The following is a 57,671-nucleotide window of genomic DNA, read 5'->3' as shown; positions in this document are numbered from 1 at the left end:
TCATCACACCGCTGACCTTCCTCGGCGGCGCGTTCTATTCCGTCGACATGCTGCCGACGGCATGGAAGGTGATCACGCTTTTCAACCCGATCGTGTATCTCATCAGCGGCTTTCGCTGGAGCTTCTACGGGCTCGCGGACGTTCATGTCGGCGTGAGTCTCGCCATGACTGCGGCCTTTCTCGCGATATTCCTCGCAATCACCGCGTGGATCTTCAAGACGGGGTATCGGCTGAAAACCTGAGGCCGGCGAATCGGCTGGTTGTTCGGCCAGATTCGCGCGACGCCTCACGTCGCACCGCTGGCGGCGCCGCTCGCTTGCCCGCGCTCCGTCAAAGACGACAGCAGCGTGAGCAAGCCCTCCACATTGACGGGCTTGACGAAGTGGTAGTCGAAGCCGGCCGACTGCGCCCTCAGGCGGTCGTCGGCCTGTCCGTAGCCCGTGATCGCAATCAGGACGGGAGTCGTCGCGTCCTTCGGGCGAAGCCGCCGCGCCAGTTCGTAGCCGTCCACGTCGGGCAAGCCGATGTCGAGCAGCGCGACGTCGGGCCGCAACTGCGCGGCGGCTTCGATGGCCTCGGCGGACGAATACGCCGTGCGCGTGAAATGGCCCTCCGATTCGCACAACATCGCAAGGGAATCGGCTGCATCGCGATTGTCGTCGACGATCAAAAGCTGCAGCGCGGCCGACTTCGCGCTTGTTCCAGGGCCGGACAGCACCTGTGCCGAATGCCGTTCGTGATGATGCAGCCGGGGCAGGCGTACCGTCACCGTCGTGCCGCGACCTTCGCCCTCGCTTTGTACCGTGATCGTGCCGTCGTGCAGTTCGACCAGCTTCCTCACCAGCGAAAGGCCGATGCCGAGACCGCCGCTCGAACGGTCGAGCGGGCGATCGCCCTGCGAAAACAGTTCGAATACCTTGGGTAACAGTTCCGCGGAGATACCCGTGCCCGTGTCCGTCGTCACGATTTCGACCCACGTTTCATCGGCTCGCGCGCTGATCGAAATGTTCCCTTGCTCAGGGGTGTATTTGCTGGCGTTGTTGAGGATGTTCACGAGGATTTGCGAAATTCGCGTGGCGTCGCCCAGCACCCATGCGGTCGCGTCGGAGACATCGACGTTCATGTGCTGTCCGCGCGCCTCGACGGATGCCGCCATCGCTTCGACCGCGTGATACACGGCCGTGCCGACGAGAATGGGCTCGAGCTGAAGCGCGATCCGGCCTTGCGTGATGCGCGACACTTCGAGCAGATCGTCGACGATGCGCGTCATGTGCTCGGTCTGTCGGCGCATCAATCTGATGAGGTCGGCAGAACGCCCGTCGATGCCATCCTGCTTTTCGAACAGTGCGATGGCTGTGCGGATCGGTGCCAGCGGATTGCGCAGTTCATGCGCGAGCATGGCGAGAAACTCGTCCTTGCGGCGATCCGCTTCGCGCAGCATCAACTCCATGCGTTTGCGCTCGGTGATGTCGACGACGCTCGCGATCAGGCGCAAGGGCTTGCCGTCGGGCGCGCGCTGGAGCAGCGCGCTGCCTTCCATCCACTGTTCACCGCGCTGTCCCTGCACGCGAAACTCGAAATGTGCGCCGGGATCGCCCCCTGCCGCCAGCTCGCGCACATATCGGTCGAGCACGGGTCGATCGTCGGGATTGACGCGCGAGAGCGCGGCCTCGTAAGTCAGCGTTTCACCTTCGAGTGTTTCGCTGCCGACTTCGAACGATAGCGTCCATGAGTCGAGATCGAGCGCCACGATATGGATTTCAGCCGCCTGCATGGCGACGTTCAGGCGCAGACTGCGTGCTTCGATTGCGGCTTGCGCTTCGTGCTGCGCGGTAACGTCTGTAGTCGTGCCGAACCACTCCTGCAGCGTGCCGTGTTCGTCATGGAGCGGCGCGGCATGCGCCTGGACCATTCGGTAGCGGCCGTCGTAGCGACGCATGCGAAACGCGATCCAGCTGGCGGTTCCCCTCTTCAGAATGTCCAGCCATGCCTGACGTGTGAACTCGCGATCGTCGGGATGCACGAAGTCGAGCCATCCCCAGTTCTCGAGTTGCACGGGGTCCGCGCCCGTAAACTTTCCCCATGGCTCATCGGCCGGGCGGATATTGCCGTCGGGCCCTGCTGACCAGACGAGCGCACCCGTCGATTCGACGAGGGCACGATAGCGCCGTTCGCTGAGGACGAGGCGTTCCTCGGCGGCGCGCTGCTTCGATATGTCGAAAGTGACGCCGTGCACGCTGGCAAGCTCGCCGTGTCCGTCGAACTCGGCATGGCCGCGCATGCGCAGCCAGCGTGGCGGCATAACGCCGTCGTCGAGCAGGTAATCGAATTCGAAAGGGCCGCCGCAGCGGAGCGCCTGTTCGACCTTCTGCTGAAACGGCTCGCGATGCTCGGGCGCAATCCGGTTCCAGAGATCCGACAGCGCGACGGCCTCCGTGCCCGGCGGGAAGGAATAGAGTTCTGCGAGTTGCTCGGTCATGCGCACTCGCTGGTTTTTCATGTCCCATTCCCATGCGCCCATCCGCGCGCCCTGAAACGCGGCTTTGAGCCGGCGCTCGCTGGCCTCGTACATGGCCCACGCGTGCCGGCAGTGGTGAATGTCCGTCGCCACGCCGACGGTGTCGCCGATGCGGCCACTCTCGTCGCGCTGAGCTTGCAGATGCAGCGTGTGCCACCGGAACGCGCCATCGACGCGCAGAAGGCGCACTTCGGCGTTGCGTAAGAGGTTGCCGTCGCGCATCTGGCGAACGGCGTCGAGCACGGTATCGATATCGTCGGGATGAACGAATTCCCGCCACGTTCGCCCGATTATCTGCTCGGCGGGAATACCAAGGTAGCGTGAAGCCCATGGGTTCACGTAGCGTATGACGCCGTCGCGATCGGCGCGCCAGACGAACGACGGCAGAAACTGAGCAGGATCGTACACATGCGCTCCTTTTCGGACGGCGAAGCTCGCCGCCTTGCTCTTCTCAGCGATGCACGGAGCTTGGCGCCCAGGTACCCGCTCGTTCGGGTGCGCGATGGCGGGATGCCGGGAAAACGGCCGCGGGCTGCGCGCAACGTCCGATTTTCATCGACATGCGATCAGCATATACCGGTCCCACGCCATTGAAGGGCTGTGGATCTTCCCTCGCTGCGCCGCCTTGCTGTGTCTATGTCTGTGTCTGTGTCTGTGTCTGTTGCGCAAGCCGTACAGCCTTGGGGCCGGATCCTGCCTGGTGGCGAATGCTGGTCCCTCCTCTGCCGTCTGGTTGGCGAATGCGCCAAGGCGACCCCTTGCTGCCAGCCTGACAAGTGGCTGCTCCATCGCATTCACCTGAGTCGACGCGTCCGGTGGGACAAGCGTGGGTACGTGCAGGCACTCATTGTCAACCAGCCCTCGTCGTCAGGCAGGGATCGGCCGAGCGCATCCGCGTTTATGCTCCGAAGTAGTCGAGTTCGGGCGTCTCGCGCAGAAGATCTGCAATCGAGAGCGTTATGCGCTCGCCAGTTGCAGAAGCTGCTCGAACTCGGGAATCAGTTCCGACTCGGTCGAGATGCGCGGACACTATTTACGACGCTGACAGGTCTTGCCTGTCGGAGCTCGTTCTAAGGGTAATCGATTGTTGGGCACCCAACCCCCGCATCGCGGCGGACGTCGTCCCATTTTCGTCAGGAGGGCTTCGATGAAGAAGATCGCGCCGGCCCACGCGTGCTGTCGGAGATATAGAGAATGACTTCGTGGAACTGGTGTCCTCCGGGCTACCGTTCGCAATGGCAAGCGAAAAGTTCGAGCGTCTCTGGGACGAGGTCAACTTGGCCGCAGCGAGCGTAATTTCGTCCCCGGAAGTCAACGGATATATCGCGCTACTGATACGCATGCAGGGCGTGTACGAATCGCAGTACAGCCGAAGCACACGTATGGAGCCTGCATCTCACCGTTGTCCGAATACGGCGTAACGTCGTCGGCCAGTGCTATCTGGATCGCAGCCAGCACCTGTGGCGACTGCGCCCTCGGGATCGCTGTGACACGCACGCCGCCGCGCATCAAGACGCGTCGAAAGGTGTTTCGGGTGCGCGAAGGCGCAACGTCTGACTGACTTCCCCAGCGCTGAACAGATGGAAAACGCGGCGCGCTCGCCTATCATTGATTGCATTGCTCGTATCGGCAATTGGTGCGGCTTTCGGCATCGCGCTGGAGTTGGGAGCGTGGACGTGTACCACGGCGACGGACGAAATCGGAGGGTCCTATGGATTTAATCATCGATGTCGCGGGTGTGGACCAGGCTGAGGTGGTCCGGGAATTCGGGGACATTCCCAGCGAAGATCTGGATGTGATCAAATCGACAGCACTATTAGGTGATCCGGTCGTAACAGCCGTCGTACACGACGTGTTTCATAACTTGCCTGCAATCATCAGCTCATTGGCTGCAGTATTGGTGGCCTGGGGAAAGAAAGACGCCCTTCGCCGGGTCGTCCTCAAGAAAGGTGCAAGGTCGGTCAAACTCGAAATTCGCGGCATGTCGGGTGAGGATCTGCATAAGGTACTGGAAAGCCGGATAACGGAATTCCACAATGAAAAACCGGATTGAGGTTCAGCACGACGAAAACTACGCGGACCTGCTAGACATCAAACGCGATCTTTATACAGTCGGTGGGTCCGTAGCGTTTGATCAGGATGTATTGAGGGACGGGTACGAGGTCTTACGTAGCGGCGGCGCCGGTTTCTTGTCGATCTCTTCGCCGGCGGCCCGGATGGAGATTTGCGAATGGCGTGGCCGCCATGCGATCGTCTGGGACGCGCACTGGCTGGAATTTGTCACCGCGTTCTGCAGGTTGAACCTACCGCGTTTCCTGCTTGACGAGACTAAACATCGCCCGTTTCACTGGAACGGGTTCGTTGATCTTCAAAACCTCGTGGCCTTGTTCCTGATGGAACAGTTGTGCCTTCTGGGTGAGAGCGAGGTGGGCCTGGCGCTTTCGCTCAAGAAAATGTTCGTTTCAAAAGGCCTTACGGCGACGGCGGTTCTGACGACGCCACCGCCATTCCCGGATGCCCAGTTGCGTAGGCTTTATAAGGATTGCATACGTTTCTCCGAAGACAGTATGCGGCATCTGACGCTTTCGCACGAATTCACGCATCTCGCTTTCCATCTCGGCGTGCTTCAACATGACATGGCGGCCGAGCAGCTGAAGCCGCTGGTTGGTGACCTCGTCGAACTCGCGAAGCGCTGCGGCCCGGCTGCTCTCGCTCGAATTCCCGAAGATGAGCGCCGTTTTGAGGGCGCGGAAATGATCGAGGAGATTTGTCGGAGGCTCCGCGGGGATGGCACATCGGATGAGTCGATCGAGGAGAGCTATTGCGACGTAACTGCCTCCTCGGCCTATGCTCGTAGATACGTCTCGCCGCGTGTTGCGCGGAACAACGATATCGCGCTCTTCCGGCGCGGTTACTGGGTCATCGTGAACTACCACACGGCTCTTTTTCTGTTCCACAAGATAGCCTTCACCGCGGCTACCATAGTCTCCCGAAGAGGCTGGTACGGCGTAGGTTTTTCCGGGGCGGCGGCCGCGCGTGACGGGATATCGAGGAGCGGCTACCGTAACGCAGTAAAGAACGTCGGGGGGCGGTGCACCTTTTCAAACCGGTCGGATGAACTGCAGAAGGATTTTGACCGCCTGGATTCCAACGCCGCGACGTTGCTCTACGAGACCTTCAGGTGCCTGTCCGATTTTGCGTTTGACCAACGCTGGGCCGACTGGACAGCACGCGCTTCAGACGAGGTGGCGGCCGCCGGCGGCATTGAGGCTGCGCGTGGCGACGTGTTGCAATTCCTTGGGTGGCCGCGGCATTGAACGAAAATGCCCGCGGGTCGACGTAACGCGTCGCGACCAATGCCCCGCTCGTGCGGAGCCCGCCTGTATGAGTCCACGTCTTCTAGCCACGCACAAGAGACCAGGAATCGTCCACTGTTCACCCATTGAGCGACCTGGCCACTGCCTGGATCATTGCTCGGGAATCCATCTTGCGGCGCCCGGTGCCAAAGCGTGGACACTGCAGGGCGAAAATCGGAGACAGCTTGAGCGCGTAAGTCGAACCCGACCGTTGGGCGATCCATTCGAAGACATCAACGCAGATGAACCGGCGGTACCGGCGACAGCGAGTGGCGAGCTGCGAAAAGTCCACGTCAACCGTTTCCTTGATGGAGTCAAAGATGAAAAACCCGTGGACCAAAAAAAACCCGTTCCTCAGTATGTGGTTGAGCGGCGCAAACAGGGTGGCAGGCTCAGCAAGAGGTCATGCATTGGCAGCGGCAAAACGAGGAACCAACGCTTTTCTGACCGCGGCGCTGACGCCCCCGAAGGCGAAAAAGAGGCGATCGCGACGCTGATGCCGGGTTCATGTGCTGACGTATGCGCACGACACCTGCGCCCTGCCTCCGTTAAACGAATCGGTTCCTGCGTACCTTCTCGATTTTTTGGGGCACCCGCCGGGGCCTGTATGAAGCGATTCGTCAAAGCCGATGTCGCATGAAAGTCGGCGACTACCGTCGGAGCAACGCGCGATGGTTCGTCTTCCGGTCGACGGGCTCGCCAGCGATCAATTGAACTCCATGCTGATAAGGCTGAAGGCTTAGCTTTACAGGAGCGGTTTTTGCTGCGGATCGTGCGTCGCACGCGCCAGTGATCTGGTCGCTTTTATCGATGACTTCTGTTGGCGAGTCTTGAGGCCTGGAAATTGAAACGGTCGACGGGCAAAACGACATTATCAATTTTATTTTGCTCAGCCGAGGAGACGGCAATGAGGACGATGGCGTCAGGCCTACGGTTAGCGTCCGCAGCTGTGTTGGTGATCGGCCTTGCCGGGTGCGGGGGTGGTGGCGATTCGGCCAGTACGGATGCCGCTGCAACGGCAAAGGCGTTGGCCGCCACCGGGAGCCCACCCGCGGACAGTGCGTCGGTCGCGTCCGGGATCGTAAAACTTCAGCGCTATCAGATCGACCCGACGAAGGTCTTCGTCGCCGGTATTTCGTCGGGCGGTTTCTCGGCGGTGCAGATGCATGTAGCCCACTCTTCGACCTTCAAAGGCGCCGCTGTCTACGCTGGCGGGGTGTACTGGTGTGCCGGCGCAGGAGGAGCCGCGACAGCTTTGGCAAACTGTGGCGGCTTGACGCTTCCGTCGAATCAGGCGTCGTACAACAGCACGCTTACGGCATCCGAGGCGTATCTGGACGCGCAATCGTCTCTCGGCACAATCGATCCGGCGACGAATCTGCGTGGTCAGCCCGTCTACCTCTGGTCCGGCACGCAAGACGAAGTCGTCAATCCGCTAGAGATGGCCGACCTCAACTCGGAATACCAGCGTTATGGAGCCAACGTTCACTTCGACAATACGTTTCCCGCCGAGCACGGCTGGGAATCGCCTGACGGCGAACTTGCATGCGGCACGCTCGGGAGCCCCTACATGGTGCGCTGCTCGGCAAATGGCGCGGTCTACGATTCCGTAAAAACGTGGCTGACGATGTTTCTCGGCCCATTGGAGCCGCGCAACGACGGAAAGCTGTCGGGTACGCTCTCTGCGTTCGATCAAACGGAGTTCGGGGCGTCGCCAAACATTTCGATGAGTTCAACCGGAAGCGTTTTTGTTCCCAAGGCCTGTGCGCACGGGGACACGTGCGGATTCGTGCTCGCACTTCACGGTTGTCTGCAGGAGGCGTCACTCATCGGAAACCGCTGGGTCACCGAGGCTGGGATCAATGAATGGGCCGACACGAACAAACTCGTGGTCGTGTATCCCGATACGATCGCTTCGTCGGCGCCAGGGCCGACGAATCCGAATGCATGCTTCGACTGGTGGGGCTACTCCAATCAATACGACCCGAACTACGCACTCAAGAGCGGCTTGCAGATGTCGGTGCTCTACGCGATGGTGCAGCGCGTGACTGGGCGACCGTAGGACGCGCGGGGCGCGGATCGAACTGGGCGTTCAAACGTCGGGGCTGCGCTGACCGGCTCTCGTCGACCCTGAACTGCCCTTCGACCCGCCGTCTCGGCCGGGTCCGCTCGCCAAATGATAGCCGTCATTGCCCCGGTGAACTGCCGCAGCGGCTTGCTTCCGGGCAATATTTCGAATATATTGGAAATATGGAAGATAAAGACGTTATACGCGCCCTTGCGGCGCTCGCCCACGAACTGCGCCTGCGTGTGTTCCGCATGCTGGTCGTCGCTGGTCCGACTGGCTTGACGCCAGGCGCCATGGCGGAACAGCTCGATGTTCCCAATGCGACGCTCTCCTTTCACCTGAAGGAGCTGATGCACGCGGGGCTCGTCACGCAGGAGCGCGACGGGCGCAGCCTGATCTATCGGGCCGCCTATGACCAGATGAACGCGGTCCTGGGTTTCCTGACCGAAAACTGCTGTCAGGGACAGCCTTGCCTCGAACCTGGCGCGGCCCCATGCAAATGCTGACGGAGAACGACCATGAAGCGGTTTCACATCCACGTCCACGTTGACGACCTCGCAGCCAGTGTCACGTTCTATTCGAAGCTGTTCTCCGCGGAACCGGCGCGCGTCGAGGCGGACTACGCGAAATGGATGCTGGACGATCCACGTGTGAACTTTGCGATTTCAACGCGCGGCACGAAGGTCGGTGTGGACCACCTCGGCTTCCAGGTGGACGACGCGGCAGAGCTTGCCGAACTCGCAAAGCGAGCCGAGGCCGCGGACATGGCCTTGCTAGATCAGGGCGAAACCACTTGCTGCTATGCGCGCAGCGACAAGCACTGGGTTCTCGATCCGCAGGGTATCGCGTGGGAACACTTCCATACGCTGGACAGCGCTCCGGTATATGGCGAGCGCAGGCAGGCATCGCCGTTGGCGGGGGCAACGTCCTGCTGTGCCCCGAGCGGCAAACCCCTTTGCATCCCTGTTAAACCTGCCGGTTCGGCCTGCTGCTGATCACGCTGCCCACAGATAACACCATGACCACAAACGTACTCATCCTCTGCACGCACAATTCCGCGCGCAGTGTGCTTTCTGAAGGCATGCTGAACCACTGGGCGAAGAAGCTCGGCAAGGACGTCAACGCGTACAGCGCGGGCAGCGCCCCGAGCGGTCGCATCAATCCATTCGCGCTCGAAGCGCTGACGAACGCCGGGATTGATACGGAAGGCTATCGCAGCAAGAGCTGGGATGAATTCGCGCAGGACGGTGCACCCGAGATGCGCATCGTCATCACGGTCTGCGACAGCGCTGCGGCCGAACAGTGCCCGTTCTGGCCGGGCAGCCCTGTCAAGGTTCACTGGGGCTACGCCGATCCGTCGAACGCGCCGGGCGGCGATGAAGGCAAACGGCACGCATTCGAACTCACGCGCGAAGCGATCGGCTACCGCATGCTGCAACTGCTCGCGCTCCCGCTCGAAAGACTGGACAACGCCCAACTGCAGCAGGCGCTAAACGACATCCTTCAGAGCTGAATCCTCTCCATCGAGTCACCCCATGAACACCCCCAATGTTGCCGCTTCGGGGAAGTCGGCCGCGAAACCGGCCATCAGCTTCTTTGAGCGATACCTGACCGTCTGGGTCGCGCTGTGCATCGTCGCCGGAATTCTGCTTGGGCAAGTCCTGCCTGGTCTGTTCCAGGCGATCGGCCGGTTGGAATATGCGCACGTCAATCTGCCGGTCGGCCTGCTGATCTGGGTGATGATTATCCCGATGCTCGTCAAGGTCGATTTCGGCTCGCTGCATGAGGTGCGCCAACACGTCAAGGGTATCGGCGTCACGCTCATCGTGAACTGGCTGATCAAACCATTCTCGATGGCATTGCTCGCATGGCTCTTCATCAAGCACTTGTTCGCGCCGATGCTGCCTGCCGAGCAACTCGACAGCTACGTGGCAGGCCTGATTCTGCTTGCCGCCGCGCCCTGCACGGCGATGGTCTTTGTGTGGAGCCGGCTGACCGGTGGCGATCCGCTGTTCACGCTTTCCCAGGTCGCGCTGAATGACAGCATCATGGTGGTCGCTTTTGCGCCGCTCGTCGGCATGCTCCTCGGCATTTCCGCGATCACGGTCCCGTGGGCGACACTGCTCACCTCGGTGGTGTTGTACATCGTGATTCCAGTCATCCTCGCGCAGATCCTGCGCAAGGCGCTGCTAGCCAAGGGGCAAGCGGCGTTTGATACGGCGATGGCCAGGATCGGCCCATGGTCCATCACCGCGTTGCTGGCGACTCTGGTGCTGCTGTTCGCGTTCCAGGGCGAGGCCATCCTGAAGCAGCCGCTCGTCATCGTGCTGCTGGCTGTACCGATTCTGATCCAGGTATTCTTCAACTCGGCACTTGCGTACGGCCTCAATCGCGCGGTTGGTGAAAAGCACAACATTGCGTGTCCGTCTGCGCTGATTGGCGCGTCGAACTTCTTCGAACTGGCTGTCGCCACGGCAATCGGCCTGTTCGGATTCAACTCAGGGGCCGCGCTCGCGACGGTCGTGGGCGTGCTGATCGAGGTGCCGGTCATGCTGCTCGTGGTGCGCATCGTCAACCGCTCAAAGGACTGGTACGAGTGCGCCTGAGGAATACAGAAACGATCACAGAGGGCAAAAGTGTCCGATCTCACTAATGACCTCCCGCAGGTCGACCCCGCGCTGTTTCGCGTGCCCGACATCAATCGCCTGCAACCTGCAAAGGCGTCGACCCATCCGCCGCGCATTCTCCTGCTCTATGGTTCGCTGCGGGAGCGCTCGTTCAGTCGCCTGCTGACCGAAGAAGCGGCGCGCTTGCTCACGGCGATGGGTGCCGAAGTGCGCACGTTCAATCCGAGCGGTCTGCCATTGCCGGACGACGCGCCGGACAGCCACCCCAAGGTGGCCGAACTGCGCGAGTTGGTGCGGTGGTCGGAAGGCATGGTCTGGTGCTCGCCGGAGCGGCACGGCGCAATGACAGGCATCATGAAGGCGCAAATCGACTGGATTCCGCTTTCGGTCGGGGCGGTGCGGCCGACGCAGGGCAAGACCCTCGCCGTGATGCAGGTCAGCGGCGGCTCGCAGTCGTTTAACGCTGTCAACCAGATGCGCGTGCTTGGACGATGGATGCGCATGCTGACCATCCCCAACCAGTCGTCGGTTGCCAAGGCCTTCATGGAGTTCGACGAAGCCGGCCGCATGAAACCTTCAGCGTATTTCGACCGCGTCGTTGACGTGATGGAGGAACTGGTCAAGTTCACGCTGCTGACGCGCGACATCGGTCCGTACCTCGTAGACCGGTACAGCGAACGCAAGGAGAGCGCAGAGGAGTTGATGAAGCGCGTGAATCAATCGTCCATCTGACGCGATGGTTTCCAGTCGCAGTTCGCGCCAGGTGTCGCTTAACCCACGGGTATCCGCCGAATGCTTCGCGTCTGCCCGAAATGCTTTTGGCCTCTGAGTTCCACTGGTACACCAGGACCTGCACCATGCATCTCCGATCCGCAACTGTACACGACCTCGCCTCGATCGAGACGTTACTCGAAGCCAATGATCTGCCTACGGATGGCGTTGCTCAGCACTTGACCAATTTCATTGTCGGAGTGGGACCGTCAGGGATCATCGCGTGCGGCGGCGTCGAATTTTACGTTGACTTCGCCCTCATGCGTTCGATTGTGGTTGCGAGGGACTGCCGTGGTGCAGGTCTTGGCAAAACCATCGTTGCCCGTTTGTTGGCGGAATGCCGGATGCGGTCAGTTCGATCGGTGGTGTTGCTAACTACCACGGCTGAGCACTTTTTTTCGGCACAAGGCTTTGTACCCATTGGGCGCGAGGAAGTGCCGCGCCCACTGCTGGCATCCAGTCAGTTCCAGGGCATATGCCCAGCGTCAGCTACCACGATGATAAAGGTGCTCAAGGTCGGCGAGATAGACCATTGACCTTGCGCTCAGCGTCTGGTTCTGCGCGAACATGAGTCACTTGAAACAGGACATGCAGCGCGGTACGGATTCTTCACGGCGCTCCGCCCATTTCAGGATCGCGTCCAGTGCCGGGCACAGCGCCTGCCCCCAATCGGTCAGGCGGTAGTCCACCTTCGGCGGCACCTGGTGATAGACCGTGCGCGTCACAATGCCGTCCTCTTCGAGGCGGCGTAGCTGCTGGGCAAGCATCTTCTGCGTGATGCCTGGGATCAGCCTCTCGAGGTCCGAAAAGCGTCGCACCTGACCACCGAAAAGGTGAAACAGGATGACCAGCTTCCAACGTCCTTCCAGCAGCTTGAATGCGGCTTCGACGTCGATCGCAGCGGTCGTGGGAGTGTAGGCTTTTCGGTTGGGCACGGCTTACTTACTTTTTAGTGCGTTCTTGCGATGTGGTAACTATAGCGCCATCATTGGGACATGCAAACGTGACGTTCCGGAGAAGCCCGATGAACATGGCCCTGCCCCCGCCACTGGATGTCTATCTGAACGCGGAAGCCACCAGCGACACCGCTCCTCTCGCGAACTGCTTCGCTGCCGATGCCGTCGTGCGCGACGAGGGCCGCACTATCGAGGGGCTCGAAGCCATCCAGGCCTGGAAGAAAGACGCCAAAGCCAGGTATCAATACAACGTCGAGCCGTTGGACCTGTCCCAGGATGGCGCCGCCGTGACGATGCGCGCCAGGCTCACCGGCGCCTTCCCCAGTAGCCCGGTCGAGCTGACCTACACGTTTGTCCTGGCCGGCGGCAAGATCGCGTCTCTGGAGATTCACTGATGAGCGCCGCACTCGAACTTCAGGGCCTTCGGGCGCTTGTCACAGGCGGGACCAAAGGAGTCGGTAAAGCCGTTGTCGCGCACCTTTGCGAAGCCGGCGCGAACGACCTTGCGACGGCACGTTCGCGTCCCGATACCTTTCCGAAGAAAGGTTCATCGGTGCGGACCTTCCCCCCGGCGACAGGCTAAGGGCCGCTTACGGGGCACACTGGGCATCGTCATACGCGCCTCTGGAACCGGCGATATGGTCCAGGCTTCTTCTTCCACCTTTCGGCGTCATGTCCCCAATGCGTCAATCCTTTCGTTGCATCGCGTCGACCATAAGTCGATACAATGTGCCCCGTCCTCTAGCTAAACATTTCCGGCCGCAAGTCGCTTACCTCGATGATTACGTCGGCTGGAAGATTCGCGCGGCGTGCAGCGGCGCGGATGGCGTCGGCGTTGGGCGCCTCATACAGACAATAAGTCTTCTTCTTGTCCGCACTGAGAAACGAAAAGAGCCACTCGACGCCCTCCTCGTCGTTGATTCTCTTCACAGTCGCAGCACTTTCACCCGTGACCTCAAGTTGTTCTGCAAAGTTACGTTCAATCATAAAACGTGGCATGAGATTCTCCTTGAGTAGTGACCGCAGGTCTCACGTCGAACTGTGGGATAGCCGGTGCTAATTTCTGGGCTCCGCTCTTGTCTGCGCGCCACCAATGCGTTCGACGAGCGCGAACATCTGGAGTTTATTGGCTGCGGTGGCCGCCATCGAGAGCAGATCTCGCGCTCGTGCTCTATCTTCGATGCCATTGCGCGCTGCCAGCATGAGCGCGTATTCGTGCCGGTCGTGCGCAAGCCAGGGCCAGGCCCGCAAGCGCTCATCCATCCGCAGCGCGTACTCGAAGTGCAGTTCGGCGGCTGACCAGTCGCCGAGAGTATGGGCCAGCATGCCAAGAAACCGTGCCACAGAACCGCAGCAGAGCGTAAAGACTGGAACCGTGACGACCTGATCCCGGAACGGCAGGAGCAGTGCATAAATCCGTTCGGCATGTTCGACATCCCGCAGGCGGGCAGCAACCTCCGCCAGATATGTCAACGTGACAAGCCGCTTGCTGTCCACGGGGAGGGCGAATTCCGATTCCGCAAGCCGATCGAGATTGTCGCGGGCCTGCGCCTCGAAGCCGAGATCACTGCAGATCAACATGAATCCTGGCCGCCACGTAGCGTCCTCGGAATGCTCATCGACAAACCGCTTGAAGATCGGCGCTACGCCGGCGAGCCGGCCCTGTTCGCGGCGTATCGTGAACATCTGCATGCCGTAAACACCCGTTGCCAGATTCGCGTCGGCGTTCTGCGCCATCCGCAACAGGTCGCGCGCCTTGTACTCTGCCTCGACGAAGTCACCGACAAGTATGGCCCGCATAGCCTGCGCCCCCGTCACACACCACTTATCGACGAAGTGCTGTCCACTCTCGGCAATCTGCCGATACCGTTCCAGCGCGCTCTCGAAACGGTCCACCTCGCCGATCTCCAGGTAGCCGGCAAGACATCGGGCGCATGCATGCCCGATGGTGTGCGCATCGCCGAGAATCTCCGCTATCTGCCTCAACTCCAGCAACACGCTTTCACGTTCCGGAAACCTGTTCGCAGGCAAGGGGAGAGCCCCGACATGCATCAACTCGCACGCTAACGCATCGAACAGGCTCGGCAGATCGTTCAGGCGTCTGGCGAGGGCGACAGCCTCCAGGGCAAATTCACTTCTTTGTTCGCTTGCACCGGTCATATGAACGGTGCGGACGAGGCGACTCAACAGGCGGCAACGCTCGACCGACTCCTCGGTGCCGATCAGGACGAGCGCCTCTTCCAGCAACGAAAGCGATGCATCGCCGGAGCCTTCGAGGAATGTCTCCGCGGTGTCGAACTCCAACGCTGCCTGCACGAGATACGAGGTGAGCTTCCTTTCGCGGGCAATTCGCGCCGCTTCGCGGAAGGTAGCGATAGCCTCGCGTTGGGCCAGTCTGAGCTCGGCCCTGCCTCTTGTCAGCAACAGAGGCAGCAGGTAAGCGGCACGATCCGGCTCGCTGTAGGAGCATCGGTTGACCATCTCAAGTCCGCGCCGCGCATGAGCGATAGCCTCATCGTACGCAGCACCCGCAAGCGCCCGTTCCCCGGCACGCTGCCAATAGCAGATTGATCGATCCGGCAGGTCGGCTGCGGCGAAGTTCTGAGCGATCAATTCGGGTTGCCGCTCGACAATGTCCGGATAATGCTCCTCAAGAGCAGCGGCGATCAGCGCGTGGAAGGAGCGGCGGCGCGCAAGCAGCAGGGATTGGTAGGCAATCTCCTGGATCAATGCGTGCCGGAATAAAAAGGCGTCACCCTCAGCGAGTTTGCCTGAAGCAGGAACAATGATTTCCGCTGCAATCAGGCGGTCGAGCGATTCACGCAGTTCGTTCTCTGACCTGGACACAATCAGGCCAAGCAGCTTTCTGCCGAACTCACGTCCCACTGTAGCCGCGACCTGAGCGGTTTCCTTGACGGCTGGCTCCAGCCGGTCGAGCCTCGACAGCAGCGAGCCCTGCAGCGTGTCCGGTATCGCCATTACCTGCGGCGTGCTTTTCAACTCGTAGCTGGCGCCGGCATCCTGCAACAGGTCGCCCTGGAGAACGGCCTTGGTCAGTTCCTCGACAAAAAGCGGTACGCCGTCCGTCTTGGAGACGATCTGATCGAGTATGAGATCCGGCAGCCGCTTGCCACCCGTCAGCCGCTCGATCATCGCAATGCAATCGCTGCGTGATAGCCGATCGAGATCGAGCTTTGCGAGGTGGGGGTAAGTCCATCCCGGGGCGAACTCGGGCCGCGCCGTGATAAGTACCATCAGCCGTGCGGACACCAGCCGTTCAACCACGAGCCGTACGAACTCGAGGGATGACGGATCGATCCAGTGCGCGTCTTCGACAACGACAAGTACCGGCTGAACGCGCGTCGACGTTTCGAGCACGGCCACCAGCACGTCCAGCACCCGGCGCTTGAAGGATGGAGAGGATGTGTCGACTGCCGAATAGCGCGCGCCTGTCGGAACTCCGAGCAAGGTCGTAAGGACCAGAAGCGTCTCGTCGGCATCGAGTCCGAGTCTGGCGATTCCGGTCTCTATCCGCTCCCTATGAGACGCATCTGACGCGTCCGGGCCGACGCCAAAAGTGCGCTGTAGCCAGCGTTGTACCGGCCAAAAAGGGCTATTGCGATAGTACGCGGAACAGTGAAGCGAAACGATCGCATGGGTGTCTTCAGCGATGCTGTCGCAGAGCGCCCGCAGCACGCGTGATTTGCCAATTCCCGGCTCGCCGGTCAACAGTACGCAGCGCATCTCGCCTTCGATGCTCTGCTCCCAGCGCCGCTTGATCATGTCGAGTTCCGCAGCCCGGCCGACGAGTGGCGTCATCCCGTGGAGTGCCCTTATTTCGAAGCGGTCGATCGTATCCGCTTGCGCCAGCACTCGTTGGACCCGGACTGCACCGGCGACCCCTTTCAGTTCTCGCCAGCCAAGGTCTTCGAGCTTGAATGACCCTTCGATAAGGTGTTGCGCGGCCGGACCCACGATGATGGCGTCGGGCGGAGCGAGCGACTGCAGCCTTGCGGCGATGATTGGCACCTCTCCGACGACTGCCTGGTGATCCAGCGAAGATCCGGCGCCAATCGTGCCGACGACGACGAGTCCCGTTTCGATCCCGATACGCACATGCAGACGCACGCCGTACTCGCTTACGATGAGATCGTTGGCCTCGCGAAGCGCCGCTATGGCGGCGAGCGCGGCGAGTACCGCACGTATGGCATCGTCTTCGTGCGCATTCGGATAGCCGAAATAGACCTGCAGGCCGTCGCCGATATAAAGCGCGATATGACCTTCATGAGCTTCGATCGCGCACGCACAGGCTTGATGGTAGACCCCGAACAGACGTCGCATCTCCTCTGGATCGAATCGCTCCGCTAGCCCTGTCGAATCGATGAGGTCGACGAACATCACTGTAATTTGCCGCCTCTCGGCCTCGATGGCTCCGGGTCCAGGCGACGATGGTGAGTCTCCGCGTTCCGCCACCCGTTCAAGCGAATGTGCGTGGACTTCGTTCAGCGCTGCAAGTCCTTTTGCGAGCCGCTTGCGGTCGCCAAGCGTAAGGCCGAGTTCCTTCAGGTCGCCCGCAGAAAGTTCGCCGAGCACATCCCAGTCGATCCCTTGCGAAGTGAAGTTCGCAGCGTGCGCGCCGAGGCCAATCTGCGCTAACCATGTCGTCAGATCGTCGGTCATTGCTGGATCTCTGGAGTACCCTTCCAACATCATCACGCTTCGGCGCAGCCACTCAAGCGTCGGTTCGTTTTTTTGACACCGGACCTTGTTAAGTAGGTGCGGTGAACATTGCGCCGACTGGTGACCCTGCAGAGTCCGGATCCTCAGCTTAATTGATCGCTGAGGAGTCGCCCCCTCCAGCCGGCCGCGAGTTGCTCGGTCATTCTCGGTCTATTCGGACGGGTGCAGTCCGCGACCGACTTCCTGCTCGCGTAGATCAACGGGCTCAGGTTTGAATGGGGAGCATTAACCTGGCGGAGTTCGGTCAGCCCGTGAATTGATTCGCGCGTCGCGCTGATCAGATTCGGCGCGGCGCGGATGCCCTCCAAAGGCGCGCGGAATCAAGTCGGCATCTCGCACGTATCCCTTAGCCATTAAAAAGCATAGTGCTCCGACGCAATTGCCGGAAGGAACTTCCGGTTGACAACAACACTGGCAAACGACCGACTACCAGCCGAATGAACCCGACCAGTCGGCAGCCGCTCCTTTTCTAGTCAAATTGAAAAAAGGGGTACGTCCAACTGGAGACTGGACCGGCAACACGCCTTAGAGCGTCCGGCACAGCCTCAAATTTTCATTTGAATGCCGGATTATTGGGTTGCAAGCGATGGACGTATCGCACGCCGACAGTTGCTAAGTGAAGGAGACATTGCACCGCCACCGGACATTCGCGGTAACGACTACGATCATTTAACGTTCGGAAACAGCAGATATGGCAACTCGCCACGATCGGCCTGGCTGCTGTTGCGACGGATGACGATTCTCATATTCACTGGGTGATCGCTTATTCATCGAGATGAGGTCGGTAGACCATGGGTACTCAGTTCTGCAGCGACGGCCTTTATGTCGGCAGATGCCTTCGAGGCCCGATGGGGTGATCTGGACCGCGCTGCAGACAACGGCAATCCGTACCCCCACGAGAATCTCACCTACTTGCTCAATCAGGCGACGCGAGAGGTAGCACAGTTGGCACCGGTGCTGGAATAACTTGGCGCACCGACGGCATAGACGCGCCACTTTCCCGTGCTGCCAGGCGATGTCGAACGAACAGAATTTCGCTACGCTACTAAATGATTTTAACGGGGTGTCCCATGCCTTTCTCTCGTCGCACTTTCCTCAGTCTGCCTCTCCTTGCAAGTGCCACGTCATACGCCTGGGCCGACGTCCTCCAGGCATCTGCTGCCCCACAGCCGTTTGGCGCCGAGCCAAAGAATGGCAAGACGCATGCCGAAATCACTGATGCCAACGCCCAGCAAGGCGCCATCGGTATCGTCGACGAGCCCGAGGTCAAGTCCGTTCCACACACGGCGGCCGCTGGCGCGCAATGGTTCCCACAGGCGGGTTTCGGCCTGTTCATTCATTGGGGTTTGAGTAGCGTCTTCGACACACGGGGCAAGAGGGTTGGGGATCTTTCCTGGGCCATGATGGTCGGGGTCTGGAAGAACAAGACGATCACCGATCCCAAGGAGCAGGAACGAATCGTCCGTGAAGCGGACTGGAATTTCGATGGCAAGCCACCGGCAATCACACCCAACCAGTATTGGGCCGCGGCCAAAGACTTCGATCCGCAGAACTACGACCCCGACAAGTGGATCGCTGCAGCCAGGGCCGCGGGTTTCACCTATGCCGTGCTGACCACCCGCCACCATGAGGGCTTTGCCCTCTGGCCGAGCGCCTACGGCGACTTCAGCACGAAGAATTTCATGCACGGGCGCGATCTCGTGAAACCGTTCGTCGAGGCCTGCCGCAAGTATGGACTCAAAGTCGGTCTCTACTACTCGCCGCCGAACTGGTATTTCGACCGCGACTACATGAACTTCATGGACTACGGCACGGCAAAAATGAATCCCTGGCTTCCCGAGCTCGATCCTGACCTCAAACCGCGCACAGAGCAAAAGACGCAGGAGAAGGCGAAGCATCTGGCGGCGTATAACGCCATGATCAAGGGGCAGGTGGAGGAGCTCCTGACCCGCTACGGCAAGATCGATCTGCTCTGGTTCGACGGCGCCATTCCGGCGCCGGCGGAGGGGGCACCGCGCCTGACTCAGGCGCGTGTCCGCGAGCTTCAGCCCGACATCGTGCTGTCACCGCGCTATTTCCACGATGGCGACTACGTCACCTTTGAAGGCCCCGCGCTCGAGACGCGTGAGGTCGCGCGCGACTACTGGGCCGAGTGGTGTACGACGTGGACCCAGGGGTGGGCCTACAACGATGCCCCGTTCTATGCCAACGGCTTTGTGCTGGGCAACCTTGCGCTCGCTCGGTCGCTCAACATCAATTACCTGCTCGATGTTGGCCCGGACGCGCACGGCGAACTCCATCCGAACGCCTACAAAGACATGGCGGTGGTCGCGGACTGGATGAAGGTGAACGACGCGGCGGTGCGCGCCGGCGCGCTACCCAGGCATGAAAAGGCGTCCGTTCCCGCCACTGCAACGAACGGCGTGCGATTCCTCTTCGCCATTCCCGAGTTCAAAAAAACGGAGCGTGCGTTGGACGCCGACCTGATCGCGCCCACCGACAAAAGCCTAACGCTGGAGGGACTCGCCGCTATGCCGAAGGCTGTTTTCCTTCTGGGCGATGGGAAGCCGCTGAAGAGCGAGTTCAAGGACGGAAAACTCGCCGTGGAACTCCCCGCTTCGCGCCGGACTACGCTGCCTGACGTTGTGGAAGTGGAGCTGGACTAATCCGGCGGGATTTTGGCTGCTCTCGAGCGTCAACGGGTACGGCGGTCACGCGCGATTGACGATGATCTACCCCGCGACGCTGACTGACCGTTTGCGGCGCTTCCCGCCAACCCGGTCCCCAACACGGCATCGAATCGTTTTTCGACGTCTGCCGCGCAACAAAGAGGCGTGCAAGGTCCGTCGCAGCACTTTGGTCACACAGTCGCCAAACTGCGAGCCGCACTGACTCCGGCGCACGGCTCAAGCCGGCAGTTGCCCGGGCGAGCCCTCCAGAATCCGAAGCTTCTCGGTCATATCCGGAAAATCGTGACCTGCCGCGCGAAGCTCATTCACGAGCCGATGCGCGCCTGCCTTGCAATGCGCAAGCGTTTCATGCAAGCGGGGCTCGGCTTGCAGCCCGGTCACCGCCTTCTCGAGTTCAGGTGGAGATTCGCTCAGCAGTGCGGGAACGACTTCCTCCGGTGGTATCAGGGAGCCATGACTCAATAGTTGAGCGGTCCAGTCGCATCCGTACAGGAGCGCACGTCGTTCGGCCCGTTGCGCTTCGTCGCGGTCGAGTGCGTCGAGACTGTGCCGGCTCTTCTGGATCTCGGAGCGCCACGTCGCGAGGATGTCGGCACGCAGCGCGGCTATCGCGTCGCCGAGCGCCGCGTTCTGTCCGCCTGCTACCAGCCGGCGTTCATCGAGTCTATCGACATGGTCCCGATAGCTTTCGAGGTACGCCAGCCAGTTCAACGGCAGTTCCTGCTGCTGGAAGAACGCGTGCCTCACCTCATTGAGTTCGGCGCGAATATCCTGAAGCGCCTGATTGTCTGCAACACGGGCTTCGTGAACATCGTGGGCCGTCACCATCTGTCGATGCAGCGGGAACAGTGGATTGCTGTGGCGCCGCTGCAAATGTCGCTCGGCCGCGCCCGGCCGGCTGCTCCATTTCCAGTTGGGCAGCGATTTCGCGTCGAATTCGACCGCCGCTATCATCGGCCGGAAAACCGACAAGGCTTCGTCCGTGGCGTGGCGAAAGCAGTCTGCCAGCTTGAAGTCGTTGCCTTGCAGGGACGTCTGCGCATTCCCCGCGAAAGGCGAGTCGGGGCTGAGCCTGAGCGTGCCGGTCGCCAGAAAGAATTCCGTCGGCAACTCCACCGCAAGGCCTTCCTGCATGAAGACGCGTTGTTCAGCGGCAATGGCCTCGACGGAATGCGCCACGCGGTTTTCCAGATCGAGCAGCGCATCGATAGCGTCTCCCGACGACGGCTGCGCCGCATCGGCGAGCAGGCAGAAACTTTCGCGTGCCATCCTCGCCGCGATGGTGCCGTGCTTCTCGGCAAACAGCCAGAACCAGAGCGCAAGCTGGTAGCCCTTGACCCCGTTTTGTGCCGTCGCTTCGACGTCGGGTGCAAACGCAATGCCCGGCGCGGCCCAACTCGCGAACGGCGTTGCGGCCGCACCCTGGTACATGCTCAGGAGTTGCCGCAACGATTCATGCGTGTCGGTGGGCCAGTTGTGCGCCGTCTCCTCCTGACGCTTCTCCGTCTTCCAGAACCTCCAGTCCATTCTGTACCTCGCAAGAGAGCAAGAGTCGTCGTGCCACACGGTGCGAGGAATACTTGCACACTCCGCCGAGGGCGTAAACCGGTGTTGTCCTTCGCTGCCCTCGGTGCAGTTGCCTCAAGCCCCGCTCAGTTCCTGATGGAGCGCGATGAACTCGCGCGTGAGCTTGTGCCCCGGATCGAGGTGAACGACGGGCTTCGCCTGCTGATGGGATTCGCGAATCTTTACCGAAGACGACAGCCGCGACGACAGCACCGGCAATCCCTCATCGACGAGTTCGTCGACGAGCTTTTGAGGCAGGCTCGCGCGCGGCTGGAACTGGTTGATGACGATTCCTTCAACCGTGAGATCGGCATTGTGATCCTGCTGAATCTCCTTCACGTTCTCGAGCAGCGTATAGAGCGCACGGCGCGAGAAGTCATCGCAGTCGAATGGAATCAGGCAGCGCTCCACCGCGATCAGCGCAGAGCGCGTGTAGAAGTTCAGCGCTGGCGGCGTGTCGATGTAAATCGCATCGTACATGTCGAGCTCTTTGAGCGCGTCCCGCAGCTTGTAGATCTTGTAGCGCGACTCGAGCTTGCCATGCAGCGTGTCGAGGTCGGGATGCGCGGGCATCACATCCAGATTCTCGAAAGGTGTCGAATGAATGAACGACGCGACCTCGATCGGCCTGAAGCTGAACGTCAACGCCGTCTCGAAGAAGTCCGCGACGTTGGGCTTCGCATCCACCGACGCACTGCCCAACAGGTACTGGCTCGAATTTGCCTGGGCGTCGAGGTCGATGACCAGCGTACGCCGGCCCTCGTTCGCGCTGATTGCTGCGAGATTACAAACGATTGTTGACTTGCCTACTCCGCCCTTCTGATTAAAAACGACACGCCGCATGTCTTCGCTCCCCTGTTTCGCGGTAGTCCGGTGATGTTGATGGGACTCAGCATACCTGATGTAGAGGCCGGAATATTATCCGAACGGGGCGACGACGCTGCGGCGAGGCGATTCCCTGGCAATCCTTATGATTTACGGTGCGACCACACGACTCGGCGAGCGTTCGCTGCCAAGCGGCGTTTGGCTCAATTTCCGGTTACGCTGGCCGGTCTACTTTCCCTGTCCTGGCTGGTTATATCCGGTGCCGTCGCATGCATAACTCGCGGTAGCCGGAAGCGCCAGAACAAGCGATACAGCCAACAGGGCTGCGAAAAAACGCCGAACTTTCATTTGTCGCCTCCAAGGGGTCGATAAAACGCGTGACGCGTGTAAACCCGAACCACGCACACACACGTGCCCCACTAAGGATAGGTCGAGTCACTTACAGAGGGATTTCGTGCGATTACGCCCCGATGAAGATTGCGCGCGCGAATTCGTCCGTCTAATAGGGTCGTGACGTCAAATGGTGCAAGGTCGAATCCCTGCCGGCGCGTCAGCGCGAGCCGGGCACGCGCTGCCCCGGGAGAAACCCGCCATCGAAGCCGGAGAGCGCAGGAAAGCTGGTTGCTTTCCCGGGCGCGGCAAGGCCGCCGGCGTTGCTCTGCGTGGTTCGCAAACCCGGCGCCAAAAAGACAAACTTCCACCCATCGTATGTCTCCGCCCCCTCGAAGTCCTCGTATTGCCGCGGAAAGCCCGCGCGCTTGATCGTGGCCTCCTGCGAGCGGCTGAAGACACCGTAGAGACGATCACCCTGCAGCATGGGCTCCCAGTCGTTCTTGCCCGTGATCGGATCGGGATAAGCAAAACGCAGATGATGAAAAGGCTTGGGAAAGCGCGTGTCGTTGACCAGCTCATCGACCGATGCGGGATAAGCCCGGCCGATCCGGTAGTACCGCAGAATCGCCAACCGGTATTGATTGCCGGCGAACAGCAATTGCTTCTCCTGTTCGCGGCGGCGTTGCAGCGACCACACGTCGAGCGCGCCGGCCAACGCGATCGACATCAGCATCAGCGCAATCAACAGCGCCAGCAACACGAGCCCGCGCTCGCGCTGGCCGCGCCGCCTCGCACGCGCTTTCGCGAGCCCGGCTGCGCGCGAGGAACGAGCCGCGCGGTTCATTTGGCGGCCCCCTCCGTGCGCGGTGGCGCCCCCTGAGGACTGCTCGCGGGCGCCACGTCGTAGACGCCCGGCTTGTTTTCGTCCGGCGAAGCGATCACCGCCCATTTGTCGTCGCCGTTGACCGGATCGATGGGAACGGCGCGCAGGTAATGCTTCGCCACCAGTTCGTCGAGCGTCTCGGGATATTGACCGTTGTCCCCGTAGTACTGGTCGATTGCATTGCGCATCACCGCGACATTCTGCCGGCGGACCTGCTCCTTGCCGCGCTCGATGCTGTGCATATAGCGCGGCACGGCGATCGTCAGAAGCAGGCCGATGATGGCCATCACGACAACGAGTTCGATCAGCGTGAAGCCGCCGGTCTTGTGCGTGTGAGCGGGTTTCATGACGCGCCGTCACCATTGTCTGTACGGGATACCGTTGATGCCGACGCGATCGGATTTCGACGACACGTCGAACACATCTTTTCCGGCCTGTTCGCCGTTCATGACGGGCTCGCCACCCGCCGCCTGATCCGGCGGCTCTCCATAGGCCCGCACGTTCCACGTATCCTCCGCGAGCGTGTCCGGGTCGCCGTTAAAAAAGGGATCGCGCGGCACGTGACGCAGGAACATCAGCAGGCCGCCTTTCGGATCTCTGGCGTTCTTCACGCCCGTCACGAGCACGGCCAGGCTCGGCGGATAACCGGACGCTTCCGCATCCTTGTCGATGAGACCGGTATCGCTCGCCTCCTTGTAGGCGTCGAGCGCGGTACGGATCTCGCGCAACGCATCGCTCAGTTGCTGCTCCTTCTGTCGCTGCACCATCAGTTCGGAAAACGGCATGATCGCGAGCGCGAGTATGCCCACGAGCGCGAGCGTGATCACCAGCTCGATCAGCGTGAATCCACGCTGATCGAGCCGGCGTGTGCCGCGCAGGCGCATCGCGCACGTTCCGGTAGCCACGGTTCAATACCCGCTCTCGACCGGGCGCAGCGGGTTATCGCTCGGCATGGTGCCAGGCGGCATCTGCAGCGATGCGGGCGGCGCTGGGGGTGCAGGGGGCGGTGGCGCAGGCGCAGGCGTCGGTGCCACGACTACCTCTGTTTCGCCGGCCGCCTGATCTGCTGCCGCTGGCGCGGCCGGTGCAGGCGCTGCGCCCTGGGCCGACTGCGGTGCGGGAACCGCTTGTGGCGTGGGCGTTCGCGAGAAGCGTCCGCCGTAGGGTTCGGGCGGCGGCGTGGTGCGCGGCGCCGGCGCCATCTGTCCGAACGCGCCGTTCTCGGGCGAAGGCAACGCGGGATACGCCTGGGCGCCCCCTCGCGAAGACGCGCCGCCAACCGTGCCGCCGCCGACCATCCCCGGCACCGGCTTCGTCGCCGGCGCGAGGGGCGTTGCCGCGTTCGCCACGACGGGGTCCAGCCGCAGCTGATCGGCGTGCACGTTGACGTCGGTGCCCGACCACAACTCCTGCGTGTCCGCATCGGCGGCGAGCTGCGGCCGCACGATGTGCGGCGTGATCTGCAGCACGATCTCGGTCTTGACGTGGTCGCCCTGGTGGTTCGAGAACAGCCTCCCCAATACCGGCAACTGCCCGAGACCGGGCACCTTGTTCGCATTCCTGCGGTCTTCATCCGAGATCAGGCCGCCGAGAATCTGCGTTTCGCCGTCGCGCAGGCGCAGACTCGTCGATGCGCTGCGTGTTCCGATCTGATAGGCGAGCGAATTCAGGCCGTTTGCATTGCTGCTCGAAATCGTATTCGTGATGTTACTGACTTCGAGATTCAGCTGGATGCCGACATCGCCGTCGCGATAGACCCGCGGCTGCACTTCGAGCTTGATGCCCACATCGAGATACTGAATCATCTGCGTATAAGACGGGCCGCTCGTGCTCGGCGTGCTGGAACTCGAAATCACCGGCACCTTGTCGCCAATCATGATGCGTGCCTTATCGTTGTTGCGCGTCCGGATGCGCGGGCTCGCCAGCAGATTCGCGTCGGTATCGGTGAGCTTGAAGTTGGCCGTGGCCGAGAGGCTGCTGACGTTCAGTTCATTGATCGTCAGATGATGCAGGATGCCCCATGTGGTCGCGGTGCTCGGCGTCGACATCGTGAACGAATTCGGCCAGTCGATGCCGAGATCGGTGAGGCGCTCGTGCGAGACCTCCAGCACCTCGACCTCCATCATCACCTCGGGATCCGGCAGGTCCTGCGCGGCGATCATCTCCTCGGCCACCTTGATCGTGTCCGGCGTGCCGCGAACCGTCACGGTATTCGCATGCTCGTCGATCACAACCTCCTTGACCTTCAGAATGCTCTTGAGCAACTGCTGGATCTGCTTGGCATCGACGTTCGACAACTGGAACGTACGCACCTTGAGTTCCTGATATTCGAGCTGCTTGGCGGGAGTGGCCGGGTAAATGAAAAGCGTATTCGCGTTGAGCTGCTTCTTGTCGAGCTGATTCTGCATCAGGATCATGTCGACGGTGTCCTGCACCGAAGCGTTCGTCACGAAGATCGTCGTCTTCAGATCGGCGCGGACATCGCGGTCGAAGATCACGTTGAGCCCCGTGGTGCGCGACAACGCTTCGAACACCATGCGCACGTTCGCGTCGCGAAACTGCAGCGTCACGGGTTTTTGCATGATGGACGATGCCGCCAGCTTGTCATCGCGCTCCGCACGCTGCTGACTGAGCCTGGCGTTGAGTTCCGTCTGCATCTGCTGGGCGAGCGTGTTGGTGGGGTTCTCCACCAGCACGCGATGCACCCGTTCGGCCGCCTGCGCATAGGCGCCGCGCTTCATCATGCGTTCGGCTTCCTGCAGGATGGCCAGATCCTTGCGGTCCTGATCGATCTGCAAACCGATTTTGCGTATGCGCTCATTGGTCGGATCGATGTCGTACGCCTGAAAGAGGTTGCGGATCGCTTCGTCAAACTGAAAGTTTTTGCGGTACTGATCGGCCTGGTCGAGCAGCGTGTTGACCTGGGCGTTGCGCTGGTTCAGATAATCGACTTTCACCTGTGCGTCGGTCGGATTGTCGTGAATATTCGGCACGTGCATGCAGCCGCTGATGGCGAGCACGGAAACGGCAACGGCGAACGCGCGCCTTCTCGCGATTTCCATCGCGCCTGGGCACGCTGCCGGGAACAGGACGACTGTCGAGAGGCGTATCGATGGGCCGCTGTCCACGTCGCGGCTCGCACCCCGTGGGCGTGAGGTTTTCATTTACTTGTCCTCTCGTGGAATGGCTACCACCTGCCTTTCGTGCAGCGGCAAATAAGTCAGCACGACGTCCGACTCCGACACCGACTCGACGCGGTACTGGTTGTCGATCACGTCGCCCGGCGACACGATCAGCAATTGATCCCCGTTGCTGAGAAAGACTTGCGGCGTGGCGGCCTTCGCATCGATTTGCCCCACGTAGCCGAAAGGCACGGGCGGCGCGGTGGGCGGTGGGGGCCGCACCGGCTCGGCCGGCGCTGCCACGGGCGGCGGCGGCGGAAGCCACGAAGAGGCGGTGAACGGATCGTGGGCCGATTCGAGGGAAAGCGGCGCGCGCAATGCGACCAGCCTGGCATGGGCCGCTGATGCCGCCGTGCTGGCGGCGGCGGCGTGCGCCGCGGAGGCCGAGGCCGCAGTCTTCGCCGCGGTCTCGGACGCCGGCGTGCGGTGCCTGGCATCTGGCCGCGTGTGCGTATCGTTGCGAGGACTGCCGGGCATGGCGACTTGCGCCGGCATCTGGCGCGCCGCGACCAGCACGCGATACCCTGCCCCGGCGGCCGCGATGGCGCAAATGACCAGCAGCACACGCATGGGCAGAGGGGGTTTCATGGCTGGGCGCTCCGGTAGATCAGTTCGAAGCGCACGCGCGCGTCTAGAATATTGCCGTCCACCGCGGGACGCTCGACATGGATTTCCCGTAGCGCCGCATTCGGCACGTTATTGAGCACCAAAGCAAGGAAATGCCGGATCGCACTGTATTGATCCTTCACGGGCAGCATCACCTGATAGCGCGTGAAGCGCGTGCCCGCATCCGTGCTCACCTGGTACTCGGCGGACCCGAGTGTCAGATTGCTGCCGCGCGCCTGCTCGAATATCGAAGCGATATCGTCGGCGCTTTGCGAAAAGCGCGGGAACAGTTCCGGCAAGGCGTCGAGCGCCACCGCGTCTACCTGCGCACTCTGCTTGTCGACCGGATGGCGCGTCTTTGCCGCCTGTGTGAACGGGGCTCGCATCTCTTTCGTGTCGGCGTCCACGCTCGAGATCTCGGCACCCATGAGGGCCGCCGCGCCAATCATCAGGACGCCTATGATCCCAGGCATCCCGAACAAGCGCCGTAGCTCGAACCGCAATGTCAGCAGCCGGTCGCGCAAAGCATCGGCATTCATGACTTTCTCCAGACGGCGGTGATCTGGAAACGAACCGGCTTGCCTGGCACATTGTTTTCGACCAGGTGATCGTTGAGCACGGCCTCGCGAAGCAGCACACTCGTCTGCAGATACTTCAGGTACGCGATCATCGCGTCGACGTTCTTCGCTTCGGCCGTGATGCGAATCTGGCTCTGCGCGGGGTTCTGGTCGATGCCGATCAACGCGACGTCGTGGTCCGGATAATCTTCCACGATCGAAAAGAGGTCCTGCCACGGCACGGTCAGTTCGCGCAGTATCGAAAGACTCTGCTTTTCCGCCAGCTTTGCAGCCGGCGTGGGCGGCGGCCTTACCGCGTGCCGCTGCGCGGCCTCGGGGCCCGCTACCCGCGCCGTTCATGATCAGGGCGACGGATGCCCGGCGCCAGGCAGCACCGGCGAGGCATCGACGTCGATGGATACCGATTTGCGCTGATGCATCTGCGGCGGCGCGGGCCTCGTGAAGATGCCATCGTCCAGCGCCGGATTGAGCGAGACCTTGTCGATCGTCAGCTTGTCCTTTTTGTCGGACGCCACGGCGCCGCTCACGATCGAAAGCGGCATTTGCAGCCCGTCGACGCTCCTGAAGTCGCTGTACTGCACGAGCACAAGCACCGTTTGGCCGAGCGGGGTGCGCACCTGGCGGTCGATCTGCACGTCGAGAAAAGTTCGAGCGTCGACCCACACGTGGCGCGTCACGCCGGAAGGCAGCGTCGCGGCGAGACGATACGCGTCGCGCCCGCCCACCTGATCCTTGCCCTCGAGCGTGACGCTGACGCCCTTCGCTGCATGGTCGATCAAGAGCCCGTCGATCACCTGCTCGTCGCGCGCCGACGTCGCCTCCTCCATCGAGTACGGCCGCGGCGTGGCGCTGCCCATGCCGTTCGGGCCCAGTTTCCAGCCTTGCCTGCCGTCGAACACGCGCACGGACTTCTGGTTGAATACCGTGACCTCGAAGCGTGTCTTGTTCGGGCGCTTCATGGCGAGGACGAACGGCAGATCCGGTGCGGGCGCATTGGCGCTATCCACGTGGCCGGACCAGATCATGGTCTGGACCTTGCGCCAGGCGTCCAGACCGCCTCTCGCTTCGACGTTCTTCTCGACGATCTGATCCACGCTCAGATCCTGCGCCGGTATCTGCTCGCTCGCAAAGACGACGGCCGCGAGGCAACTGGCGAGCACCCATACTGCGACTGGTTTCATGGCGGTCGACCTCATCGGTGCGCCCGGCGGCTAGTGGCTCGCGCTCTGGTGCGCGCGGGCGTTCGCATTGGCATTGCCGCTTGCGCCGGCGCTCGCGCTCGTCGTTGGGTGCGGGCTCAGGACCGCGTTCGCGCCGACGGCCGGCGCCGGATGCGTCACTTTCGCCACGGCGATCTGCGGCTTGGCGAAGAGACTGTCGTCCACCTGCGAGTTGAGCGCGACCTTCTCGATGAACAGCTTGTGCGCGCCTCTCGCGCCGACGACAGCCGTCTCCAGCGTATGCGGCATGACGAGGCCACCTTCCTTCCGGTAGTCGCGATAGAAGATGGCGACGTTGTGCATCTTGCCGTCGAGCTTGCGCGGATCGCCGTCGATCTTCACTTCAAGGAAGCTGGACGCATCGATCCATACGCGGCGTGACGTGTTGTCTTTCGTCGTGAGCTTCAGCACATACGCGCGGTGGCCTTCAACCATCTCCATCCCGAGCACGTCGATTCGCGTGCCCTTCGCCGCGTAGTCCATGAGCGGGCCATCCAGCTCGGCCCACGATGCAGCTGCCTTCGCCTCGGCGGGGCTATAGGGCTCGACTTCGTTGCGGCCGAGGAACGGCCTGACCTTCCAGCCCCGCGCGCCGTCGTAGACCTGGAACGCGGTCTGGTCGTTGAAGCGCACCTCGATGCGGCTCTTGTGCGGGCGCTTGAGCGTCATCGTGAACGGAAGCCTGGTGTTCTTCGTGCCGCCCGCCTCGAGCTGCCCCGACATCGTCATCGTGTTGACCGCGCGCCACGCCTGCAAGCCGCCGCGCGCGGCGACGTTGCGCTCGACGATCTGCGCCGCGCTCATGTGCGCCGCTCCCGCGGTCTGCGCGCTTGCCGCAGAAGACCCCGCAAGCACGGCCGGAGCGCTCGCCAGAAGCGTCACCACCGACGCGCTCTGGATGGCCAGCGAAAGAAAGCGTTTCATGAGGCATCTCCTCTTTATCTGCGCACGAAAAGCGTTTGCGCGGTCATTGGACGATCAACCCGTCGACGTGAAACGTCCCCACGAAAACGTCGACGCGCTCCCCGGCCTTGATCACTCCGCCCTTGTTCGAGAACACCATCCAGTACTCCTGACCGGTTTGCAGCGGACCGCTTTGGCGCAACGCACCGACTTTGTCCATCACCGGGATTTCGAGTAACGCATGGCTCGTCCGCCCGAACATCACGGCCGTCGCGGTTTTTTCGCCGAGCGGTCTGGCCGCGACCGGATTCGTCACGCGATAGCTGAAACGAATCAGGTTGCCGGATGCCGTGCGGCGCACGCTCAGCTTGTCGATGCCCTGCGCCAGTTCGTAATAGCCCTGCGCGCGCTGCGGCAGGTTCGCCGGCGAGTACGGCGACTGCTTCGCCGCCGCGCCCGCTGGCTTGTGCGCCGGGCTCGCACTTTCCTGGCCTGCGGCCGGCTGAAGCACGGCCGCGGCGAGGCAGACACTACCGGCAAGCAGCACTGCGCGCGGCACCCGATGGCTACGCTTGCTCATGGCAACGCTCCGAGCGTGTTTGCACCGGCCGGTGTCGTCACCGCGGGAGGCGCGGCCGGCAGCGCAGGCAGACCGCCGGTGCCTCCGCTATTCGCGGCGTTCGGCAAGATGCCCTGCAGCAGGCCGGCCAGCGTCGCCGGACTGTTGACCCCCAGCGCAAGCGGGTACGGCTGCGACGCAATCACGCCGGACCGCACGAACTCCACTGCGCCGATGTCGTAGGCACCCAGCTGCGGCCGCGGCGTGCCGAAGATGTCGTGATTCGGCGCACCGGCTGCTGTCGCATGGTTGACCGCCGGCGAGTTCCCCGGGATGGTGTAGTTGCCGAGCAGTACGTTGAGTTGCGCTCCCGTGCTTGCCTCGTTGAACAGCGACAGCGGACCGTACGACATGTTGATCCAGTTGTTGCCCTCGTCCGGTGTCGCCGACGGCAGCAGGCTGAACAACGGATTCGGCAGCACCGTGTCCGCGATGCCCGGGGGCACCGTGATGCCGATGCCACCCGCCTCCGGCGGCACGCGCGCACCGTTGCAGTACTGCTGGACGACATCCGGATTCGATCCGCTGTTGTTTGCGTTCGGATAGTCGCCGGCGTCGGTCAGGATCGAGTAGAGCGGGTTCATCTTGAGACCGGACGCATGGTTGGCGGCTCCGGTATCGCCGAACGCGCCGATATCCCAGTAGACCGCCTTCGGATCGCAGTAGCCCGTGGCGTGTCCGGCCTGATTCAGCGGCGGATTCAGCGTGACCACGTTCTGCAGCCCCGCGATGCCCGGATCCAGTCCTCCCACTGTGATGTAGAACGTGCGGTTCTGCCAGAACAGGTCATTCGTCAGCACCGGGTTCGAGAACGTCGTGCAGCTCGGGTTGCCTGCCGGACACTTCACGTTCGGCTTGGTGAACGCCGCCACCAGGTTCTGCGTATGGCGCGCGGTCTCGAGCCCGGCCGGCTCGTACTGCGAGGTCGTGGTCGGCTGGCACGTCGTTTCCGCTCCCGAAGTCGTGCAGTTCGGGGGCCCGACATTGGCCTGGGTTGCGGCGGACGTGTTGAACAGCACCCCGGCCGTAGCGGTCGAGTCGTTGGAGATGACCGTGTTGTTGATGAAGCTGACGGCCACAGCATCCTGCAGCGACACACCGCCGCCCGCCCAGCCCGCCACGTTGTTCGCGATGATGTTGTTGGTGACCTTCACGCGATACCACCTCGAACTGTCGTTAGGACTCCGTTGCACGTCGGTGCCGTTGACGTTCTGCAGACGCAGGCCGCCGCCCTTGCCGCTTTCCGCCGTATTGCCGACGATCAGGTTGCCGTCGATCGTGATGTCCGGGCCTGCGCCGTCCGCAAGCTGCGGCGCACAGTCGATGTCAACGGTCGAGTTCTCGCAGAAGGTGCCGTCGGGGGGCACGCCCTGAACGATCAGCCCGCCGCCGTACGTCGGCAGCGTCGGGTTGTTGCTCTGATTGAACAGGATCCAGTTGTGCGACAGGTCGCCGTTGTAGCTGAAGCCGAAGTGCGCGACACCGCCGCCATCACCGCTGCTGATGTTGCCGCATACCCAGTTGTAATTGAACTTGTAGTAGTCGGCGCCCGAGCAGAACGTCACCCCTCCTGCCGAAGACGGCGTGGTCGAATTGATTTCGTCGCCGTACGAAGCGTTCGACGTGACCTGGTTGTTGTGCACGTTCACGTGGATGTTGTAGAGGAACGGCAGCTGCGTCACGTTATTCGCCGCAATGGTGGCGTCGGGCACTTCGACCTGGCCGACGATGATGCCGCCCGTGAGCGTTCCCGCGTTCGAGAAGACGCGGTTGTTCGACACCTCCGTATAGTGGTTCCATCCATGCAGGTAAATGCCGCCGCCACCTTGCGAGCTGTTCGTGAACGACATGCCGTCGATGCGAGACGGGTTGCACAGGAAGTTGCTCGAATAGGTATTGCAGTCCGCGGCACTGTTGGTGAGCGGCGTGCAAATCCCGTTCGCGACGCAGTTCTGGTCCTGTGTCAGCACACCGCCCACGAGCACGTCCTTCACGCCCTTGCCGAGCACGGTGATTGCCGCGCCTTCGTACGCGCCCATCAGCGTTGGTTCGATCAGCGTCTCGGCGAGGTTGCCGTTGAGGTTGAAGTCCCAACCCGAAGTCGGCTCGAACGGTATCCCGTCGATCTTGCGCTGCATCGAGGCGAGGCAGCTGTACGCGCCGGTCGGATCGTACGGGTTGCTCGCCGAGATCAGCCCGCCGTTCAGCGCATCGCCGAACAGGCACCCGACCTCCCTGCGCCACGGATCGAGCTTGCCCGACGGATGCGGGTTCGCATCAACCGTCACGGACGTTGCACCCACGCCTTGCAGCCGCAACGGCTTCCACATGACGAGCATCTCCTTGTAAGTGCCTGGGCCGACGACGATCATGTCGCCCGGGGTGGCATTGTCGATGGCGGTCTGGATCGAATTGCCCGCGGTGTTTTCGCCGCTCACAAAGGTGGGCTGCTTGCCGCCTACCGTGACGGTGACCGCGTCGATCGAGCGCTTGCCGCTGGCCGCGGTGACGACGAGCTGGCCGCACTGGGTCGGCGTCGCCACCCCGCGCTGCTGGATCGTGCAGGCCGCATCGGGACCGAGCAGAGGCGGCACCACCACGGTGATCTTCGCGTCGCTCCACGATTTCACCGTAGCCGGGATGCCTGCGATCGTCACGGTGCCCTGTTGCTGGCCGAAACCGTAATTGCGCGTGATGAACTTCTGGTTGAACGGCGCCTTGGTGGCACTCGGCCCGGTGTACGCGTTGTTCGGCACCTGTTGCGTCCCGACCGACGTGATCGTCAGCGTCTTCAGGGGTGCACTGACCCACGGACCCGCGCCGCCATTGCTACCCGCGGACGAGTTGCCGGGAATCGAGTCGCCCGTCACCGAGGCAATGCCCGGCGTGCCGTCCGGATAGGCGCAGTCGACCTGGTTGTACCCATCCGCGAAGGCCTGGACGGGCACCACCGGCGTGTCCATGTACTGCGTCTGTCCCGGCATGAACGGAATCTCGTAGCAGAACTGACTGTATGCCGGGTTGTAGAGCGGGTCCTTGATGGTTTGCCCCTTGTGCGCCGGGTCGGGCATGTACGGGTCGTTCATGCAGGCGACCATCATCGTCGGCGCGTAGCCCGTTGGGTTCGGCGGATTGACTTGCCAGGTCGAGTAGGTCAGCCCGTTGAAGATGCCCCACTGGTCGGAATAGGTGCGCGAAATTTCGTTGCCCGCGAAGTCCTTGAACGACACCGGTACGTTCGGTACTGCGAACTTTTCGCCGAATTGCGGCGAATAGGGATCGAACTCAGAAGAGAAGTCGTCCAGCATGAAGCCGGTGTAGTGCGCGGCAACGTGCGTCGAGCTGAAGATCCAGAACTTCGCCTCCACGGAGCTTTGGTCGGTGAGCTGCACCTCTTTACGGTCGCACAGATTCCGCGATGCCCCGGCGAACGGCGCGACTTCCTGCGAGCCCGGGAACAGGCTGATGTAGTCGGGTACGATCCGCAACTCGCCGACACACGGCCAGAAACGTTCGACGTCGCCCGTGTCGCCTTCGGCGTGCGGGGTTGAGCCGAGATTCGTGGTCGGATTCTGCGGGTTGTTCCGGTTGTAAGTGGAATTCATCGCCGCCTGGTCGGGCAGGATGAAGATGTCGCCGATCCCGGCGAACTGCTGCGTGACCGGAGCGATGTAGTTATCGCCGATCAGGATGTTCTTGTCCTCCTCCTTCACGAGTTCATAGCCCGGCGGCACGATGATCTCCACCACGTACTTTCCGGGCGGCAGCATTTGCGTGCCGTCCCTCGTGGGGTTCGCCTGGCAGATCGTGCAGTTGGTCCCGGTCGGTAGCCCGGATTTCGGGTCGCGGCTCGTCACGCTCGGGAACTGGTACATGCCGTCGAAAGGCGCTGGCTGCACCTGGTTGAACACGTGCATCCCGTCATAGCACTTGAACTGCGAATAGTTCGGCAGTACACGCTGCTGCGGGTCGAGCCAGTTCGTGGTGTTCTTCAGCGTGAAGAAATACGGATCGCTGGTGCTTTGGCCTGGACAGTTCATGTTCGGTACGCCGTCCGAACGGAAGCCCTGGGCCCAGTCGTCCCAGCTCGCGGTCTTCGTCGTGTCGACGAGCTTCAGGCTCGTGGAGCCGTCCGCCGCGACGCCTTCCTGATACAGGTTCACGGTGACGCCCGGTACGTCGGGCGTCCACTTCGTGTGCACGAGCAAGGCGGGATCGTCGAACGGCCGCGTCGAAGCGTAGATGACTTCGCCGTGGATGCCGCCATTTTCGTTCGCGGCGAACTGTGCCTTGCCGAACTCGATGAACGAACTCTGGCCCGAAAAGCCCTGCCAGCCCATCGTGGTTACCCACGGCGGATCAATCCGGCCGGTCGAGGGATTCGTGCCCCCGCGCTGGTTGCAATCCGCGTCGTCGCAATACACCGCGCCCGGCACCCGCAGGTTCCTGGGCAGCGGGACCGCTTCCTTCGTGTTTGCGATATTCGCCGCAATGGTCGACGTGCCGCCACCCGGCGTGCCGTCCGGCGGACCGCCAGCGTCATAGACGACATGCACGCCCGTCTGCTTGAAGCGTGTGAGGTCGGTATCGACGACATACCAGTTGAACAGCGGGAACTCTTCGTTGAACGACGCATAGCCGTTCGCGTCCGTGTTGTTGAAGTCCGAATAGCTGCCGTCGCGAAACCGGATATTGGTCGGCAATAGCGCGAGTCCCGGCTTGCTCGGATCCCCCACGCCGTTGCCGTTCGTGTCGAGGAACGTGCGTGTATAGAGATTCGTCTGCCACTGCAGCACCGCGATATCTCCGGCGTCCGTCACCGTACCGCCACCGAGCATCACGGCCGAAGCGAGCCCGTCGACGATCTGGTCGTTCCACTGGTCGAACACGGTAATTCGGGTAATGCCGTCAGGCAGGCCCGTGAAGCTGAACGTGCCGTCCGCGTTGCACTTGGTGAACGCATAGTCCTCGCCGTCCGGATCGCCCAGGCTCACGTAGCATTGCGTGAAGCTCAACGGCTTGCGCGACTGGCTGCCATAGAGGTGCTCGTCAGGCGGGCGGCTGTAGTGCAGGTTCGTCACCCGGCCCTTGAGCCCGTTGTTGCAGCTCGAGGTGGCGCACAGCAACGGCAGCCGCGCGTTGATGATCTTCGGGTTCGCAAACCCGATCGACACATGGAAGCCCGCCGGGCCGAACTCCTGGAAGTACGCCGGGCCGCCGACCTTGATGAACGAGTCGTGGGCTTTCTGACCGTCCAGCGTGTTCGTCTGCAGCCACTCCTCGCCGCGCGCGATGCGGTCGGCCGCCGGCGTCGCGATGACGCCGTACCTGCCCGGCATCAGGTTCGCGATGATCGCCTGACCAACGAGCGGCGACAGCGTCTTGCCGTCCGACTCGTATCGCGGACACGTCGGGACCATGCCGACGAGGCCGTCGGTCGACGCGGAAATCGGGCATGCGTTGAGACCGGTAATCGGATCGATCGATCATGCCTTGCAGCGAATTGGACAGCGGCATGTTGAACATGTCGTAGGTCATCTGTCCGGTCGGGCTGCCGGTGCCGCCGGCGTCGTCCCACAGCTTGATTTCGAAGCCGCCGAGACCCGGCTCGCGGGCCGTGCCCAAGACGTCGGTGCCGCCGCTCACGTCCACTTCGCCGTTCAGCGGGGCATCGTCCTCGAACACGAACACGGAGACCTTCGCTGTCGGGAAGGGCGACTCTTCGAGCAACACGTTGACCGAGGTCTGTCCGGCCGCGATCGGTGCGCCGCCCATGCCGTTGCCACACTTGCCTGTGCCCGGCGCGAAGTTCGCGACGCTCGGGCAGTCTTTGGAAATGTCGAACTGCCGCTGCGGCCCCGAGGGATTGGCCGGATCGACCGGCTGCGGAACGCCGCCGCCGTTCGTGAACGAGTTGTACGCGTTGCCCGGCAAGATCGAAATGTAATAGCGCTTCCTCGGATCGAGCGCGACCTGTGACGGGTCCACCGGCACCTGTTGCGCCGCCGTTGTCCGGCACACGCCGTTGCCGATGTCGCACACGGCCGGCAAGTGTGTCTGGCTCACAGGATCGTAGACCGTCTGCCCCGATTCGCACGCGGCGACGCCGACGCAGCCCGCCGCCACCACCGGCATGTAGCTCGTGTGGAAGTTGGCGCCGAGACTCGGCACCGGCAGCGGCGGACACGTCGCCGGACGCGTGGGCGAATTCACCTGGCAGGCCGGATCGATCTGGAACGTCCGGTCTTCCTCGATGATCCAGCGATAGTCGCTGATCGTCACCGGTGTCTTGCCAGGTTGCGTGCTAGGCGCATCGAGCACGTTCACGACCAGTCCGCTGCCGCCCTTGAACGTCACCGTCACGGTCGCCGTATTGCTCGCCGTGTTCTGCGCATTCACCGCCTGGTACTGGAATGTCACCTTGGCGGACGCGGCGCTGCCCTTTGGCGCCGTTGCCGGGCTCGCCGTGAACGAGCCGTCCGGATTGAGCATGACGGAGCCGCCCGTCGGGGTGCCGACCAGCGCCGCCGTGAGCTGCAGTCCCTTTGGATCGCTGGCGTACGTGAGCACACCGGGCTCCGCGATCTGCAGCCGCGAGGCGATGTTGCTCGTGTAGGCGGCGTTGCCGGCCGTCGGCGGCCCGGACAGACACCCGTTGCCCGACGAGCACGCGGTGAGCATCACCGTCGCCGACGCGTTCGGATTGCCGTTCGCCTGATACACGAAGCTGTCCGCCGTGGTGCCTTGATTCGGCGTGTACACGAACGTGCCGTCCGGGTTCAGCGTGAGCACACCGCCACTGGGCGGGGTCTTCACCTGCACGCCGTAGACGTTGCTGTCCTTCGCCGCCACCCCTTTCGCCGGGTCGGACACCGTCAGCGTCTTGCCGGGAACGAAGAAGTACGTGGACCCGGTAACGGAAGCGTTCGCCACCGCAGCGGCAGAAGCGGCGGTCGAGCTGTTCACGCTGATGTAGCCCTGCATGCCGCCGTCGCGCGCATTGTTCGTCGAGAGGCTCAGTTCGCGATCGAAGACTGGTAGCGCCCAGGCGCTTGCGGCCGGCATGTTGATCAGCGCGTCGTACGTCTTGCCGGCCGCCATGAACACTTCCGACTGGATCCGCGGATTGCCGGGCAGCACATTGCCGTCCTCGGCGATCAATGCGAAGCCGGAGACCGGCGTGGCGCCCGTTTGCGCGCCGACCACGGCCGGCACGTGCATGCGCAGCCCCGCGTTGACGAAGCGAAGCATCACCGGCCCGGTGGTCGCGGCGCTCGTCGCAGCGAACGTCGAGGCGCCCGGATTGGTTCGGTCGAACGAGACTCCATTGATCAGGTAGTAACGCGGATCGTAGTTCACCGTGGGCGGATAGCAGGTGCCGAATGCGGTCGACTTCGAATCGCCGCAGCCGCCTGGCTGCCCGGACCAGGCCATGGTTTCGCTAAAGCCCGGGGTCGCGACCGCGGCGGCAACCGCAGCGTTCTGCACCGGATCGATTTCGCTCAGCATGAGCGGCACATCGGTGTCGTAGCTGATGCCCGGATACGCCTGCGCGGGCGTCGTGCCATTGGCGGCCGTTCTCACCACCAGCACGCCGTAAAGCCCCATCGGCCCCTGGATCGACGGGTGCGTGCCAGACTCGATCAGGTAAGTGCCAGGGTTCAGGTTGCTCCACGAGAGCGCGGTGGTGCTTCCGTGGGCTACTTCAGTCGAGAACGACTGCACGCGTGCCGCTTGCAATGGCGGCGTGAAGCTCGCGCCGCCGGGCGCGGGGGCGGCGGTCGGCCACGTGGTCGCGGTCTGCGTGGGGTGCGTCGGGCTCGGCATGCTTGTCGCCGTCGTGCCCAGACCGCCGCCCAGCTGCCCGACGATCACAAGCGACGTCGGCACGGCGCCCGGCAGGCTGTTGGTGAGATTGATCGTGAGCGGCCCGGGTGGCACCGTGATCACCACCGGCGACCAGTTCGTGCCCGCCCCGGGGTTCGCGGCCGCGCACGAGGCGGGCGCGACGGCCGCCGACGAGCACGTGTAACCCCACATCGGCACGGCCTGCCCGTCCGGCATCACGGCCGTGGTGGCCTTCGCGGTCAGGTTGACGCTCGCCTGGGCGAATGCCATTCCGCTCGCGCTCAGCAATACAGAAGCCGCAATCGATACCTTAAGCATACCTAACAGGTTTGCCGTGAGTGTGGTGGATCTCATCGCGTCTCTCCCCGCCTCTAATTCGATTCGTCGATCACGAACACTTGCGGATCGACGAGCATCATCATCATCATTCCGCCAGGAAAGATGTTGTTCGTGGTGATCTCACGCTCGTTGTGCGAGTGCCACATGAATGCGAAGCCGGCCTCCGTTTGGGGCGGATTCACCACCGTGCCGCTTGGCGGCGTCGTGCCCGTGGGTGACGTCGCGCGCATGGTCGCATCCGGCCCGAGATAAGGGCTGCCGCCGTACCAGAAGCCGTTGGTCAGCACGTGCGAGTCCGGCAACGTCACCGGCCCGCCGCTACCCACCTTGCCGAACGGATGCGTTTCGAGCGCCTTGTTGTGATCCGCGCACCACTCGTAGTAGTTGGGCGCGGTTGGATCGGACGTGTAGTAGCCGTTTGCATCGGGGATGCAGACGCTGCCGTCGCCGGGGTAATGTCCGTACGCGTCCCAGTTCAGGCCCTTGCCTGTCCAGTAGAAGATCCCGTCCATCGCAAGGCCCGGTGTCGTCGTGGTCGTGAACAGCAGCGGGCCGGCTACCTTGGTGGCGTCCGTCTTTGCGAGCAGCATGTTGCCGTCGCGCGCGAGCACGCGAACGTGATTGCCGTGCTCGTGGAACGGATGCTGCCAGCGGCCCGTCCCGATGATCCGCAGCAGCACGAGCTCGCCGGGGTGCATGTGCGGGTTGCCGTTGTACGGCTGATTCGGGTACTGCGCCGCATAGTTCGGGTCCATGTCGTCCGGCATCGAGCGTCCGTTCACCATGAAGTACGCCGGGTGATAGGGTTCCGTCTCGACCGTCATGCAGCCGGTCGGCTTCGTGCACGCGTTGCCGGCCTGCTGCTCCGCCTGCTCATGAATGCGCGGATCCACTTCGGAGAACTGAAACAGATATTCGCGGTCGTAGCATGCCGCGCTGTGGTTGTAGGCCGCGGCGGCGTTGCGGAAGTCGGCTTGACCGTCCAGCAGCTTGCGCGTTCCCAGGATAGGGTGACAACCGGTCGGCACGGCGACCGTTCCGGGCGACGAAGTCGGTAACACGATGATCGCGCCATACATACCCATCTCGATCTGCAGATCGCCCTGTGTACCGCTGTAGTAGGCGTGCGTGCCAGGCGTGGCGGCAACGAAGCTGTAGGTGACCGTGACGGTATGGGACGCTTCGCGCGTGAGCAGCCCCTGCACGCCCGTTGGTGCGCCGGAGCAGACCTTCGTCGTGGGATCGATGGTGCCCATGCACACGTCGAACCCGGGAAAGAGAATCGACGTATTGCCCGCCGCCGCCGGCAGATTGTTGGTGAGTGTCACCGTCACGATGTCGCCCTGCTTGACGATCAGCGTCGGGCCGGGAATCTGCATGGTCGGACACGGCGGGTGGTCAATGTTGGGCGGCGAATATCCGGCCGGCGCGGCGTTGCAGCCGTAGCCCCACGAATAGACGCTGTTGCCATCCGGCTGGCTGATGCGGTTCGCCTCGGCGCGCAGGTCGAAATGCGTGCCCGTGATGCCAGGCGCGGCCGCCTGCGCCGGCAGGTAGCAGAGCGCCGCGAGCGCCGCCACGCCGAACCGTGCAAGCCGTCCGGGACGCGCGAGGATCGCGATCCCTATGCGGTAAATGATGTGTCCCACGGCTCTTCTCCTAAGTGCAGGACTTCCTGGCCGAGTCCATGGCAGGGCAATCCGTGAACCGTTTCTAGCAAGCGCAAGCGGCGTCTCACAGCGTGCAGACCTTCGTCTTCGGATCCACCGATCTGCAGATGTGCACTTCCGTCATCAGGCCTCCGAAGTTTTCCTGATCGTTCGCCAGATGATCCAGATTCGGCGTGTACAGGTAGAAGACCTGCCCTGAGCGATATTTCGTCGTATCGCTGGCGTCGAGGATCAGATCGAGCGACTCGCCGCCGCCGAGCGTGATCGAGTTCGTGTAATAGGTCATGTCGTTGCCGGCCATGTCGCGCAGCAAACGCGCATTGATGGCGACCACATGCATCGGCATGCCGAGCGAGGCGAGCGTCTGATATTCGGTGACGTCGAGATCGGAGATTCGCAGCAGCACCTTGCCGCCGACGGGGATATTGATGAGCGACGGCAGCGGCTGCGAGAAACGCGGCACGCCGTCCGAGGCTGGCGTCGAAAGCGGACTGGGATTCACGGTGTCGGGATAGCTGCGGCCATTGAGCATGAAAAACTTGTCTTTCATGTCGGTGAACGGCTCCGGATTGAACGTCATGCCCACGAAGTGGAAGTTCGGATCGAAGCCGTGGATCTGCACCGGATACTCGACGTCGTAGGCGGTGGAACCGTCGCCGTCGTTGTACGCGTAGAGCGTGGGCGTCCCGCTCAGGTTGGGGCCGTGGAGGACATTGTTCTGCGGCGGCAACGGCGTCGAGCACAGAATGTCGTTGCACGCCGTGCGCAGATCCTTTTGCTGCAATACCAGCGACTGGTACAGCGACTGGCCCGCGGGCACCCGGTTCTGGCGCGGCCGCACGAAGATCTGGCCCACCATGCCCATCTGCAGGTGCTCCGGCGGCGTGATGTGGCAATGCCAGAAGTAGGTGCCCGCATCGGGCGCCAGGTAGTAGTACGTGAAACTCGCGCCGATGTTGATCGCCACCGACGCATCGGGCACGCCGTCATAGAACGACGACGCATTCGGATAGCCGTGGAAGTGCACCGTATGCTTCTCGAACAGGTCCGGGCGCATGATCATGCCGACGTTGGTCAGCGTGAGAAAGAACTCGTCGTCCTCGTCGATCGCCATCATCGGCGCGGGCTCGTTGCCGTTCATGACGCCGATGTCCATGATGGGCCGTGGGTCGACATGGCCGGTGAGCTGGCCACCAGCTTCCGGATCGGGCGCGAGACCCACTGCGCCGTTGTAGTTCGGGTCCGCTTTTGGATCCCCCCCCACGGGAAGGGTGTTGAACACCGTAGGGAATTCGGTGCCGGGCAGCCCCGCTTTGATATCTGCGAGGCCGGACAACGGACCGAATGCGAACAGATAGGTCTGGACGCCATTAGCCATGGTCGCGTAACCGTCGCCGCCCGAAATCTGCTGGCACTTGATCGCACCGTTGACGACACCCGTCGGTGTGGAGGTTTGGCCGGTGAAAGACGGCCCCTTGTACGGCGGTTCGGATGACGGTCCCTTGTACGGTGGGTCGCCAGGGCTGGCCGGCGGCGCCGGATGCGAGGGCGTGGAACTTGGGCACTGAACCATGAACGACTGGGAGAATGAGGGGATCGCGAACATCGTGAGCAGCAGTGCTGCCACGCTATCGCGACACATGCGGATGCTGAACATATGACCTCCGTTCCTGGGGTCAAGCAGCGCGCTGCGCGCTGTACGTCGCCCTTTTGCTGCACAGGCGGGCTCATGCGTTCCTCACACTGACCCGTATGTAGATTCTGGATTTGAGCAGCGGAGCCTGCGATGGGTCACCTCCCTACACTTGCAGTAGGGCAAACCCAGCGCGTCGTGCCGTCGTGGTCTGGGCGAGCAATGGAGCATGTTCTGGCGAACAAGAGCGATGGGTCATGCAGCGATGCCGCCATGCAAGCGGGCGCTGGCACGGCAACATGGCTTTATTTCGTTTTCATTCGATTGGTGACACGGCTCTACTGCGTTTCGACGAACCTAGGGGCGTCGTGAATTCTTCACACCTATTCTGGCGTGCGCAATGAGGAACTCGATCACGCACGTCAGATAAGCTGAGGAATACGATGTTTGCCGTTCTTATGCTCTGGTGGAGCGGAAGGATTACGCTGACGAGACTGACGGCAAGTTGGATCGGTATCCTGATTGCTGCGCTGCTTTTCCTTGAAGTTCTCGAGAGACTGCGGATCTGATCGCGCGATTTATTCCGCTGTCGACGCCTCCGCCGAATGATGGTGCATCATGCCAGGATCGTGCCCCGCCATTGCGTCGTGGCCATGATCGGACAGTTGCGCATCGAACCATTCATGCAGCGCGGCCGCGAGGCGAGCGTCGTTCGAGTGATAGACGATTTCCCCTCCCTCGGGCAAGTCGCGATATTCGATCTTCAGCGCCCCAGGCCTGGCTTCACGCAGCACGGCCAGACCCGGCATATCGTCGCCATGGATCGCCTCCGGCCCCTCGAAATTGCCTGCCGAGAACTGCTGGGCGATCATGGCAAGGTGTCCGCGGATGAGCGCGACCTGCTTCGGATCCGGATGCTTCACGACCACTTGCTGAATCCCGCCGTCTGCGGTCTTCGTAAAGATATGAGTGGTTGCGCGAAGGGAGAATGGCATGACCGCCGCGCCACGCTGCGCAACCTCGTTCTCGCGCGCCCCGGTTTCGGCGAACGCGGACGGGAAGAGAATGATTGCGCCGAGGAGCAAGGCAGTCGAGCCCGCAGCCAGAACAGCCGAAGGGTGCTTCATGGGTGACTCCGATAGAACGTTCACGGTACGGCTCGCCAAGGCCGCTCGTGAGACTTGCGTCCCGCAGCTTAGCAATTTTCCGGGGTCGGAAAGCAATTCCTCCGTCCTCCAAAAAGCAACCCAGGAGTTCGCGCACCCGGATACCGATGAATATACCTGGCGGCATCCAGCCTGCTAGACTGGAAGTTCCCCCGCACACCATGGAGGGAAACATGACGACCGTCTACGTGGTGAAGACCGGTGAGCAGTTCCTCTGCTGCGCAGAGGACGGCGACATTGGCATGGCACCGGAGGTTGAAGGGGCCAAGTCCTTTCTCTCATACGAGGAAGCGGAAAAGGCGGCCAACGAGAACGCCGACCCCGGATACGAAATCTTGCCCCTCAACGTTACCGCGCACTGATGCGCAGTTCGCCGCCCGGCGACCCGGCAAGAACGGGCGCCAGCGGCGGTCGCTGTCGTTCCCCATTGGAACCCGGCAGGCTGGCACAGCTTATCTAATCAACGCCTGCTTCTCGAGCGTCAGCGGTGCACTTCGCATCGACGCTACTGTTTCACCTCGACATCCTTTGTTCCGTCTTCTTCAGTCGTCGCTTCGTGGTTCATCGCATCTTCCTTCATGCCGCCTTTGACCATACTATCGTCGCTCATCGCTTCGGATTCCGTTGCACTGTTTGCGCTAGCCTCCTGACTCGTCGCATCCTCGGAGGCGGTGTCGGTTGACACGCTTTCAGCAGCGAAAGCGCCCCCGGCTGCGAAGCACATACAGGTGGCGAGAATGGTGGCAGTGAGCGTGTTCATGATGTGATCCCTCAGCGAACCGGCGGTGAAACCGAAAATCGAAACGACAGCAGCTCGAAGATGGAGAGCGGGTCTTGTCGCGAACCGTGCGCCTCGATCGGCGGCTGCCCTATCATTCTTGCCCTGACGGATATCAAAGGAAATAGGCATCCACTCCATCCGGGATGGGTAAAGACCCTATCGGCATCAAACCCGTTCGCTGTCGCTGATTTTCTCCTTGCACCGCATGTGCCTGAAAGCGCTTTGTATTGTCGACTCGCAAGCGGCGGCCCGGTAACAACGGCTGGCACGCCCGCTTTACCCGCTAGTCGAGTGTCATGATGCCCATGTGCATGGCCATGTCGGCGCACATTACGACCAGCTTGTCGTGAGAGATCCCCTCGGTCAACCGATGATTGAGTACCTCGTCGAATGTTCCGGCGCATTCGGAAACCGCGCTCATCGCATCGCCTTCGGTCCGGTTATAGGCGCCTGCGATGAGCCATCGCGCACGGCATTTGGCGGCAGCTATCGTTTCCTTGGCGGACGCGTCGGGACTCGAGGCCGGACATTCCGGAACAGGCAGGGGCTGGAATGCGAGCGATAGCGTCGGGATCAGAAAGGCAGCAGCAGCAATGTATCGAGGGCACATGGCGCCTCCTTTCGTGAGGTCTTCGTATCGAATTGACCCGGTGCCCCGGCAACTCGAGCCGCGAACGATTGACATCTACTCAATCCGGACGAGCAAATCAGCTAGCAATCTATCACCTTCGTCACGGGGAGGGGGTGAACAGGCGCCGCTCCCGAAGGGGGAAATTGCGGGTTCTGACCTGCGCCATAGCGCGATGTACCCTGTTATTGGATTTCGAGCCAAAGCGCATCGTCAATCTGTTCGGATCCGAACGTCGAAGGCCATGTTTGGCCGCCGGTGGCGTCGTTTTCATTTTATTTATGCGGCTGGACCAATCAACTCATCGCATGCACGAGGGCATGCAAGCGATTTTCGCAACCGCGCAGCAAAGGGCCGCCATTGCGTCACTGATTCCGGGCCCCTACGCTTCCCGTTTGCTGCGCCCATACAGCAGCAGCATCGCTGCAATCACGATGCCATAGATGATCTGCCGCCCCGCCTCCGGCATCTGCGCGACCGAGAGGATCGACTGCAGCAGCGTGATGAGTATCGCGCCCGCCACCGTGCCGAGGTACGATCCCCGGCCGCCCAGAATCGACGTGCCGCCGAGCACCACCGCAGCGATCGCCGGCAGCAGGTACGCATCGCCCATCGACTGCGCCGCCTTCGACGCATAACCGGCCAGCAGTACGCCGCCGAACGCCGCGAACGCGCTGCACACCGCAAACGCGGCCACTGTCACGCGTCGCGTATCGATGCCCGAGAGATACGCCGCGCGCTCGGTATTCCCGATTGCGTACAGCGTGCGCCCGAACGTCGTGCGCGACAGCAGGAACATCGTGGCGCCGCCGATCAGCACCCACAGCGCGACGGCATTCGGCAAGCCCGGCACGAGCCAGCCCGCCGCGAGCCAGCGCATCACGTGTGGCGCGGAATCCTGCGGCGACGATCCGCCCGTGTAGACGATCATGATGCCTTGCGCCACCGCGTTGGTCGCGAGCGTCGCGATCATCGACGGAATGCGCAGGAGTGCGACAAGAATCCCGTTGACGATGCCGATCGCCACGCCGCAAGCGATCCCGACCGGAATCGCCAGCATTTCCCCGAGTTCGCCATGTCCCGCGACGGCACAAGCCATCATCGCGCCCACGGTGATCGTCCACGGCAGCGACAGGTCGATGTGACCGAGCAGGATCACCATCATCAGGCCGGTCGCGATGATGCCGAGAAATGCGCCGACTTTCAGCTGCAACAGGATGTACTCCGGCGACGTGAAGTTGCGCGAATACATGCCGCCGACCAGCAGCAGCGCGACGATGCACGCGAACGCAATCGCGATCGGCTTGTCGATCTTGCGCGTGAGTCTCGACATGAACGCGGTCCAGCTGTTCGCAGAAACGTCGCTCATTGAAACCACTCCAGACGGTTGCGCACCCTGAACAGCCCGCATGCGCCAATCGCGACAGCGAGCAGAAGAATCACGCCTTGGAACAGCGGTTGCCAAAGCGCATCGACGTTGAACACGAACAGCAGGTCGCCGATCGAGCGGAACGCAAACGCGCCGAAGACAGCGCCGATCGCACTGCCCTTGCCGCCGAGCAGCGACACGCCGCCGATGACCACGGCGGCGATCGAAAACAGCGTATACGAGTTGGCGCTACCCAGATTCGCATCGCCCGTATCCGTGAAAAACGTCAGAAAGAGGCCGCCAATCGCGGCGAGCAGACCGGCCAGCGTGTAGCTCGCGAACTTCGCGCGACGAATCGGCATGCCGGAGAGGAAAGCCGCGGGTTCGGACGAGCCGGTCGCATAGGCCGCGCGGCCTATCGCCGAGCATTTAAAAGGAATCCAGACGATCGCCACGGCCGCGAGCAGGATCAGCAGGCTCGCGGGCACGACGCCGGCGACCTTGCCGGTCAGAGCGTCGGCAAGGTCCTCGTTGATCGATCCGCCCGGTACGGGGCGCAGCAGCAACGCCAGCCCGTAGTAAACGGCACCCGTCGCGATCGTCGTCACGATCGGCTGCAGGCGGCCGAAAATGATGATGATGCCGTTGAGCGCGCCGCACAGCGCGCCTGCCGCCAGGACGCCGGCAATACCGAGCGCGCTGTGCAGCGCGTCGCCCGTGACGATCCACGATCCAATGCAATTCGTCAGCACGAGCGTCATGCCGATCGACAGGTCGATACCGGCCGTGAGCACGACGAGCGACTGCCCCATCGACACCAGCGCGAGCAGTACCGCCTTGTTCGCCGCCGTCTGGAACACGTTCGCCGATAACGTCGACGGATAGTTGATGAGGTAGATCGCGAACATCAGCACGAACAGGCCGAGCGCGAACGTCGTCCCCCGATTTTCCGCATACCAGTAATGCAGGCCGCTCATGGTGCGACTCCGGTGGAAGGCGACATTTGCCCGACGGGCAGATCGAGGGCGCTCGCAATCAGGTTCTGCTCGTTGATCGCCGGCCCGACGAGTTCCTTCTTGATCCTGCCTTCGTACAATACGAGCACGCGGTCGCAGCAGCCGATCAGCTCGTCATAGTCGGTCGAATAAAAAACGATCGCGGCGCCTTCGTCGGCGAGGCGCCTCAGCAGCTGATAGATCTCCTGCTTGGTGCCGACGTCGATACCGCGCGTCGGGTCGCTGAGCAGCAGAATCCTCGGCTGCCGCACCAACCACTTCGCGATCACCACCTTTTGCTGGTTGCCGCCCGAGAGCGAGCCCACGGCTGCGTCCAGGCTGTGCGACTTGATGGCGAGCAGGTCCGTCATCCGGTCGACGAACGCCTGCTGACGATCGCGATCGATCACGCCCGCGGTGGACATGCGATCGAGCGCGGCAAACGAAAGATTCTCGCGTACCGACATCGGCAGCATCAGGCCTTCCGTCTTGCGGTCTTCGGGAATCAACGCCATGCCGATTCCGTCGGCACGCGCGGCCACCGGGCTCGGAATCGACACGGCCTTGCCATCGACCTCGATCGTTCCCGCGCAACCGCGCAACACGCCGAAGAGCGCGAGCAGCAGTTCGCGCTGGCCTTGCCCGTCGAGGCCGCCCAGCCCGAGGATTTCACCCCGCTTCAACGAAAAACTGATGCCCTGCAGCGTGTCGCCCCATGCGAGATCGCGGCAAGCAAGCACCGGTTCCGCGGCGGCCCGCTCCGCGGGCTTGGCCGGAAATGCGTGCTGGTATTTCCGGCCGATCATCATTTCGATGACCTCATTATCGGAGCGCGTACCCGCCTCGAAGCTCATCACATGACGACCGTTCCGGTAGACGGTGCATTCGTCCGCGAGCGCCTTCACCTCGTGCATCCGGTGCGAGATGAAAAGCAGCGCGAGCCCCTCTTCGCGCAGGCGCCTGAGCACCTCGATGACGCGCGCCACGTCGGCCGCGGTCAGCGCCGACGTGGCCTCGTCGAGAATCAGGATGCGCGGTTCGTGCGCGAGCCCCTTCGCGAGTTCGACCATCTGCTGGCGCGACAGCGGCAAGTCCCGGACTTTCGCGAGCGGATTGATGTCGGCGGCGCCCGCGCGAGCGAGCGCTTCCTCGGCCTGGCGCCGCTGTGCCCGGCGGTCGATCATGCCGAAGCGGCGCGGCGGATTCGAAGCGAAGATGTTGTCCGCCACGCTCAAGTCAGGAATCAGCGAGAGTTCCTGATACACGCAGACGATGCCGGCCGCGTTCGCCGCGGCAGGCGACGCGAACGAGACTTCGCGGCCGTCGAAGTGCATCGTCCCCTCGTCCGGCTGCACGACGCCGGACATCACCTTCAGCAACGTGGACTTCCCCGCGCCGTTCTCGCCGAGGATCGCGTGGATGCGTCCCCGGCGCACGGTGAGGTCCGCGTGATCGAGCGCGACGACGCCGCCATAGCTTTTCGACACGCCCGACATTTGAAAGAAGGGCTGCTCTACGTGCTGCCGCATGCTTCGTCTCCCATCACGCCGCCGGCGCTCACGCGATCACTGGTTGCCCTGGCTCTGCTTCATGATTTCCTGCGCGGAGAAGTTGATGCCGCAAGTCGGAAACGAATTGCCGACGAAGAAATTGTCGGAGTCGTTCGGGAAATAGTTGGCGCCCGCCTTCAGCATCGAATCGTCGGTGACGTCGAGCGGCAACTTGATCGCGACAGGAATGGTCTGGCCGTCCAGCGCGGCGAGCGCGGTCTTGATCGCCACGGCCACCTGCGCGGGACCGGTGCCCGCCGACGTGCACTTCAGGCCCTGGCTTCCATACTGTGCGCAAAATTTGCGAAAGCCGTTCTCCGTTTCGCCGCCGAACGGCACGAACGGATGTTTCGCGTCGATCATCGCACGCACGACACCGGTGTCGCCGCCTTGCGCCGATATGCCATCGAAATGGCCCTGTACGGCAATCGCGTCGGCGGCGGCCTTCTGCGCTACCCCGTCGTCCCACTTGCCGTAGACCTGGACGACGTTCCACTTCTTGCCTGTTTCATCGAGCGTCTTCTGGAAACCATCATGCCGGTCCGTGTCGACCGACGTGCCCGCCACCCCGCGAACCTCGAGCACCTTGCCGCCGTTCGGCAGGTGGCTCGCGAGCCACTTGGCCCACAGCACGCCGAGCCCGTACTGGTCGACATTGACATTGATCGCGTCTTCGCTGTCGAGCGTATTGTCGAACGCGACCAGCACGACGCCGGCTTTCTTCGCGCGGCGGATGGCCGGTCCGAACGAGGAGGGATTCTGCGCGTCCACGATGACCGCGTCATAGCCGGCATCGATGAAGTTGTTGACCGCCGAGATTTGCGCCGGCACGTCCTCGCCGGTGGAGACGACCTTGAACTCCTTGATCTTCGCCGCAACGGCCGGTTGCGCCGTATAGGCCTTGGCCGTCTTGATCATCTGGATACGCCAGGTATTCGCGATATAGCCGTTCACGAGCGCGATCCGGTAGGGTCCGGTTTTCTTTGGATACCTGATGAATTTCGTATCGCTCTTCCACGGCATCATGCACTTGGGATCGCTGGACGGTCCGGAGACAATCGAAGCCTGCGCGAAAACCGCACCTGCGCACAGGGCCATTGCCGCGGTCGCCGCCGCTCGAAGCACCTGAATTCCTGAAAGCATGTTGTCTCCTTTTCGTTGGCTCGAACTTACCGAATGCCGGCACACCTGGCTTGTCGTGGACTGCCGGTACGGTGTGCGTGGCGCAGGAAAACTTGCGGGATGGGCTACAGCGGGACTGGATCGGACTCGCCAAACCAGCGAAATGACTTCTTCAAAGGCGTCCCCTCGAAGCGAAACGGAGGGCATGCTCGGACGCCTCCCCGCCTGACAGTACTGGCATACCAATCTGCGCGCGATAGTGGTTTACCACGGGGCTGCGGATCAAGGCCCGATAGGCCAGAAATCCGCGCGCTTTCGATGCTTTCTGGGTGAAAACGCACCTGCGGCACGGAAGGAGCGTTGCAGGGAACTGGTGTACCATTTGCGCGAACCTGAGCCGCCGCCTGGCGGCTTCGACGATTCAGAGAGTCCTGGATGGCCGATCTCGCGCACACGCCAACCGGCCGCGTCAACCATGCGGACGCGGGCGATCGTTCCTATGTCGCGCTGGCAAAACAGATCTACGACCTGATCGCTGCCGGCGACGTCGGGCCTCGCGCCCGCCTGCCCTCCGAGCGCACGCTAGCCGAGCGTTTCGGCGTCAGCCGCACGCAGGTGAGGGAGGCGATCATCGCGCTGGAAGTGCAAGGCGTGGTCGAAGTGCGCGTAGGTTCGGGCATCTATGTGGCCGCAACGCCGGAGGCGCGGCCGGTCACGTTCGAACTGCCGCCCGGGCCCGGACCGATCGAAACGCTGCGCGCGCGGTCAGTCATCGAAAGCGGAGTCGCGGCGCTCGCCGCGACCGAACGCAAGGACGCCGATTTGGACCGGCTCTTTGCCGCCTTGCGCGCGATGCGCGAAAACATGGACGACAAGCCCGCGAATGAGGCCGCCGACCGCGAATTCCATCTGGCGATTGCGGGTGCGACGGGAAACGAAATGCTCCGGCTCGTGGTGACCGCGATGTGGGACAACTCGCGCGCCGATCCTTTGTGGAAAAAGATCGAGGAGCACTTTCATACGTCCGCGTTGCGTTCGGCTTCCCATGAGGACCATCAGCGCATCTTCTCGGCCATCATGGCGCGCGATGCCGGCGCGGCGCGCACGGCGATGGAGGCGCATCTCGCGCGCGTGATCGACGAGTTCACACAGGCGTGGCGTTAGCCCTGCTTCAAGACCGCTCGAGCGCGGCCATCGCCCTCACGATCACGAGCAGCACGGAAAGACTCACACCGCTCGATGCGCGTAGTTCCGCAAGCAACTGTCCATAGCGCTCCAGCGCAGCCTCGTGGTGCGCGCACCAGGCATCCACGAGCGTTTGTCCGTCCGCCGTATCCCCGGCCTGCGCGAGCACGTTCGTGGTGAGCGCGCGTTTGAGGTGCGCCACCTCGGCGAGCGCGGCCGCACGCGCCATGGTGTCCCAGTGCGTGGGCGTCGGCAGGGCTGCCGCTCGCTCGCCGATCCAGCCGTAGTTGAGCCGCGTGCCCAATGCGAACCAGGCGGCCGCAACGCGCTCCAGCGGGCGATCGCACGCCGCCGCAACGTCGGCGATATCCAGCAGTGCTACGGAAATGTCTCCGCTCGCCACACGCAGCGCGAGCGCGTTTTCCACGCCCGCATTGACAAGCTCGCCCTGGCGCGCAGAAAGCGCTTCGAGATCCGCTTCGGGCAACAGCGCCGGCAATTGCGGCGCGAGGCGTTGCACCGCGTCCCGGCAACGGGCCAACAGGGTGCCCACACCGTCGCCGCCCACCTCGCCCGCCTGCAGATGCCGCAGGAACCACAACGCCGCGCGTTCGAGCAGCCTGGCAATGTCGACGAACATGCGAGCCTGCACGTCGTCGGGCACGCGGTTGTCGAGCGCGTCGATGGCGCGCCAGATGGCGTTCAGATCGAACACGTCTCGCGCCATGATGCAGGCGCGCACGATTTCGCCCGGCTGCGCGTCGGTCTCTTCCATCAGACGGTGCACGAACGCGCTGCCCACGCGGTTCACGAGCGCGTTCGTCAGATGCGTCGCCAGGATCTCGCGCCGCAACGGATGCCGGTGCATCGGCTCGTTGAAGCGCCGCTGCAGCGGCTGCGGAAAATAGTCGATCAGCAGATCCGCGACGAGCGGGTCTTCCGGCACAGTCGAGTCGAGTAACGCGTCATAGAGCCACATCTTGCTGTAGGCGAGCAGCACGGCGCGTTCCGGCGACGTGAGGCCGAGTTTCGCGGCTTGTCGCTCCGCGATTTCCTCATCGGTCGGCAGGAATTCGATGCGCCGGTTGAGCCGTCCCGCGCGTTCGAGCCAGCGCATCATGCGCGCTTCGGCGTCGAGCAACTCCACCGCGTAGCGCCCCGCGATCGAGAGTGCCTGCGTCTGGTAATAGTTGTCGCTCAGCACGAGCAATCCGACTTCTTCGGTCATCTCGGCAAGCAGGGCGTTGCGCTGTTTCGTCGTCATCTCGCCGTCGGCCACCACGAGTCCGAGCAGGATCTTGATGTTGACTTCGTGATCCGAACAATCCACGCCGGCCGAGTTGTCGATCGCGTCCGTGTTGATGTGACCGCCGTGCTGCGCGAATTCGATGCGTCCGAGCTGCGTAACGCCAAGATTGCCGCCCTCGCCCACCACCTTGCAACGCAGTTCCGAGCCGTTCACGCGCACGGCGTCGTTGGCGCGGTCGCCGACCTGCGCGTTGGTCTCGCGAGTGGCTTTCACGTAAGTGCCGATCCCGCCGTTGTAGAGCAGATCGACGTTCGCGAGCAGGATCGCGCGAATCAGCTCGGTCGGCGTGAGCGTCGCGGCTTCGATGCCGAGCGCCTTTTGCGCCGCGGCAGAAAGCGGAATCGTCTTCATCGTGCGCGCGAACACGCCGCCGCCCGCGGAAATGGTGGCTGGATCGTAGTCGGCCCAGCTCGAGCGTTCGAGCGCGAAGAGCCGCTTGCGTTCCGCGAGGCTCACGGCGGGATCGGGATTGGGATCGAGAAAAATATGCCGGTGATCGAAGGCCGCGACGAGCTTGATATGCGGCGAGAGCAACATGCCGTTGCCGAACACGTCCCCGGACATGTCGCCGATGCCGGCCACGGTGAAATCGGTGGCCTGCGTATCCACGCCCATTTCGCGGAAATGCCGCTTGACCGACTCCCACGCGCCGCGCGCCGTGATCGCCATCTTCTTGTGGTCGTAGCCCACGGAGCCGCCCGAGGCAAAGGCGTCGTCGAGCCAGAAGCCGTACTCGGCGGAAATCGCGTTCGCGTAATCGGAGAACGTGGCCGTGCCTTTGTCGGCGGCCACGACGAGATACGGATCGTCTGGGTCATGGCGCACGACGTCGGGCGGCGGCACGACTGCATTGTTCACGAGATTGTCGGTGAGATCGAGCAAGCCGCGCAGGAAGGTTTGATAACACGCCACGCCCTCGCGCATCCACGCCTCGCGATCGCTCGCCGGCGGCGGATTCTTCACGACGAAGCCGCCCTTCGATCCCACGGGCACGATCACGACGTTCTTCACCATCTGCGCCTTCATGAGGCCGAGCACTTCGGTGCGGAAGTCCTCGCGCCGGTCCGACCAGCGCAGGCCGCCCCGCGCGACACGGCCGCCGCGCAAGTGCACGCCCTCGACCCGCGGCGAGTAGACCCAGATTTCGAACATCGGCTTGGGCTCGGGCAGGCCCGGGACTTTGGACGGATCGAACTTGAACGAGAGTGCGGGCCGCTCTGCGCCACTCGCATCGCGGTGGAAATAGTTCGTGCGCACCGTTGCCCGGATCACGCCGAGGAATTGCCGGAGAATGCGGTCTTCGTCGAGATTGGGCACCTGGTCCAGCGCGCTCTCGATGGCCTTGAGCATGAGCGCCGTACGCTCCTCTCGCGCCGAGGCATCGCGCGGATCGAACCGGAGTACGAATAATTCGACGAGCTGCCGTGCGATCGCGGGATTGCCGGTGAGCGCGCGTTCGATATAGGCGTCGCTGAACGTCGAGCCCACCTGGCGCAGATACTTGGCGTAGGCACGCAGGATCGTGACTTCGCGCGCGCTCAGGTAGGCGCGCAGCACGAGCCGGTTGAAATCGTCGCTTTCGATTCGTGCATTCCAGACGCTTTCGAATGCATCTTCGAACAGACCCTTCACGCGTTCGATGTCGAATTCGGCGTCGTCCGCGACTTCGAGGCCGAAGTCGTGGACCCATGCGGGCGCACAAGACGGCGCCTCGATCACGTAGGGCCGCTCTTCGTCCACGCGCACGCCGAGATGTTCGAGCATCGGCAGGCTGCGGGAGAGCGGGATGGCCTCGCCCGTGCAGTAGACCTTGAAGCGGAACGTGCGCGGCCCCGCCTCGATGGGCCGGTACAGATTCATGGCGATGCGCGCCGTTCCCTGTACGCTTTCGATCAGCTCGATATCGCGGACCGCCGTGCGCGCCGGATAGTCGTCACGATAGCCGGCCGGAAACGAATCGGCGTAGCGGTGGAGGAGACGCGTGCCCTGCTCTTCGCCGAATGCGTCGAGCAGTGCGTCGGCCAGATCGTCTTGCCAGCGGCGCGTGACCTGCACGAGCCGCGCCTCCAGTTCGCGCGCGTCGACTTCGGGCATCGTGCCCGGCTCGGCATGCACGACGAAATGAATGCGTGCGATGGCCGACTCCGAAAGCAGCGGCGTGAACTCGACGGATATGCCGTTGAACGCCTCCACGAGCAGGTTCGCAATGCGCCGCCGCAAATCGGTGTTGTACTTGTCGCGCGACACGTACACGAGGCACGAAACAAAGCGGTTGAAGCGGTCGCGCCGCATGAATAGCCGCGTGCGCTGGTGTTCCTGCAAGCGCAGCACACCGAGCGCGGTTTCGAAGAGTTCGTCCTCGCTCGCCTGAAACATCTCGTCGCGCGGATACGTTTCCAGCACCGTCACCAGCGATTTGCCGAGATGACCGTTCGGCAGGAAGCCCGCGCGCTGCACGATATTCGCGCGTTTGCGCCGCACAATCGGAATCTCGGCGGTGGAAACCATATAGGCCGTCGACGTGTAGAGGCCCACGAAGCGGCGCTCGCCGCACACTTTTCCGTCCGCTCCGACGAGTTTCACGCCCACATAGTCGAGGTAGCCCGGGCGATGGACCGTGGCGCGCGAGTTGGCTTTCGTCAGGAAGATGGGCCATGCGCCGCTGATGATGTTTTCGGCCGCGGGCGGCAGCGGCGTGAGATCGGGCGCAGCGTGCGCACGCAGCGATTCGCGCAGGATGCCGAGGCCCGAGCCTTCGACGCCGCGCAGCGCGTAGCCGCCGTCGTGCGAAACCAGCGCATAGTCACGCTGCCCGAGGAAGGTGAAATGGTCCGCCACCATCCATTCGACGAAAGCGCGCGCTTCGATGTCCTCGGCCGTCGCCTCGCGTGCTTTCATCGTCTTGATGGTGGTGCGCGCGACCTCGAGTAACTTCGGCCAGTCCTCCACGGATGCGCGCACGTCGCCAAGCACCTTGGCAATGTCATTGCGCAATGCGTCCAGTCTTGCTGCGTCGCCGCAGCGGTCGACTTCGAAATGGATGAAGGAGGCGAGCTGCGATTGCCCCTCATCGATGCTGGCACCGCCCTCGTTCACGCGCTCGATTGCGCCGTCCTTTGCGCGCCAGATCCGGAACACGGGGTGCAGCGCCGAATGCAGCGCGAGTCCCAGCCGGTTGACGGCCATGGAAACCGAATCGACGAGAAACGGCATGTCGTCGTTGACGATTTCAATGACCGTGTGGTCCGAATGCCATCCGTGCTGCTCGAGAATCGGGTTGTAGACCTGCATGCGCTCGCTGCCCGGCACGAAGCGCTGTGCGGTTCGCCAGTGCGCCATGGCGGCGCCGTAGAGGTCCGCAATGCTGCGGCTGCGCAGATCTTCGGCGTCGGCGAAATCGTAGTAGTGCCGCAGGAAAGGCTCGACGATCTGGAATGTCGGCTCAGGCAAGCGCGCCCGCGCAAATTCCACGACGTCGGAAAGCAGATGGGCAACGAATTCTTCGTTTCTCGCTAGCATGACGGACTCCTTGGCGGATAGTCATCAACTGCATCGGCGGTTCAGCCATTATGCACCGGCAAGGTGATCGGGCGATGAATGCGTGCAGGGCGCGCGCTGCGAGCTCTCGCGGCCGCGCCGGTTCCGGGCACCTCTTGGCGTGGAATTTGCCGGCCGTGAATGTCTGATTCAACAGCCGCCTGTGGCCTCTTTCGAGCCCGATCTGAACTGCGCGAGCAGCCAGGTGCGAAGTTGCTGGCTCGTCTCGCGTCGAACACGGGTTTGCGGAAGGACGACGTAATAGCCCAGTGACAGCGGCAACGAGAAGTCGAACAATCGCTTCAGCCGGCCGGCGGCGATATCGCGTTCGACGAGATGCTCGCTCGTGAGCGCGATACCATGACCTGCAATAGCGGCGTCGATGGCGAGCGATGACTGGCTGAATCGCGGCCCCTTCAACGGGGCGAACGTGTTCGTGCATCCCAGGGCGTTGAAGAACTCCGGCCAGAGGTCGTGCGAATCGTGGAGCAGTACATAGTTTTCCAGGTCGGAAATCGCGCGGACCGGAAAATCCGGCGTGGGCAACTGCGGGCTGGCAACAGCGAACACATCGAGGGGGAATAGCAGATCGCTCACGAGGCCCCTCGCAAACGGTGGCTTGCCGAGCCGCACCGCGATGTCCACGCCATCGGATTTGAAATTGCACAAGGCGGCGTCGGCAATAATCCGGACGTCGATTTCCGGATGCCGCTCCCCGAACTCTGCTAGCCTGGGTATGAGCCATTTCGAGGCGAACGAGGGTGTCGTGCTGATCGTGAGGGACGTCGAACGGCGATTCAGTGCGTCGGTGGCGTCAGAGATGATCGTAAGCGCCTGTTGAATCGCAGCGAAGTACGTATGTCCCTCGGTCGTGAGAGAGAGGCCCCGCGCCAGCCTTTCGAACAGGGGAATATCGAGAGCCTCTTCCAGTAGGCGTACCTGCTGTGCGACCGCACCCTGCGTCACGCCAAGTTCCTCGGACGCGAGGCGAAAATTGAGGTGGCGTGCAGATGCGTCGAACGCGCGGAGCGCATTCAGCGGCGGAAGGCGGCGTTGCTTCAAGGAGCGCATCAATGCATGCTTCGATGGGTGATTCGACAGGGTCGAGCCAGTAGATTAGTTATCGTCAGACCATAAAAATCATCGTTCGACGCGCGCATCATAACGCCATAGAGTTTCTACGCGAACCCCCTGCAGCGCCGGCTTCGCGCGCTGAATCCATTTCGAGGAGAAGAGCACCATGGCAGTAGAAAAAGTCGCACTCGTCACGGCGGCCGGAAAGGGAATGGGCGCGGCGATCGCGCGCGAACTCGCGGCCGGCGGCTATCGTCTGGCCTTGATGTCGCCCTCCGGCAGCGCGGCCGAACTGGCGAAAGAGCTGGGTGGATTTGGCTTTACGGGCTCGGTCACCGAACCGGACGATATCGACAGATTCGTTCGCGAAACGCTCGAAAAATTCGGCCGTATCGACGCTGTGGTGAACAACACGGGTCACCCGCCGAAGGGCGATCTTCTGACGATTGCAGACGAGCAGTGGCATCTCGGACTCGATATCATCGTGCTCAACGTCGCGCGGGTGCTGCGCCGCGTAACACCTGCATTCCTCGCGCAGGGAGGCGGCGCGGTGGTGAATATCTCCAGCTTTGCCGCCGACGCGCCCGAGCAGGCTATGCCCGTCTCCTCCGCACTGCGCGCCGCGTTGAGTTCGTTCACGCGCCTCTATGCCGACCGTTACGCGAAGGACAATATCCGTATCAATTCTGTGCTACCGGGATTCATCGATAGCTGGCCCGAAACGCCGGAGATCGTCGCTCGCATTCCGGTTGGCCGCTTTGGGAAGACACAGGAAATCGCGCAAACAGTGGCGTTCCTTTTATCGGATGGCGCGGGCTATATCACGGGGCAGAATATCCGTGTCGACGGCGGGATCGTGCGTGCCCTGTGACACTGCGAGGCGCGTGTTTCCACATCGCATAAACGCCAGAACCCCGGCGCTCATTGAGAGACACCGGGGTTCTGGACGTTACGGCATGAGGAGCCTGACGATTACCTACTTTCACACGGGCAATCCGCACTATCATCGGCGTGGAGTCGTTTC

42 protein-coding genes and 2 pseudogenes (1 of these 44 running past the window's edge) are annotated in these 57,671 nt (G+C 62.5%); 16 read left to right on the top strand and 28 right to left on the bottom strand.

Annotated features, from left to right (window positions below; genetic code table 11):
- A protein-coding gene (locus tag VSR34_RS30850; RefSeq protein WP_028214559.1) for an ABC transporter permease crosses the window boundary here: on the top strand, nt 1-242 show its 3' portion. The gene continues 520 nt to the left of window position 1, outside the view; the window shows 242 of its 762 coding nt (coding positions 521-762); its start codon lies beyond the left edge, outside the window; its stop codon occupies nt 240-242.
- A gap of 44 nt (nt 243-286) precedes the next feature.
- On the opposite strand, the gene VSR34_RS30845 is transcribed toward VSR34_RS30850, so the two are convergent.
- Nucleotides 287-2,926 (bottom strand): PAS domain-containing protein, encoded by a 2,640-nt coding sequence (locus VSR34_RS30845; RefSeq protein WP_028214560.1) that lies wholly within the window; start codon nt 2,924-2,926, stop codon nt 287-289.
- A gap of 1,303 nt (nt 2,927-4,229) precedes the next feature.
- Here VSR34_RS30845 and VSR34_RS30840 point away from each other — a divergent pair.
- From VSR34_RS30840 to arsN2, 10 genes are all read left to right on the top strand, one after another.
- Nucleotides 4,230-4,571, top strand: coding sequence for a hypothetical protein (locus VSR34_RS30840; RefSeq protein WP_028214561.1), 342 nt, complete (start codon nt 4,230-4,232; stop codon nt 4,569-4,571).
- A complete protein-coding gene (locus tag VSR34_RS30835) occupies nt 4,555-5,835 on the top strand; it encodes a hypothetical protein (protein WP_342964397.1) in 1,281 nt (426 codons plus the stop codon). The genes VSR34_RS30840 and VSR34_RS30835 overlap by 17 nt, the downstream gene beginning before the upstream one ends.
- 250 nt (nt 5,836-6,085) lie before the next feature.
- A complete protein-coding gene (locus VSR34_RS30830) occupies nt 6,086-6,514 on the top strand; it encodes a hypothetical protein (protein ID WP_342964396.1) in 429 nt (142 codons plus the stop codon).
- A gap of 309 nt (nt 6,515-6,823) precedes the next feature.
- Entirely contained in the window at nt 6,824-7,936 is a 1,113-nt protein-coding gene (locus tag VSR34_RS30825) for a prolyl oligopeptidase family serine peptidase (protein ID WP_342964403.1), read from the top strand.
- 188 nt (nt 7,937-8,124) lie between these two features.
- Nucleotides 8,125-8,448 (top strand): metalloregulator ArsR/SmtB family transcription factor, encoded by a 324-nt coding sequence (locus VSR34_RS30820; RefSeq protein ID WP_028214565.1) that lies wholly within the window; start codon nt 8,125-8,127, stop codon nt 8,446-8,448.
- 12 nt (nt 8,449-8,460) lie between these two features.
- Nucleotides 8,461-8,937 carry an ArsI/CadI family heavy metal resistance metalloenzyme gene (locus tag VSR34_RS30815; protein ID WP_028214566.1) on the top strand — a complete coding sequence of 159 codons (477 nt, stop codon included), beginning with the start codon at nt 8,461-8,463 and terminating at the stop codon, nt 8,935-8,937.
- A 23-nt stretch (nt 8,938-8,960) separates the two neighbouring features.
- The gene (locus VSR34_RS30810) at nt 8,961-9,455 is read left to right on the top strand and encodes an arsenate reductase ArsC (RefSeq protein ID WP_342964395.1); all 495 of its coding nucleotides are present in this window, start codon (nt 8,961-8,963) and stop codon (nt 9,453-9,455) included.
- 22 nt (nt 9,456-9,477) lie between these two features.
- A complete protein-coding gene (gene arsB / locus VSR34_RS30805) occupies nt 9,478-10,548 on the top strand; it encodes an ACR3 family arsenite efflux transporter (protein WP_342964394.1) in 1,071 nt (356 codons plus the stop codon).
- A 30-nt stretch (nt 10,549-10,578) separates the two neighbouring features.
- Nucleotides 10,579-11,301, top strand: a complete 723-nt coding sequence (arsH, locus tag VSR34_RS30800; protein WP_342964393.1) for an arsenical resistance protein ArsH — start codon at nt 10,579-10,581, stop codon at nt 11,299-11,301.
- 125 nt (nt 11,302-11,426) lie between these two features.
- On the top strand, nt 11,427-11,876 hold the full coding sequence (arsN2, locus tag VSR34_RS30795; RefSeq protein WP_342964392.1) for an arsenic resistance N-acetyltransferase ArsN2: 450 nt from the start codon (nt 11,427-11,429) through the stop codon (nt 11,874-11,876).
- Nucleotides 11,877-11,912: 36 nt separating this feature from the next.
- Here arsN2 and VSR34_RS30790 read toward each other — a convergent pair whose 3' ends face one another.
- Nucleotides 11,913-12,275 carry a helix-turn-helix domain-containing protein gene (locus VSR34_RS30790; protein ID WP_342964391.1) on the bottom strand — a complete coding sequence of 121 codons (363 nt, stop codon included), beginning with the start codon at nt 12,273-12,275 and terminating at the stop codon, nt 11,913-11,915.
- Between the two features lie 89 nt (nt 12,276-12,364).
- On the opposite strand from VSR34_RS30790, the gene VSR34_RS30785 reads away from it, so the two are divergent.
- Entirely contained in the window at nt 12,365-12,691 is a 327-nt protein-coding gene (locus VSR34_RS30785; protein WP_342964390.1) for a nuclear transport factor 2 family protein, read from the top strand.
- A 346-nt stretch (nt 12,692-13,037) separates the two neighbouring features.
- Here VSR34_RS30785 and VSR34_RS30780 read toward each other — a convergent pair whose 3' ends face one another.
- Nucleotides 13,038-13,295 carry a DUF4242 domain-containing protein gene (locus VSR34_RS30780; RefSeq protein WP_028214573.1) on the bottom strand — a complete coding sequence of 86 codons (258 nt, stop codon included), beginning with the start codon at nt 13,293-13,295 and terminating at the stop codon, nt 13,038-13,040.
- Between the two features lie 57 nt (nt 13,296-13,352).
- Nucleotides 13,353-16,976 (bottom strand): AAA family ATPase, encoded by a 3,624-nt coding sequence (locus tag VSR34_RS30775; protein WP_342964389.1) that lies wholly within the window; start codon nt 16,974-16,976, stop codon nt 13,353-13,355.
- A gap of 1,130 nt (nt 16,977-18,106) precedes the next feature.
- On the opposite strand from VSR34_RS30775, the gene VSR34_RS30770 reads away from it, so the two are divergent.
- Complete coding sequence (locus VSR34_RS30770; RefSeq protein WP_342964388.1) at nt 18,107-19,702, top strand: alpha-L-fucosidase; 1,596 nt, start codon at nt 18,107-18,109, stop codon at nt 19,700-19,702.
- Between the two features lie 240 nt (nt 19,703-19,942).
- On the opposite strand, the gene VSR34_RS30765 is transcribed toward VSR34_RS30770, so the two are convergent.
- The 16 genes and pseudogenes from VSR34_RS30765 to VSR34_RS30690 all read right to left on the bottom strand — a co-directional run bounded on the left by VSR34_RS30765 (nt 19,943) and on the right by VSR34_RS30690 (nt 43,058).
- Entirely contained in the window at nt 19,943-21,253 is a 1,311-nt protein-coding gene (locus VSR34_RS30765; RefSeq protein WP_342964387.1) for a tryptophan leader peptide, read from the bottom strand.
- A gap of 114 nt (nt 21,254-21,367) precedes the next feature.
- Entirely contained in the window at nt 21,368-22,135 is a 768-nt protein-coding gene (locus tag VSR34_RS30760; protein WP_028214876.1) for a ParA family protein, read from the bottom strand.
- 532 nt (nt 22,136-22,667) lie between these two features.
- Nucleotides 22,668-23,207, bottom strand: a complete 540-nt coding sequence (locus VSR34_RS30755) for a type II secretion system protein (RefSeq protein WP_042291731.1) — start codon at nt 23,205-23,207, stop codon at nt 22,668-22,670.
- Nucleotides 23,208-23,290: 83 nt separating this feature from the next.
- Nucleotides 23,291-23,680 carry a prepilin-type N-terminal cleavage/methylation domain-containing protein gene (locus VSR34_RS30750; protein WP_342964386.1) on the bottom strand — a complete coding sequence of 130 codons (390 nt, stop codon included), beginning with the start codon at nt 23,678-23,680 and terminating at the stop codon, nt 23,291-23,293.
- 9 nt (nt 23,681-23,689) lie between these two features.
- A complete protein-coding gene (locus VSR34_RS30745; protein WP_342964402.1) occupies nt 23,690-24,217 on the bottom strand; it encodes a type II secretion system protein in 528 nt (175 codons plus the stop codon).
- Nucleotides 24,218-24,241: 24 nt separating this feature from the next.
- Nucleotides 24,242-26,497 (bottom strand): type IV pilus secretin PilQ, encoded by a 2,256-nt coding sequence (locus VSR34_RS30740; RefSeq protein ID WP_342964385.1) that lies wholly within the window; start codon nt 26,495-26,497, stop codon nt 24,242-24,244.
- Entirely contained in the window at nt 26,498-27,103 is a 606-nt protein-coding gene (locus VSR34_RS30735) for a hypothetical protein (protein ID WP_342964384.1), read from the bottom strand.
- Nucleotides 27,100-27,660, bottom strand: coding sequence for a hypothetical protein (locus VSR34_RS30730; protein WP_342964383.1), 561 nt, complete (start codon nt 27,658-27,660; stop codon nt 27,100-27,102). The genes VSR34_RS30735 and VSR34_RS30730 overlap by 4 nt, the downstream gene beginning before the upstream one ends.
- Nucleotides 27,657-27,992: pseudogene (locus tag VSR34_RS30725) on the bottom strand (hypothetical protein); the annotation flags it as partial. The pseudogene VSR34_RS30725 and the gene VSR34_RS30730, both read right to left, overlap by 4 nt.
- Before the next feature lie 48 nt (nt 27,993-28,040).
- On the bottom strand, nt 28,041-28,880 hold the full coding sequence (locus tag VSR34_RS30720; protein ID WP_342964382.1) for a hypothetical protein: 840 nt from the start codon (nt 28,878-28,880) through the stop codon (nt 28,041-28,043).
- Between the two features lie 30 nt (nt 28,881-28,910).
- Nucleotides 28,911-29,843: an outer membrane lipoprotein-sorting protein gene (locus tag VSR34_RS30715; protein ID WP_342964381.1), complete on the bottom strand. Its 933-nt coding sequence runs from the start codon at nt 29,841-29,843 to the stop codon at nt 28,911-28,913.
- 43 nt (nt 29,844-29,886) lie between these two features.
- Nucleotides 29,887-30,402, bottom strand: coding sequence for a hypothetical protein (locus tag VSR34_RS30710; protein WP_342964380.1), 516 nt, complete (start codon nt 30,400-30,402; stop codon nt 29,887-29,889).
- A pseudogene (locus VSR34_RS30705) lies at nt 30,399-38,643 on the bottom strand (Ig-like domain-containing protein). Before VSR34_RS30705 ends, VSR34_RS30710 begins: the two are co-directional and overlap by 4 nt.
- 17 nt (nt 38,644-38,660) lie before the next feature.
- Nucleotides 38,661-40,250, bottom strand: a complete 1,590-nt coding sequence (locus VSR34_RS30700) for a multicopper oxidase family protein (protein WP_342964401.1) — start codon at nt 40,248-40,250, stop codon at nt 38,661-38,663.
- A 112-nt stretch (nt 40,251-40,362) separates the two neighbouring features.
- On the bottom strand, nt 40,363-41,955 hold the full coding sequence (locus VSR34_RS30695) for a multicopper oxidase family protein (RefSeq protein ID WP_342964379.1): 1,593 nt from the start codon (nt 41,953-41,955) through the stop codon (nt 40,363-40,365).
- A 554-nt stretch (nt 41,956-42,509) separates the two neighbouring features.
- Complete coding sequence (locus tag VSR34_RS30690; RefSeq protein WP_028214878.1) at nt 42,510-43,058, bottom strand: hypothetical protein; 549 nt, start codon at nt 43,056-43,058, stop codon at nt 42,510-42,512.
- Between the two features lie 212 nt (nt 43,059-43,270).
- Between VSR34_RS30690 and VSR34_RS30685 the strand changes: the two genes are divergently transcribed.
- A complete protein-coding gene (locus VSR34_RS30685; RefSeq protein WP_028214879.1) occupies nt 43,271-43,459 on the top strand; it encodes a hypothetical protein in 189 nt (62 codons plus the stop codon).
- 143 nt (nt 43,460-43,602) lie between these two features.
- Here the strand turns inward: VSR34_RS30685 and VSR34_RS30680 are convergent, their stop codons facing one another.
- The 6 genes from VSR34_RS30680 to VSR34_RS30655 all read right to left on the bottom strand — a co-directional run bounded on the left by VSR34_RS30680 (nt 43,603) and on the right by VSR34_RS30655 (nt 49,563).
- Nucleotides 43,603-43,857, bottom strand: a complete 255-nt coding sequence (locus tag VSR34_RS30680; protein ID WP_028214880.1) for a hypothetical protein — start codon at nt 43,855-43,857, stop codon at nt 43,603-43,605.
- Between the two features lie 304 nt (nt 43,858-44,161).
- Nucleotides 44,162-44,563: a hypothetical protein gene (locus tag VSR34_RS30675; protein WP_342964378.1), complete on the bottom strand. Its 402-nt coding sequence runs from the start codon at nt 44,561-44,563 to the stop codon at nt 44,162-44,164.
- Nucleotides 44,564-44,888: 325 nt separating this feature from the next.
- The gene (locus tag VSR34_RS30670; RefSeq protein WP_342964377.1) at nt 44,889-45,875 is read right to left on the bottom strand and encodes an ABC transporter permease; all 987 of its coding nucleotides are present in this window, start codon (nt 45,873-45,875) and stop codon (nt 44,889-44,891) included.
- Nucleotides 45,872-46,852: an ABC transporter permease gene (locus VSR34_RS30665; RefSeq protein WP_342964376.1), complete on the bottom strand. Its 981-nt coding sequence runs from the start codon at nt 46,850-46,852 to the stop codon at nt 45,872-45,874. Before VSR34_RS30665 ends, VSR34_RS30670 begins: the two co-directional genes overlap by 4 nt.
- On the bottom strand, nt 46,849-48,399 hold the full coding sequence (locus tag VSR34_RS30660) for a sugar ABC transporter ATP-binding protein (RefSeq protein WP_342964375.1): 1,551 nt from the start codon (nt 48,397-48,399) through the stop codon (nt 46,849-46,851). The genes VSR34_RS30665 and VSR34_RS30660 overlap by 4 nt, the downstream gene beginning before the upstream one ends.
- Nucleotides 48,400-48,435: 36 nt before the next feature.
- Complete coding sequence (locus VSR34_RS30655) at nt 48,436-49,563, bottom strand: sugar ABC transporter substrate-binding protein (protein ID WP_028232343.1); 1,128 nt, start codon at nt 49,561-49,563, stop codon at nt 48,436-48,438.
- A gap of 414 nt (nt 49,564-49,977) precedes the next feature.
- Here VSR34_RS30655 and VSR34_RS30650 point away from each other — a divergent pair, with 414 nt between their 5' ends.
- Entirely contained in the window at nt 49,978-50,706 is a 729-nt protein-coding gene (locus VSR34_RS30650) for a FadR/GntR family transcriptional regulator (protein ID WP_342964374.1), read from the top strand.
- A gap of 7 nt (nt 50,707-50,713) precedes the next feature.
- Here VSR34_RS30650 and VSR34_RS30645 read toward each other — a convergent pair whose 3' ends face one another.
- Entirely contained in the window at nt 50,714-55,555 is a 4,842-nt protein-coding gene (locus VSR34_RS30645) for an NAD-glutamate dehydrogenase (protein ID WP_342964373.1), read from the bottom strand.
- A 168-nt stretch (nt 55,556-55,723) separates the two neighbouring features.
- Entirely contained in the window at nt 55,724-56,644 is a 921-nt protein-coding gene (gcvA, locus tag VSR34_RS30640; RefSeq protein WP_028232341.1) for a transcriptional regulator GcvA, read from the bottom strand.
- A 169-nt stretch (nt 56,645-56,813) separates the two neighbouring features.
- Here gcvA and VSR34_RS30635 point away from each other — a divergent pair, with 169 nt between their 5' ends.
- The gene (locus VSR34_RS30635) at nt 56,814-57,518 is read left to right on the top strand and encodes an SDR family oxidoreductase (protein ID WP_028214889.1); all 705 of its coding nucleotides are present in this window, start codon (nt 56,814-56,816) and stop codon (nt 57,516-57,518) included.
- Nucleotides 57,519-57,671: the final 153 nt, after the last annotated feature.

Source organism: Paraburkholderia sp. JHI2823 (assembly GCF_038900695.1).
GTDB lineage: Bacteria > Pseudomonadota > Gammaproteobacteria > Burkholderiales > Burkholderiaceae > Paraburkholderia > Paraburkholderia mimosarum.
The sequence above is the reverse complement of the archived record's forward strand: the minus strand, read 5'-3'. Positions and strand labels throughout refer to the sequence as shown.

What these genes read in the sequence shown, in the direction of transcription:
- VSR34_RS30840 (WP_028214561.1), top strand. Translation starts at nt 4,230, where the DNA reads ATGGATTTAATCATCGATGTCGCGGGTGTGGACCAGGCTGAGGTGGTC.
- VSR34_RS30835 (WP_342964397.1), top strand. Translation starts at nt 4,555, where the DNA reads ATGAAAAACCGGATTGAGGTTCAGCACGACGAAAACTACGCGGACCTG.
- VSR34_RS30820 (WP_028214565.1), top strand. Translation starts at nt 8,125, where the DNA reads ATGGAAGATAAAGACGTTATACGCGCCCTTGCGGCGCTCGCCCACGAA.
- VSR34_RS30815 (WP_028214566.1), top strand. Translation starts at nt 8,461, where the DNA reads ATGAAGCGGTTTCACATCCACGTCCACGTTGACGACCTCGCAGCCAGT.
- VSR34_RS30810 (WP_342964395.1), top strand. Translation starts at nt 8,961, where the DNA reads ATGACCACAAACGTACTCATCCTCTGCACGCACAATTCCGCGCGCAGT.
- arsB (WP_342964394.1), top strand. Translation starts at nt 9,478, where the DNA reads ATGAACACCCCCAATGTTGCCGCTTCGGGGAAGTCGGCCGCGAAACCG.
- arsN2 (WP_342964392.1), top strand. Translation starts at nt 11,427, where the DNA reads ATGCATCTCCGATCCGCAACTGTACACGACCTCGCCTCGATCGAGACG.
- VSR34_RS30785 (WP_342964390.1), top strand. Translation starts at nt 12,365, where the DNA reads ATGAACATGGCCCTGCCCCCGCCACTGGATGTCTATCTGAACGCGGAA.
- VSR34_RS30780 (WP_028214573.1), bottom strand. Translation starts at nt 13,295, where the DNA reads ATGCCACGTTTTATGATTGAACGTAACTTTGCAGAACAACTTGAGGTC.
- VSR34_RS30775 (WP_342964389.1), bottom strand. Translation starts at nt 16,976, where the DNA reads ATGACCGACGATCTGACGACATGGTTAGCGCAGATTGGCCTCGGCGCG.
- VSR34_RS30770 (WP_342964388.1), top strand. Translation starts at nt 18,107, where the DNA reads ATGCCTTTCTCTCGTCGCACTTTCCTCAGTCTGCCTCTCCTTGCAAGT.
- VSR34_RS30765 (WP_342964387.1), bottom strand. Translation starts at nt 21,253, where the DNA reads ATGGACTGGAGGTTCTGGAAGACGGAGAAGCGTCAGGAGGAGACGGCG.
- VSR34_RS30760 (WP_028214876.1), bottom strand. Translation starts at nt 22,135, where the DNA reads ATGCGGCGTGTCGTTTTTAATCAGAAGGGCGGAGTAGGCAAGTCAACA.
- VSR34_RS30750 (WP_342964386.1), bottom strand. Translation starts at nt 23,680, where the DNA reads ATGAAACCCGCTCACACGCACAAGACCGGCGGCTTCACGCTGATCGAA.
- VSR34_RS30745 (WP_342964402.1), bottom strand. Translation starts at nt 24,217, where the DNA reads ATGCGCCTGCGCGGCACACGCCGGCTCGATCAGCGTGGATTCACGCTG.
- VSR34_RS30740 (WP_342964385.1), bottom strand. Translation starts at nt 26,497, where the DNA reads ATGAAAACCTCACGCCCACGGGGTGCGAGCCGCGACGTGGACAGCGGC.
- VSR34_RS30735 (WP_342964384.1), bottom strand. Translation starts at nt 27,103, where the DNA reads ATGAAACCCCCTCTGCCCATGCGTGTGCTGCTGGTCATTTGCGCCATC.
- VSR34_RS30730 (WP_342964383.1), bottom strand. Translation starts at nt 27,660, where the DNA reads ATGAATGCCGATGCTTTGCGCGACCGGCTGCTGACATTGCGGTTCGAG.
- VSR34_RS30720 (WP_342964382.1), bottom strand. Translation starts at nt 28,880, where the DNA reads ATGAAACCAGTCGCAGTATGGGTGCTCGCCAGTTGCCTCGCGGCCGTC.
- VSR34_RS30715 (WP_342964381.1), bottom strand. Translation starts at nt 29,843, where the DNA reads ATGAAACGCTTTCTTTCGCTGGCCATCCAGAGCGCGTCGGTGGTGACG.
- VSR34_RS30710 (WP_342964380.1), bottom strand. Translation starts at nt 30,402, where the DNA reads ATGAGCAAGCGTAGCCATCGGGTGCCGCGCGCAGTGCTGCTTGCCGGT.
- VSR34_RS30695 (WP_342964379.1), bottom strand. Translation starts at nt 41,955, where the DNA reads ATGTTCAGCATCCGCATGTGTCGCGATAGCGTGGCAGCACTGCTGCTC.
- VSR34_RS30690 (WP_028214878.1), bottom strand. Translation starts at nt 43,058, where the DNA reads ATGAAGCACCCTTCGGCTGTTCTGGCTGCGGGCTCGACTGCCTTGCTC.
- VSR34_RS30685 (WP_028214879.1), top strand. Translation starts at nt 43,271, where the DNA reads ATGACGACCGTCTACGTGGTGAAGACCGGTGAGCAGTTCCTCTGCTGC.
- VSR34_RS30680 (WP_028214880.1), bottom strand. Translation starts at nt 43,857, where the DNA reads ATGAACACGCTCACTGCCACCATTCTCGCCACCTGTATGTGCTTCGCA.
- VSR34_RS30675 (WP_342964378.1), bottom strand. Translation starts at nt 44,563, where the DNA reads ATGTCAATCGTTCGCGGCTCGAGTTGCCGGGGCACCGGGTCAATTCGA.
- VSR34_RS30670 (WP_342964377.1), bottom strand. Translation starts at nt 45,875, where the DNA reads ATGAGCGACGTTTCTGCGAACAGCTGGACCGCGTTCATGTCGAGACTC.
- VSR34_RS30665 (WP_342964376.1), bottom strand. Translation starts at nt 46,852, where the DNA reads ATGAGCGGCCTGCATTACTGGTATGCGGAAAATCGGGGGACGACGTTC.
- VSR34_RS30660 (WP_342964375.1), bottom strand. Translation starts at nt 48,399, where the DNA reads ATGCGGCAGCACGTAGAGCAGCCCTTCTTTCAAATGTCGGGCGTGTCG.
- VSR34_RS30655 (WP_028232343.1), bottom strand. Translation starts at nt 49,563, where the DNA reads ATGCTTTCAGGAATTCAGGTGCTTCGAGCGGCGGCGACCGCGGCAATG.
- VSR34_RS30650 (WP_342964374.1), top strand. Translation starts at nt 49,978, where the DNA reads ATGGCCGATCTCGCGCACACGCCAACCGGCCGCGTCAACCATGCGGAC.
- VSR34_RS30645 (WP_342964373.1), bottom strand. Translation starts at nt 55,555, where the DNA reads ATGCTAGCGAGAAACGAAGAATTCGTTGCCCATCTGCTTTCCGACGTC.
- gcvA (WP_028232341.1), bottom strand. Translation starts at nt 56,644, where the DNA reads ATGCGCTCCTTGAAGCAACGCCGCCTTCCGCCGCTGAATGCGCTCCGC.
- VSR34_RS30635 (WP_028214889.1), top strand. Translation starts at nt 56,814, where the DNA reads ATGGCAGTAGAAAAAGTCGCACTCGTCACGGCGGCCGGAAAGGGAATG.